The organism is Glycomyces tenuis DSM 44171, from assembly GCF_000427885.1.
In the GTDB taxonomy this organism is placed as follows: Bacteria; Actinomycetota; Actinomycetes; order Mycobacteriales; family Micromonosporaceae; genus Glycomyces; species Glycomyces tenuis.
The window spans coordinates 225,724-282,515 of the sequence record NZ_ATYW01000002.1; the positions used below are offsets into that span (position 1 = coordinate 225,724).

54 protein-coding genes and 1 tRNA gene (2 of these 55 only partly in view) are annotated in these 56,792 nt (G+C 70.4%); 32 read left to right on the top strand and 23 right to left on the bottom strand.

What is annotated here, in order from left to right; genetic code table 11:
• Positions 1 to 107: the end of a type II toxin-antitoxin system VapC family toxin gene (locus tag YWW_RS0103640; protein WP_026929031.1), read on the top strand. 328 nt of this gene lie to the left of the window's left edge; 107 of the gene's 435 nt are visible here — the last part of the coding sequence; its start codon lies off the left edge, out of view; it ends in the stop codon at positions 105 to 107.
• A gap of 55 nt (positions 108 to 162) precedes the next feature.
• Here YWW_RS0103640 and YWW_RS0103645 read toward each other — a convergent pair.
• Positions 163 to 235, bottom strand: a tRNA-His gene (locus tag YWW_RS0103645).
• Positions 236 to 393: 158 nt separating this feature from the next.
• Positions 394 to 1,005 (bottom strand): oligoribonuclease, encoded by a 612-nt coding sequence (gene orn / locus YWW_RS0103650; protein WP_081687197.1) that lies wholly within the window; start codon positions 1,003 to 1,005, stop codon positions 394 to 396.
• A 662-nt stretch (positions 1,006 to 1,667) separates the two neighbouring features.
• Here orn and YWW_RS0103655 point away from each other — a divergent pair.
• Positions 1,668 to 2,624 (top strand): sigma-70 family RNA polymerase sigma factor, encoded by a 957-nt coding sequence (locus YWW_RS0103655; protein ID WP_026929033.1) that lies wholly within the window; start codon positions 1,668 to 1,670, stop codon positions 2,622 to 2,624.
• 134 nt (positions 2,625 to 2,758) lie between these two features.
• On the opposite strand, the gene YWW_RS28135 is transcribed toward YWW_RS0103655, so the two are convergent.
• The 3 genes from YWW_RS28135 to YWW_RS28145 form a co-directional block, all read right to left on the bottom strand.
• On the bottom strand, positions 2,759 to 3,739 hold the full coding sequence (locus YWW_RS28135) for a C40 family peptidase (RefSeq protein WP_026929034.1): 981 nt from the start codon (positions 3,737 to 3,739) through the stop codon (positions 2,759 to 2,761).
• Positions 3,740 to 4,167: 428 nt separating this feature from the next.
• The gene (locus YWW_RS28140) at positions 4,168 to 5,010 is read right to left on the bottom strand and encodes a spermidine synthase (RefSeq protein WP_035697154.1); all 843 of its coding nucleotides are present in this window, start codon (positions 5,008 to 5,010) and stop codon (positions 4,168 to 4,170) included.
• Positions 5,007 to 5,669: a MerR family transcriptional regulator gene (locus YWW_RS28145; RefSeq protein ID WP_051325333.1), complete on the bottom strand. Its 663-nt coding sequence runs from the start codon at positions 5,667 to 5,669 to the stop codon at positions 5,007 to 5,009. The genes YWW_RS28140 and YWW_RS28145 overlap by 4 nt, the downstream gene beginning before the upstream one ends.
• Before the next feature lie 102 nt (positions 5,670 to 5,771).
• Here YWW_RS28145 and YWW_RS28150 point away from each other — a divergent pair, with 102 nt between their 5' ends.
• Positions 5,772 to 7,310 (top strand): heparinase II/III domain-containing protein, encoded by a 1,539-nt coding sequence (locus YWW_RS28150; RefSeq protein WP_051325334.1) that lies wholly within the window; start codon positions 5,772 to 5,774, stop codon positions 7,308 to 7,310.
• Here YWW_RS28150 and YWW_RS0103680 read toward each other — a convergent pair.
• A complete protein-coding gene (locus tag YWW_RS0103680) occupies positions 7,257 to 8,972 on the bottom strand; it encodes a SulP family inorganic anion transporter (RefSeq protein WP_211228413.1) in 1,716 nt (571 codons plus the stop codon). The genes YWW_RS28150 and YWW_RS0103680 overlap by 54 nt on opposite strands.
• Before the next feature lie 124 nt (positions 8,973 to 9,096).
• On the opposite strand from YWW_RS0103680, the gene YWW_RS0103685 reads away from it, so the two are divergent.
• Together YWW_RS0103685 and YWW_RS33715 are read left to right on the top strand one after the other, a co-directional pair.
• Complete coding sequence (locus YWW_RS0103685) at positions 9,097 to 9,516, top strand: hypothetical protein (protein ID WP_026929036.1); 420 nt, start codon at positions 9,097 to 9,099, stop codon at positions 9,514 to 9,516.
• Positions 9,513 to 9,998, top strand: coding sequence for a hypothetical protein (locus YWW_RS33715; protein ID WP_051325336.1), 486 nt, complete (start codon positions 9,513 to 9,515; stop codon positions 9,996 to 9,998). The genes YWW_RS0103685 and YWW_RS33715 overlap by 4 nt, the downstream gene beginning before the upstream one ends.
• Here YWW_RS33715 and YWW_RS28160 read toward each other — a convergent pair.
• Positions 9,995 to 10,915 (bottom strand): GNAT family N-acetyltransferase, encoded by a 921-nt coding sequence (locus YWW_RS28160; RefSeq protein ID WP_155829883.1) that lies wholly within the window; start codon positions 10,913 to 10,915, stop codon positions 9,995 to 9,997. The two genes, YWW_RS33715 and YWW_RS28160, sit on opposite strands and share 4 nt — an antisense overlap.
• Positions 10,916 to 11,012: 97 nt before the next feature.
• Between YWW_RS28160 and fdxA the strand changes: the two genes are divergently transcribed.
• The 3 genes from fdxA (at position 11,013) to YWW_RS0103715 (ending at position 15,816) form a co-directional block, all read left to right on the top strand.
• Positions 11,013 to 11,333, top strand: coding sequence for a ferredoxin (gene fdxA / locus YWW_RS0103700; RefSeq protein WP_026929037.1), 321 nt, complete (start codon positions 11,013 to 11,015; stop codon positions 11,331 to 11,333).
• 5 nt (positions 11,334 to 11,338) lie between these two features.
• Complete coding sequence (gene dapC, locus YWW_RS0103705; protein WP_026929038.1) at positions 11,339 to 12,454, top strand: succinyldiaminopimelate transaminase; 1,116 nt, start codon at positions 11,339 to 11,341, stop codon at positions 12,452 to 12,454.
• A 359-nt stretch (positions 12,455 to 12,813) separates the two neighbouring features.
• Entirely contained in the window at positions 12,814 to 15,816 is a 3,003-nt protein-coding gene (locus YWW_RS0103715; RefSeq protein WP_051325338.1) for an ATP-binding protein, read from the top strand.
• A 93-nt stretch (positions 15,817 to 15,909) separates the two neighbouring features.
• Here the strand turns inward: YWW_RS0103715 and YWW_RS0103720 are convergent, their stop codons facing one another.
• The 3 genes from YWW_RS0103720 to YWW_RS0103730 form a co-directional block, all read right to left on the bottom strand.
• Entirely contained in the window at positions 15,910 to 16,767 is an 858-nt protein-coding gene (locus tag YWW_RS0103720; protein ID WP_026929040.1) for an ABC transporter permease, read from the bottom strand.
• Positions 16,768 to 16,801: 34 nt separating this feature from the next.
• Complete coding sequence (locus YWW_RS0103725) at positions 16,802 to 17,761, bottom strand: daunorubicin resistance protein DrrA family ABC transporter ATP-binding protein (RefSeq protein WP_026929041.1); 960 nt, start codon at positions 17,759 to 17,761, stop codon at positions 16,802 to 16,804.
• A gap of 191 nt (positions 17,762 to 17,952) precedes the next feature.
• Complete coding sequence (locus tag YWW_RS0103730; protein ID WP_211228414.1) at positions 17,953 to 20,316, bottom strand: HAD-IC family P-type ATPase; 2,364 nt, start codon at positions 20,314 to 20,316, stop codon at positions 17,953 to 17,955.
• 183 nt (positions 20,317 to 20,499) lie between these two features.
• Here YWW_RS0103730 and proS point away from each other — a divergent pair, with 183 nt between their 5' ends.
• From proS to YWW_RS0103805, 15 genes are all read left to right on the top strand, one after another.
• The gene (gene proS, locus YWW_RS0103735; protein WP_026929043.1) at positions 20,500 to 21,906 is read left to right on the top strand and encodes a proline--tRNA ligase; all 1,407 of its coding nucleotides are present in this window, start codon (positions 20,500 to 20,502) and stop codon (positions 21,904 to 21,906) included.
• 160 nt (positions 21,907 to 22,066) lie between these two features.
• Positions 22,067 to 22,597 carry a 30S ribosomal protein S16 gene (gene rpsP / locus YWW_RS0103740; protein ID WP_026929044.1) on the top strand — a complete coding sequence of 177 codons (531 nt, stop codon included), beginning with the start codon at positions 22,067 to 22,069 and terminating at the stop codon, positions 22,595 to 22,597.
• A gap of 2 nt (positions 22,598 to 22,599) precedes the next feature.
• Positions 22,600 to 22,830 (top strand): RNA-binding protein, encoded by a 231-nt coding sequence (locus tag YWW_RS0103745; RefSeq protein WP_026929045.1) that lies wholly within the window; start codon positions 22,600 to 22,602, stop codon positions 22,828 to 22,830.
• 86 nt (positions 22,831 to 22,916) lie between these two features.
• Positions 22,917 to 23,420 (top strand): ribosome maturation factor RimM, encoded by a 504-nt coding sequence (gene rimM, locus YWW_RS0103750; protein ID WP_026929046.1) that lies wholly within the window; start codon positions 22,917 to 22,919, stop codon positions 23,418 to 23,420.
• Positions 23,420 to 24,190 (top strand): tRNA (guanosine(37)-N1)-methyltransferase TrmD, encoded by a 771-nt coding sequence (gene trmD, locus YWW_RS0103755; protein ID WP_026929047.1) that lies wholly within the window; start codon positions 23,420 to 23,422, stop codon positions 24,188 to 24,190. Before rimM ends, trmD begins: the two co-directional genes overlap by 1 nt.
• Positions 24,191 to 24,271: 81 nt before the next feature.
• Complete coding sequence (gene rplS, locus YWW_RS0103760) at positions 24,272 to 24,622, top strand: 50S ribosomal protein L19 (protein WP_026929048.1); 351 nt, start codon at positions 24,272 to 24,274, stop codon at positions 24,620 to 24,622.
• Positions 24,623 to 24,702: 80 nt separating this feature from the next.
• Positions 24,703 to 26,178 (top strand): signal peptidase I, encoded by a 1,476-nt coding sequence (gene lepB / locus YWW_RS28165; protein ID WP_245595342.1) that lies wholly within the window; start codon positions 24,703 to 24,705, stop codon positions 26,176 to 26,178.
• Positions 26,179 to 26,276: 98 nt separating this feature from the next.
• Positions 26,277 to 26,876, top strand: a complete 600-nt coding sequence (lepB, locus tag YWW_RS0103770; protein WP_425402680.1) for a signal peptidase I — start codon at positions 26,277 to 26,279, stop codon at positions 26,874 to 26,876.
• 2 nt (positions 26,877 to 26,878) lie between these two features.
• Entirely contained in the window at positions 26,879 to 27,523 is a 645-nt protein-coding gene (locus YWW_RS28170) for a ribonuclease HII (protein ID WP_245595351.1), read from the top strand.
• 192 nt (positions 27,524 to 27,715) lie between these two features.
• Positions 27,716 to 28,018, top strand: coding sequence for a DUF2469 domain-containing protein (locus tag YWW_RS0103780; protein ID WP_026929050.1), 303 nt, complete (start codon positions 27,716 to 27,718; stop codon positions 28,016 to 28,018).
• Between the two features lie 189 nt (positions 28,019 to 28,207).
• Positions 28,208 to 29,686 (top strand): sensor histidine kinase, encoded by a 1,479-nt coding sequence (locus YWW_RS0103785; protein ID WP_026929051.1) that lies wholly within the window; start codon positions 28,208 to 28,210, stop codon positions 29,684 to 29,686.
• A 347-nt stretch (positions 29,687 to 30,033) separates the two neighbouring features.
• Positions 30,034 to 31,695, top strand: coding sequence for a nitrite/sulfite reductase (locus tag YWW_RS0103790; RefSeq protein ID WP_281170972.1), 1,662 nt, complete (start codon positions 30,034 to 30,036; stop codon positions 31,693 to 31,695).
• The gene (locus tag YWW_RS28175) at positions 31,692 to 31,916 is read left to right on the top strand and encodes a hypothetical protein (RefSeq protein ID WP_035697141.1); all 225 of its coding nucleotides are present in this window, start codon (positions 31,692 to 31,694) and stop codon (positions 31,914 to 31,916) included. The genes YWW_RS0103790 and YWW_RS28175 overlap by 4 nt, the downstream gene beginning before the upstream one ends.
• Before the next feature lie 3 nt (positions 31,917 to 31,919).
• Complete coding sequence (locus YWW_RS0103800; RefSeq protein ID WP_026929053.1) at positions 31,920 to 32,627, top strand: phosphoadenylyl-sulfate reductase; 708 nt, start codon at positions 31,920 to 31,922, stop codon at positions 32,625 to 32,627.
• Positions 32,620 to 33,318 carry a sirohydrochlorin chelatase gene (locus tag YWW_RS0103805; RefSeq protein WP_026929054.1) on the top strand — a complete coding sequence of 233 codons (699 nt, stop codon included), beginning with the start codon at positions 32,620 to 32,622 and terminating at the stop codon, positions 33,316 to 33,318. Before YWW_RS0103800 ends, YWW_RS0103805 begins: the two co-directional genes overlap by 8 nt.
• Before the next feature lies 1 nt (position 33,319).
• Here YWW_RS0103805 and YWW_RS0103810 read toward each other — a convergent pair whose 3' ends face one another.
• Positions 33,320 to 33,763 (bottom strand): hypothetical protein, encoded by a 444-nt coding sequence (locus YWW_RS0103810; RefSeq protein ID WP_026929055.1) that lies wholly within the window; start codon positions 33,761 to 33,763, stop codon positions 33,320 to 33,322.
• 32 nt (positions 33,764 to 33,795) lie between these two features.
• On the opposite strand from YWW_RS0103810, the gene YWW_RS0103815 reads away from it, so the two are divergent.
• Together YWW_RS0103815 and YWW_RS0103820 are read left to right on the top strand one after the other, a co-directional pair.
• Positions 33,796 to 34,752 carry a diacylglycerol/lipid kinase family protein gene (locus YWW_RS0103815; protein WP_035697136.1) on the top strand — a complete coding sequence of 319 codons (957 nt, stop codon included), beginning with the start codon at positions 33,796 to 33,798 and terminating at the stop codon, positions 34,750 to 34,752.
• Positions 34,753 to 35,559: 807 nt separating this feature from the next.
• Positions 35,560 to 35,820, top strand: coding sequence for a WhiB family transcriptional regulator (locus YWW_RS0103820; RefSeq protein WP_026929057.1), 261 nt, complete (start codon positions 35,560 to 35,562; stop codon positions 35,818 to 35,820).
• A gap of 180 nt (positions 35,821 to 36,000) precedes the next feature.
• On the opposite strand, the gene YWW_RS28180 is transcribed toward YWW_RS0103820, so the two are convergent.
• Both YWW_RS28180 and sodN read right to left on the bottom strand, forming a co-directional pair.
• A complete protein-coding gene (locus tag YWW_RS28180) occupies positions 36,001 to 36,444 on the bottom strand; it encodes an ATP-binding protein (RefSeq protein ID WP_155829885.1) in 444 nt (147 codons plus the stop codon).
• Between the two features lie 519 nt (positions 36,445 to 36,963).
• Complete coding sequence (gene sodN, locus YWW_RS0103835) at positions 36,964 to 37,374, bottom strand: superoxide dismutase, Ni (RefSeq protein ID WP_035697133.1); 411 nt, start codon at positions 37,372 to 37,374, stop codon at positions 36,964 to 36,966.
• A gap of 177 nt (positions 37,375 to 37,551) precedes the next feature.
• On the opposite strand from sodN, the gene YWW_RS0103840 reads away from it, so the two are divergent.
• Positions 37,552 to 38,514, top strand: coding sequence for a zinc-binding dehydrogenase (locus tag YWW_RS0103840; RefSeq protein WP_026929058.1), 963 nt, complete (start codon positions 37,552 to 37,554; stop codon positions 38,512 to 38,514).
• Between the two features lie 173 nt (positions 38,515 to 38,687).
• Complete coding sequence (locus YWW_RS0103845; protein WP_155829887.1) at positions 38,688 to 39,182, top strand: hypothetical protein; 495 nt, start codon at positions 38,688 to 38,690, stop codon at positions 39,180 to 39,182.
• A 49-nt stretch (positions 39,183 to 39,231) separates the two neighbouring features.
• Here the strand turns inward: YWW_RS0103845 and YWW_RS0103850 are convergent, their stop codons facing one another.
• From YWW_RS0103850 to YWW_RS28185, 5 genes are all read right to left on the bottom strand, one after another.
• Positions 39,232 to 40,122: a carbohydrate ABC transporter permease gene (locus YWW_RS0103850; protein WP_026929060.1), complete on the bottom strand. Its 891-nt coding sequence runs from the start codon at positions 40,120 to 40,122 to the stop codon at positions 39,232 to 39,234.
• A 1-nt stretch (position 40,123) separates the two neighbouring features.
• The gene (locus YWW_RS0103855) at positions 40,124 to 41,065 is read right to left on the bottom strand and encodes a carbohydrate ABC transporter permease (protein ID WP_026929061.1); all 942 of its coding nucleotides are present in this window, start codon (positions 41,063 to 41,065) and stop codon (positions 40,124 to 40,126) included.
• A 23-nt stretch (positions 41,066 to 41,088) separates the two neighbouring features.
• Positions 41,089 to 42,411, bottom strand: a complete 1,323-nt coding sequence (locus YWW_RS0103860) for an extracellular solute-binding protein (RefSeq protein ID WP_026929062.1) — start codon at positions 42,409 to 42,411, stop codon at positions 41,089 to 41,091.
• Between the two features lie 218 nt (positions 42,412 to 42,629).
• Positions 42,630 to 46,439: a multifunctional oxoglutarate decarboxylase/oxoglutarate dehydrogenase thiamine pyrophosphate-binding subunit/dihydrolipoyllysine-residue succinyltransferase subunit gene (locus YWW_RS0103865; RefSeq protein ID WP_026929063.1), complete on the bottom strand. Its 3,810-nt coding sequence runs from the start codon at positions 46,437 to 46,439 to the stop codon at positions 42,630 to 42,632.
• Positions 46,440 to 46,960: 521 nt separating this feature from the next.
• A complete protein-coding gene (locus YWW_RS28185) occupies positions 46,961 to 47,320 on the bottom strand; it encodes an STAS domain-containing protein (protein WP_051325343.1) in 360 nt (119 codons plus the stop codon).
• Positions 47,321 to 47,815: 495 nt separating this feature from the next.
• Between YWW_RS28185 and YWW_RS0103875 the strand changes: the two genes are divergently transcribed.
• Genes YWW_RS0103875 through YWW_RS28200 form a run of 3 tightly spaced genes read left to right on the top strand, consistent with a single transcriptional unit; the run spans position 47,816 to position 51,554 of the window.
• Complete coding sequence (locus YWW_RS0103875) at positions 47,816 to 48,526, top strand: response regulator (protein ID WP_026929064.1); 711 nt, start codon at positions 47,816 to 47,818, stop codon at positions 48,524 to 48,526.
• Positions 48,523 to 50,034, top strand: a complete 1,512-nt coding sequence (locus YWW_RS28190) for a sensor histidine kinase (RefSeq protein ID WP_051325344.1) — start codon at positions 48,523 to 48,525, stop codon at positions 50,032 to 50,034. The genes YWW_RS0103875 and YWW_RS28190 overlap by 4 nt, the downstream gene beginning before the upstream one ends.
• Positions 50,035 to 50,090: 56 nt before the next feature.
• Positions 50,091 to 51,554 carry a S1C family serine protease gene (locus YWW_RS28200; RefSeq protein WP_155829889.1) on the top strand — a complete coding sequence of 488 codons (1,464 nt, stop codon included), beginning with the start codon at positions 50,091 to 50,093 and terminating at the stop codon, positions 51,552 to 51,554.
• A gap of 68 nt (positions 51,555 to 51,622) precedes the next feature.
• Here the strand turns inward: YWW_RS28200 and YWW_RS0103890 are convergent, their stop codons facing one another.
• Positions 51,623 to 52,267, bottom strand: a complete 645-nt coding sequence (locus tag YWW_RS0103890; RefSeq protein ID WP_162181599.1) for a restriction endonuclease — start codon at positions 52,265 to 52,267, stop codon at positions 51,623 to 51,625.
• 241 nt (positions 52,268 to 52,508) lie between these two features.
• Here YWW_RS0103890 and rsmI point away from each other — a divergent pair, with 241 nt between their 5' ends.
• A complete protein-coding gene (gene rsmI, locus YWW_RS0103895) occupies positions 52,509 to 53,360 on the top strand; it encodes a 16S rRNA (cytidine(1402)-2'-O)-methyltransferase (protein WP_155829891.1) in 852 nt (283 codons plus the stop codon).
• Between the two features lies 1 nt (position 53,361).
• Here rsmI and YWW_RS0103900 read toward each other — a convergent pair whose 3' ends face one another.
• The 4 genes from YWW_RS0103900 to YWW_RS0103915 are packed head-to-tail and all read right to left on the bottom strand — an operon-like array spanning position 53,362 to position 56,071.
• Complete coding sequence (locus YWW_RS0103900; protein ID WP_026929067.1) at positions 53,362 to 53,769, bottom strand: type II toxin-antitoxin system VapC family toxin; 408 nt, start codon at positions 53,767 to 53,769, stop codon at positions 53,362 to 53,364.
• Positions 53,766 to 54,014, bottom strand: coding sequence for a hypothetical protein (locus tag YWW_RS0103905; protein WP_026929068.1), 249 nt, complete (start codon positions 54,012 to 54,014; stop codon positions 53,766 to 53,768). Before YWW_RS0103905 ends, YWW_RS0103900 begins: the two co-directional genes overlap by 4 nt.
• Before the next feature lie 48 nt (positions 54,015 to 54,062).
• On the bottom strand, positions 54,063 to 55,157 hold the full coding sequence (locus YWW_RS0103910) for an ABC transporter permease (protein WP_081687172.1): 1,095 nt from the start codon (positions 55,155 to 55,157) through the stop codon (positions 54,063 to 54,065).
• Positions 55,154 to 56,071, bottom strand: a complete 918-nt coding sequence (locus YWW_RS0103915; protein WP_026929070.1) for an ABC transporter ATP-binding protein — start codon at positions 56,069 to 56,071, stop codon at positions 55,154 to 55,156. Before YWW_RS0103915 ends, YWW_RS0103910 begins: the two co-directional genes overlap by 4 nt.
• 186 nt (positions 56,072 to 56,257) lie before the next feature.
• Between YWW_RS0103915 and YWW_RS0103920 the strand changes: the two genes are divergently transcribed.
• Positions 56,258 to 56,792 carry the start of an MFS transporter gene (locus tag YWW_RS0103920; protein WP_051325347.1) on the top strand. 881 nt of this gene lie beyond the right edge of the window, so the window shows 535 of its 1,416 coding nt (coding positions 1–535); it begins with the start codon at positions 56,258 to 56,260; its stop codon lies beyond the right edge, outside the window.

The following is a 56,792-nucleotide window of genomic DNA, read 5'->3' on the forward strand; positions in this document are numbered from 1 at the left end:
AGTACAAGACCAATCGAATTCTCACACTCGATCAGCGTGATTTTCGAGCCGTGAAGCCACTGACCCCGGCTTTCGATTCATTCACGATCCTTCCAGCGGACGGCTGAGGTCGATGGTGGAATAAGGAAGCCCCGCAGTCTCCTGCGGGGCTTTCTTCATCGGGGTGATCGACGGGGCTTGAACCCGCGACCTTCTGGACCACAACCAGACGCTCTACCAGCTGAGCTACGACCACCATGGTTGGTTCGACAGGGGATCCCTGCAACCGCCGACAATCATAGCCGCGCCCTGGCCGATTCCGTCAACCGGGTTCGGTGTCCGGCGTCTCAGCGCCGTGCGCCTCGTGCCGCGGCGGTTCGCGGCTCGCGAGCGCGGCCGAGAAGGGGCGCCGGTCTACGGCTCGTGGGCTTCGCCGAGGTCCGCGGCCGCCTGCTTCGCCTCGTCCGAGGAGGGGCCGGGCAGCGACACGAACACCGTCCTGCGGTAGTACTCGAGCTCCTTGATGCTCTCCTTGATGTCCGCCAGCGCCCGGTGCGCGAGGCCCTTCGGCGGCTGGTTGTAGTACACGCGCGGGTACCACCGCCGGGCCAGTTCCTTGATCGAGGAGACGTCGATCATCCGGTAGTGCAGGTGGTCGTCCAGCCGGGGCATGTACCTGGTGATGAACGTCCGGTCGGTGGCGATCGAGTTCCCGCACAGCGGCGCGGTGCGCGCCTCGGGCACGTACTGCTTGACGTACTCCAGCACCGCGTCCTCGGCCTGCTCCAGTGTGGTGTCCGAGGCCCGGACCTCGTCGGTGAGTCCCGACTTGGCGTGCATGTCGGTGACCACGGGTCCCATGGCGTCCAGCAGGGCCGGATCGCAGCCGATGACGATGTCGAGTCCGCCGTCGAGGGGAGTCAGATCGGGTTCGGTGACCAGTACGGCGATCTCGATGAGGGCTTCGGTCTCGGGGTCGAGGCCGGTCATTTCGCAGTCGACCCACACTAGGCGTTCTCCAGTCACCCGGACCACTCTACGCGCAGGCGACACCTATCGTGATCTTCACCGGAATGGGGTACTCCGACCGGCATGGGCCCGATGTCCGGATCACCGTTCGAACACGCGTCGCTACGGATCGGGAACGCCGAGTGCCGGACATCCGACCCCCACTGGGCCGAAAAGGTGTTGCTCGTCACGGCTACGGTCCGCTATGGTGCAGGCATCAGAGAGTCGTCACTTCTGCGGTCGGAATCGCAGTGACAAGCGCCGCATTGAGATTATCTCTCAACAATTTCCAGGTATTGCGCGTGTACCTCTAGAGATAGAAGGTTTGCGATGAAGCAGGCCGGGCAAACCTTATGACTTGCAATCTGTGTCATGAGGGCAACACCGTGACCAGGGTCGAAGGCCGAACAGCCTCACCTGAGGCAGAGTGATCCGCGTCTCACAGGCATCATGAACGGTCCGAACCCCCGTCTCGGGTATGGAGCCGTGAACGAGCCCTCCGTGGGGAGGGCCGGGTTACCGGGTCGGTGCGGCGGCCCCGCGAAGGGCCTCCGGCGAGCATCGGTTTTGTAACCGTGGTGTATCGAACACTTGGACACGGAATTCCACGCAACGAAGCGGTCGTTGTAACTGGTACACCGCTCACGCGGTGTCGGGGGACGAGGAAGCTGGAGGAGACCTTGAGCGTGGAGACTACGACTACACCCACCCTCACCACCGAAGAGGTCGCTGAGGAGCGAGATCTGGTAGGTGTGTACCTGCACGAGATCTCGAAGACGCCGCTGCTCGACGCAGCCGCCGAGGTCGACCTGGCCAAGGCCGTCGAGGCCGGCCTGTTCGCCAAGCACCTGCTCGGCGAAGGCGAGACCTTTTCGGGAGCGAGTGAGAAGGATTTGAAGCGCCTGGTGGAGGACGGCGCGCGAGCCAAGGAGCAGTTCATCAAAGCGAACCTGCGCCTGGTCGTGTCGATCGCCCGCCGCTACGTCCGTTCCGGGATGCCCATGCTGGACCTGATCCAGGAGGGCAACACGGGCCTGGTCCGCGCCGTCGAGAAATTCGACTACCAGCGCGGATTCAAGTTCTCGACCTATGCGACCTGGTGGATTCGCCAGGCCATCAGCCGTGCGATCGCGCAGCAGGAGCGGACGGTCCGCCTGCCGGTCCACCTGGTCGAGGACGTCAACCGGATGCGCAACGTCACCCGCCAGCTCACCCGTGAGCTGGGCGGCGACCCCGAGCCCGAGCAGGTCGCGAAGGCGCTCGGCGTCACCGTCGAGCGGGTCAACGAGCTCATCCGCTGGAGCCAGGACACGGTTTCTCTCGACACGCCGATCGGCGACGACGGCGACACCAACCTCGGCGACCTGGTCGCCGACTCCGACGAGCCGAGTCCCGAGGACGTCGTGCTCGCCGGCATGGAGCGTCAGCGCATCGAGATGATGCTCAACCACCTCGACGAGCGCTCGGCCGGCATCGTCAAGGCCCGCTACGGGCTCGAAGACGGCCGCGAGCACTCGCTGACCGAGGTCGCCCACCGGTTCCACCTGTCGCGCGAACGCATCCGGCAGCTGGAGATCCAGGCGCTGGCGCGCCTGAAGGAACTGGCGAACGACCAGGTCATGGCGGAAGCCGCTTGACTGCGTGAACGCTAGGGCGTCCAGCCCGAAGGAAACAGAACCCAAAGCTCAAGACGTGAACGGCGGGCCGAGGCCGAAAGCCTCGGCCCGCCGTTCACGTGCGGGGCGCACCGGTCCGGCGAGGCCGCGGTCCCTCAGACGCGGCGGTAGCCGTCGATGCCCATCATGTCGATGTCGGAGACCTTCACGACGTCGCCGCTCGACGGCGCGTGGATGACCTCCCCGCCGCCGATGTAGATGGCCATGTGGCCGAGCCCGTTGTAGAACACCAGGTCGCCGGGGCGCAGATCGCCTCGGTCGAGCGCGGAGGTCTCGTCCCAGATCGCGTACGTCGAGTGGGTCAGCGAGATCCCGGAGACGGCGTAGGCGCCCTGGACCAGGCCGGAGCAGTCCCACGTGTCGGGGCCCGCCGCGCCGTAGACGTAGGACTCGCCGAGCTGGTCGTGCGCGAACTCGACGGCGGCGGTGGCCGCGTCGGAGCTGTAGCTCGGCGTCGAGCCGCCGCCCGAGCCGCCCGTCGAGTCGCTCGAGCCGCCCGAGTCGGTGCCGAGCGCCTCGGCTTCGGCCTCGGCCTCTTCCTCGGCGGCCTCCTCCGCGGCGGTCTCGGCCTGTTCGATCGCCTCGTCGAGCTCGGCGACGGCCGTCTCGGCCTCGGCGATCTCGGTCTCGAGCGCCGCGGCCTCCTCGGCCGCCTCCTGGGCCTCGTCGTAGGTCTGGGACTGCTCCCTGGCGAAGCCGACCAGTGACGACATCTTCGAGCCGAGGTCGTCCTCGGCGGCGTCGACGACGAGGAGGACCTGGTCGAGCTGCGCGTCGGCGGTCCCGTAGTCGGCGGTGGCCGCCTCGACGATCGCCTGCGAGGAGGCGAGCCGCCGCTCGAGCGCCGCGAGCCGGTCCGCGGTGTCGCCGCGTTCGGACTCGAGCTCGGCGATGTGGTCCTCGATCTCGGACGAACTCGCCTCGTCGAGGTCGATCTCGTCCGCTTCGGCGGGGGAGGCCGCGAAGACGGTCGCGGCTCCGGCCGCGACGATGCCGGCGCCCGCACAGGCGGCGGTCCGGCGGATGATAGCGCTTGCGCGCGATGGTTGTTCAGTTGCAGTGCACGCTGGAAGCACCAGGTGGCCTTTCTTCCTCGGCCGCCTACCGGGTTAGCTGTCGGGTTCGGGCCGGGAAGCGCGCCCTACCCGCCCGGGCGCGAGGCCCGCGGAGGGATTCACCCCGTGCGCCGGGAAGCGGGGCGGCGTCGTGCACGCCGCGAAGCCTCCCCGGAGCGGTGGGTTCCCGGTCTGCGCGGTCGCGAGGACGGGGCCGGGGGGAATGGCTCGGCTCGCTCGGGCGCAGTTCGGCGGTCCGGCCGGGAGGGCCCCTGGGGGAGGCCCTGACGTCCCGTCCGGAACGGCCACGACGCTAGCCGAGCGCGCCGACGCTGCCAAGCGCCCTGTGAAATGTTCCACAGATCGATAACGGACAGTGAGGATGAGACGGTGGATAGGGACGCTATCCTGCGGTTTCACTGCCCTGCAAGTCGCCGGCGGCCGCGCCGCTAAAAACTGCGCAGCGACGCCGGAGGCGGCGGCGAGGCCATGGCCGAGCCGTCGGCCGCGGGCACCGCGCCGCCGATGTACTCATCGAGCTCGGCCCCCTCGACCACGCGGCACGGGAACGGCGCCCCGGCGCAGCGGCGGCGCAGCACGTCGACGGGCAGCTCCACGTCGGCCGCCACCGCCACGACGTTGCCGAACCGCCGCCCGCGCAGGACCGCCGGCTCGGCCATGACCGCGACGTGCTCCCACACCGCGCCCATCGCGGCCAGCGCGGGCTTGAGGAACCGCATCCGGCCGCCGTCGCACAGGTTCACCGCGTAGTGCCCGCCGGGCTCCAGGACCCGCCGCGCGTGGCCGAGGAACTCGACGGTCGTGACGTGCGCGGGCATGCGGGCCCGGTCGTAGACGTCGGTGACGATGAGCTCGTAGCTCCCCTCGGGAGCGGCCTCGAGCGCCTCGCGGGCGTCGGTGTAGCGGATCTTGACCTTCACGCGCTTCGGCAGCGGCGCCTCGGCGCGCACGAGCGCGACCAGCTCGGGGCTGGTCTCGACGGCCTGCTGGTAGGAGCCGGGGCGGGTGGCGGCGACGTAGCGGGCCATCGCGAGCGCCCCGGCGCCCAGGTGCAGCACCCGCAGCGGCCGCTTCGGCGGGGCCATCGCGTCGACGAGGTAGGACATCCGCTGCATGTACTCGGCGTCGAGGTGCGAGGGGTCGTCGAGGTCGATCGTGGCCTGGACGACCCTGTCGACGACGAGGTGCAGCAGTCGGGGATCGTCGGAGTCGGCGACGAACCTGATGTCGGCCGGCACGGTGCCGCCGGAGGCCGGAGGACGGGAACTCACGGGTTCATTGTGCCCGACGGCCCCTGTTCGGCCTGGAGGCGTGCGGAGGCGGCGATGTGCGCGATGCGCCGCAGCGCCGCGAACACCGTCTCCCCCAGGAGCGTGGTGACCACGGCCTGCTCGACGTCGACGCCGCCGTCCCGGGCGGCCTCGCCGATCGCCTCCATGTCCGCCGAGGCGAGCTGCGCGGCGGCGTCGGCCCACAGGGTCAGCACCTCGCCGAGGTCGGGGTTGCCGAGCCGGAAGTAGGCGGTCAGCGCGGTCACGAGCGCGTCGCGGTACATCGGCGGCGTCACCTCGGCCCAGCCGTACTCGGCGAGCAGCCGGTCCACGGCCCGCTCCGCCGCCGCCGCCGTGCCCTCGGTGGCGAGCGAGAACGAAGGGTCCCGGTGGGTGGCGGCCAGCGTCGCGCCCATCGCCTGGAACGCCGACTCCGGATGTCGCGACAGGACGGTCAGGACCTCGCCGATCTGGGCCACCGACAGCCCCGCCGTCTCCGAGAGCGCGCGGATGAGCATGAGCCGGTGGACGTGCGCCTGGCCGTAGTCGACGACGTTGCCGTCGCCGTGCTCGCCCGGCGGGAGCAGGCGCTCGCGCAGATAGAACTTGATCGTGGCGGCCGGTACGCCCGTCCGCTCCGCCAGTTCCCCGATTCGCATAAGACGGAGTCTAGGCCCGAATGCGCCCGCGCGTTACCGTTGAGCCACGGCAGACTCCCCCCGCCCCCAGCAACTGCCACTGACGCGGAAAGGCGCAGGTCCATGACCGACCCCCGGCTCGCATTGATGGCCGAACTGCGCGAACTGGCCGCCGCGCCCATGCCCGCCTTCGACCCGGACCTCGCCGACGACTTCGCCGCCACCGGCCGCCGCCTGCCGTTCGAGTCCCAGTACTTCGCGCGCCGCCGCCACCTCGCGGCCGTCGCCGTCGCCGGAGACGCGCCCGCGCTCGACGAGGTCCTCGCCGCCGTCTGCGACGAGCGCTCCTGGGCGCTGCCCGCCCACTGGGGCGAGGAGGACGCGGCCCGCTGCGTGGACCTGTTCGCCTGCGAGACCGCCCAGACCCTCGCCGAGATCCTGGTGCTGCGCCACGACATCACCGTCGGCGACCGCGTCCGCGCCGAGATCGGCGAGCGCGTCATCGACCCGCTGTTCGACTCCGAGGCGCCGTTCTGGTGGGAGGAGCGCATCTCGAACTGGACGGCCGTGTGCGCTGGAGCCGCCGGGATGGCCGCGCTCGCCCTCGGCCTCGACCACGACCGGATCCGCGCCCGCATCCTCCCGGCCCTCCAGAGCTACCTGTTCTCCTTCGGGCCCGACGGCGGCTGCGTCGAAGGCGTCGACTACTGGGTCTACGGCTTCGGCTACTTCACCTACTTCGCCGAGGCGTGGCGCGAGGCCACCGGCGAGGACCTCCTCGCCGGGAACGAGGCGATCGCGTCGTTCCCGGCCGCCGCCCAGCTCCACCCCGGCTCCTTCGCCACCTTCGGCGACTCCCACTCGGACCCGATGCTCCCGCCCGGGCTCCTCGCCCGCCTCGCCGAGCGGCTCGGTACGCCCCTGCCCGCGACCGAGCGCACGCCCGCCTTCGCCGACGACCACACCGCCCGCTGGGCCCACCTCACCCGCACCCTCGACTGGGGTCGCGAGCCCGGCGGGACGGTCGCACCCGGCCGGACCCTCCTGCCCGACGTCGGCTGGTTCGTCGAGCGCCGCCGTGTCGACGGCCGCATGTGGGCCCTCGCCGTCAAGGGCGGCTACAACGCCGAGCCGCACAACCACCTCGACCTCGGCTCGTTCATCATCGCCGTCGACGGCGAGCAGCTGCTGTGCGACCCGGGGGCCGGCGAGTACACCGCCGCCTACTTCGGGCCCGAACGCTACGAGCAGACCCACCCGTCGGCGGCGTGGCACTCGGTGCCGACGCTGGAGGGCGCCGCCCAGCAGCCGGGGGAGGACTCGCGGGCCGAACTGGCCGACACCGGCGACGGCCTCGAGATCGCCGTCGACGCCTACGGCGACGGCGCGCTCCACCGCGCCTTCACCTGGACCGACGAGGGCGTCGCGCTCGTCGACGCCGGGCCGGAGATCGTCGAGTCCTTCGTCAGCCGCATCCGGCCCGAGCTCGAGGGCGGCACGGCCGTCTGGACCGGCGAGCGCGGCACCGTCGTCCTGCACGGGGTCGACCCCGAGACCGCCGCGGTCGAGCACGTCGACACCACCGGCCACGACGGTTCCCCCGAGCGGCTATGGGCGCTCCGCTTCGCCCTCGCGGGCGCTCTCCGCTTCGAGCTGCTCTAGCAGCCCGTCCGCCTTGAGCCGCCGCCGCGCCGCGGCGATGGCCTCGCCGGTGTGTTCGAACAGCCGCCCCTGCTGCCACAGCGGCTCCAGCACGCCGAGGGCCGCCAGCGGCCTGGCGTGGATCGGCTCCAGGCCCGAGAGGTAGACGGCGATGCCGCGGTGCTCCAGCCGCTTGATCGCGTCGGCCAGCACCAGAGCGCCCGATGCGTCCAGCGTGGACACGCGGCTCATCCGCAGCACCACCACCCGCACGTCCGCGACCTCCAGCAGCTGGAGCAGGAAGCGGTGCGCCGCCGCGAAGAACAGCGGCCCCTCCAGCCGGTAGGCCACGATGTGCTCGTGCAGCAGCGCCGCCTCCTCGTCGTGGTGGTCGCCGGTGTCGATCGGCTCGCGTTCGACGCTGGTGGCCCGGGAGATCCGCCGCAGCGCCAGGAACCCGGCCAGCGCTATGCCCACCGCCACGGCCCACACCAGGTTGAACAGCACCGTCGCGGCCAAGGTGATGGCCATGACCGCAGCGTCGGCCCTGGTCGAGCGGGCCAGCGCCAGGAGCGAGCCGACCTCGATCATGCGCACCGAGGTCGCTATGAGCACCCCGGCCAGGGCCGCCAGCGGCACATGGGCGACGATCGGCGCGAGCGTGAGCATGATGAGCGCCAGGAACACCGAGTGCGACAGCGCCGCGAGGCGCCCGGCCGCCCCCGCCCGGACGTTCACCGCGGTGCGGGCCAGGGCCCCCGAGGCCGGCATCCCGCCGAACATCGGCGCCACCAGGTTCCCCACGCCCTGCCCCAGGAGCTCCCGGTCGGGGTTGTGGTGCTGGTCGACGGTCATGTTGTCCGAGACCGTCGCCGACAGGAGCGATTCGAGGGCGCACAGCGCGCAGACCGCCACCGCGGCGGCGACCAGGCTCGGCATCTCGGCCGGGTCCAGGAAGTCCAGGCTCGGCGCGGGCAGGACCGACGGGAGCGCGCCGATGACGTCGACGTCGGCGCTCAGGTACCAGGTCGAGAACGTCGCCGCCGCCACGGCCAGGAGCGGCAGCGGGATGACCGGGCGCAGCCGGAAGCCGAGCAGGATCACCGCCGTCACGCCGAGCGAGACGCCGAGCGCGATCCAGTCGGGGTCGGCGGCGAAGCCGCGGGCGGCCTCCCAGGCGCCGAGCACGACCTGCCCGCCCGGCACGTGCACGCCGAGCGCGGCGGGCATCTGCTGGAGGATCATCACCACCGCCACCCCGGCGGTGAAGCCCTCGACCACCGGCACCGGCACGTACCGCACGTACTGGCCCGCGCCGGTGACCGCGAGCAGCACCAGGCCGATCCCTGCGAGGAAGCCGACGATGAGGACCCCGGTGGGGCCGTGCGCCGCCACCACCGGCACCAGCACCACCGCCATCGGCCCGGTCGGGCCCGTCACCTGGAGGTTCGAGCCGCCCAGCAGCGCCGCGAGCGCGCCGGCGACGATGGACGCGATGAGGCCGGCGACGGCGCCCAGGCCCGAGGCCAGGCCGAAGCCGAGCGCCAGCGGCAGCGCCACCACCGCGACCGTGGCGCCCGCGAGGAGATCGGTGTGCCAGTGGCGGCGCAGCGGCGCCGCGTCGGCCCGGCACGGCAGCAATCGTCTGAATCGTCGTATTGTGGCCGTTGATGAATCTCGCACCGCAGTCATGAGCGTATTGTCCCAATCCGGGGCGGACGAACGCCGTTCTGCCGCGCCGTCGGCTCTCTTACTGTGCCGCCTATGGCGAACGGGGCGCGTGCGGCGCTGCCGTAGGATCGCATCCGTGCCAGAGCGAGGAACCGAGACGGCGATCCGCGTCGGCGGCGCGGTCGTCGCCGTCGCCGCGGCGGTGCTCGCCGCCCTCGTCGAGTCGTTCCTGGTGCCCTTCCACGTCGGCGCCACCGCCGTCCCGCTGGCCGGGGTGCTCGCCTTCGCCCTCAACTGGGCGCTGGCGTCGCTGGCCGTGTGGTGGGTACGGGCCCGCTGGGCGGTGGTGCTGACCGCGGTCGCCTGGTTCGCCGTCGTGCTGACCGCCTCGATGCCCACCGAGGGCGGCTCGCTGGTGATCGTCAGCAGCACCAACGGCTACGCGCTGCTCCTGGCGGGGACCGCCGGTATCGCGGTCTCGCTGTGGCGGTATTTTCGTCCGGTACGGGCCGCAGCGCCCACCCCTGACGAACCTGCGAAGGAGATCCGGCAGTGAAACTCTTCAAGCGGATCCTCATGCCTCACTGGCCCTCGATCTACGGTTTCGCGCTGGCGCTGATCGCCGCCAACCTCGTCGGGAGGTTCATCGCGGTGCGGATCTACGACGAGGCCGACGCGGCGACCCAGGTCTTCGACGTCGTCGCGACGACCACCTACCTGTCGATGATCGGCGTGGCGATGATCGCCGGCATCTGGTGGGGCGTGCGCCGCCGCCGCCAGGAGATCGTGCCCGAGCTGCTGCCCGTCTTCGTGGTGACGACCCTGTTCGCGGTCCTGGTCAACCCGCTCCTGGCCGGCGACGAGTTCCCCTCGCTCGACGGGATCTTCTCGCAGGTGCTGCTCTACTTCGTGTCGCTCGTGGTGGGCGCGTTCGTCGGTTACCTCATCGTGATGGCGCTCGGCGTCGACCACTACGGCCGCGAACTCAAGGCCACCAAGATCGCCTTCGAGCGGAAGGCCAACCCGGCCCGCGCCTAAGCCTTCGCCCGGTAGTGGTACCGGTAGCGCTCGGCGAAGCCGAGCCGCCCGTACCAGGCGAGCGCCTCCGCGTTGTCGGTCTCGACCTGCAAGGCGATCCGCCGCGCCCCGGCGCCGACGGCCCACGCCGTCAGCGCCTCCAGGACCTCGCCGCCCAGGCCGCGCCTCCGGTGCTCCGGGAGCGTGCCGATCGCCGAGACCGCCGCGGTGTCGCCCTCGAGCGCGGCCCGGCCGCGGGCGGCCACGGCGCCGCCGCGCCTGATCTCGGCGTACGCCCGGTTCGAGCCCGAGCCGAGGACCGTCGCCGCGGCCTCCGGCCGCCCGCGCCCGACCTGCTCCAAGAACTCCGGGCTCGGCTCGTGCGCGATGACCGCCTCGCCCGACCGCTCGCCCGCGGCCGCGGCCTTGGTGAGCACCGCGGTCTCGGCCTCGGCCCGCCAACCGCGCGCGGCGAGCGCCTCGTCGAGGCGGCGGGACAGCGGCAGCGCCACCGCGATCAGCGGCCGGGCGCCCCGCTCGGCGTACCAGCGCTCGGCCTCGGCGAGCGCCGCGTCCAGGCCCGCGTCCGGCTCGGTCAGCGCGAGCACGGAGTTCGCGCGCCTCGAGTAGCCGTAGGAGTAGCGTAGAAGCCAACCGCCCGATTCCGCCGATTCCACGGCGGGCCAGCTGGCGGCCAGCAGCCGCTCCAGTCCGAGGATCTCCGAGAACGGCGTCGGCTTCGGCCCGACCGGCTTGGCCGCCACGACGTCCGCCGCTTCCACGGTGACAATCGTCCCTGTGGGGGGCAGCACCCGCAGCCGGGCCGCGTCGATCTCGATAAGCTCGCCGATGACGTCGCTGAACCGGCGACCGGGGGCGGCGCCCGCCAAGCGCCTCCTGACGACCACTCGGCGACCGATGTGCTCGGGTCCCAGCATCTGGTGCACCCCTTACCTTCGGGTTTACTACAACGAATACGCTTTACGCTCATCGCAGCGCAGTCCGCCCGATTGCGCGCCGTAGGAAGGACGACTCGTGACTTACATCATCGCCGAGCCGTGCGTGGATCTGCTCGACAAGGCCTGCATCGAAGAGTGCCCGGTCGACTGCATCTACGAAGGCAACCGGATGCTCTACATCCACCCCGACGAGTGCGTCGACTGCGGGGCGTGCGAGCCGGTGTGCCCGGTGGAGGCGATCTTCTACGAGGACGACGTCCCCGAGGAGTGGGACGGCTACACCAAGGCCAACTACGACTTCTTCGACGATCTCGGCAGCCCCGGCGGCGCCTCCAAGGTCGGCAAGATCGACCGCGACGACCCCTTCGTGGCCGGGCAGCCGAAGAAAGAGGAGTAGCCGCGGTGGCCTACCGCCGTCTCCACAGCGCCTCGCCCGCGCGCGGGCTCCCCGAGTTCCCCTGGGACCGGCTGGCCCCGTTCAAGGAGCTCGCGGCGTCGCACGCGGAGGGCCTGGTCGACCTGTCGGTCGGCACGCCCGTCGACGAGGTCGCGCCCGCCATCCGGCAGGCGCTGTGCGAGGCGGCCGACCGGCCCGGCTACCCCACCGTGGCGGGCCCGGCCGAGCTCCGCGAGGCGATCCGGTCGTGGCTGCACCGCCACACCGGCGTCGGGCCGGAAGTGGCGGTCCTGCCCACCGTCGGCTCCAAGGAGCTCGTCGCGAACCTGCCCGCCCAGCTCGGCGTCGGGCCCGGTGAGGCGGTCGCCTACCCCGAGATCGCCTACCCCACCTACGAGATCGGTGCGCTGCTGGCGAAGGCCGAGGCGCTGCCGGTGGCCGACCCGCGCGACGCCGCGGGCCGGAGGCTCCGCCTGGCCTGGATCAACTACCCGACCAATCCCACCGGCGCGGTCGCCTCCGCCGAGCACCTGCGCGGCCTGGTGCGCTGGGCCCGCGAGCACGGCGTCGTGCTCGCCTCCGACGAGTGCTACCACACGCTCGGCTGGGACCCGGACCGCCCGCCGGTGTCGGTCCTGGACCCCGCGGTCAACGACGGCGACCTCACCGGGCTGCTCGCCGCGCATTCGCTCTCGAAGCGGTCGAACCTGGCCGGGTACCGCTCGGCGTTCCTCGCCGGGGACCCGGCGATCATCGCCGACCTGCTCGAGATCCGCCGGCACTCGGGGTTCATGGTGCCCTGGGCGGTCCAGCGGGCCACGATCGCGGCCCTCCAGGACGAGGAGCACGCCATCGAGCAGCGCCTGCGGTACGAGTCCAGGCGCTCGACCCTGCGGGCGGGCCTCGAGGCCGCCGGATTCCGCATCGACGAGTCCCACGCGGGCCTGTACCTGTGGGCGAGCAGAGGCGAGGACTGCTGGTCGACGGTGGCCTGGCTGGCCGAGCGCGGCATCCTGGCCGCTCCCGGCGAGTTCTACGGGGCGAAGGGCGCCGAGCACGTGCGGGTGGCGATGACCGCCACCGACAAGGCCGTCGCCGCGGCCGCCGGACGCCTCGGTTGAGGCGCCGGAGACGAACGACAGGGCCCGCGGCCGGAGGCCGCGGGCCCTTCGCTTCCGGCTAACCCACCGGTTCCTGCGGCTCCGGCGCCACGGGGTCCTCCACCGGTGGCGCGGCCCCCTGCACCGTGGCCAGAGCCGTCTCGCCTACCTCGAGCATCGCGGCGACGTCCGGCACCGTCGGCGCCGCGAGTCGTCTGCTCCGACTGGACTCCATGCACGGCCGGAGGGACGTGACCTTTCGGTGAAATGCACCGGAGGAATACGGTCGGTACCGCTCGTCAGGGTCACATCGGCGTCATTCTCGACAACGTCGGCGAACGCATTGGCGTTTCGTCGGAGCTTCGGGCCACACTGGTGAAATGACAGACTCGCTCCTGATCGGCCGGGACCACCCGGCCGCGACCCTGCGCGCGGCGGTGGAGCGGACCGTGGCCAGCCACGGCGGCCTCGCCCTGGTCACCGGCGAGGCCGGCATCGGCAAGTCCACGCTCGTCACCGGCGTCGCCGCGGGCCACCGGGACGACATGCTCGTCGCCTTCGCCACCTCATGGGAGTCCGAGGCCGTCCCGGAGTACTGGCTGTGGACCCAGGTGCTGCGCTCCCTGCGCGGCCAGCTCGGCGAGGACGCCTGGAGGGAGCTGCCCACCGGCGCGCCCGCGGTCGGCGCGCTCCTCGGCGAGGCCGAGGGAGCCCTGCCCGACCAGTTCGAGCTGTTCGACGCGATCACCCAGCTGCTCATCGCCGCCTCCCACCGCAGGCCGCTCCTGGTCGTCCTCGACGACCTCCACTTCGCCGACGCCGGCAGCGTCGAACTGCTCAAGTTCGCCGCCCAGCACACCTGGTTCGAGCGGGTCCTGTTCGCCGCCACCTACCGCGACTCCGAGATCGACCCCGGCCACCGGCTCCGCGCCCGGATGCTCTCCATGGTCGCCAAGGCCACCGTCATCGCGCTCGACGGCCTCGACGAGGACGGCGTCGCCGAGCTCGTCCGCACCACCGTCGGCGCCGTCCCCGAACCGGAGGTGCTCGCCGAGATCACCCGCCGCACCGGCGGCAATCCGTTCTTCGTCGAGCAGACCGCGCAGCTGTGGGCCTCGGGGCAGCGGGTCGACGCCACCACCGCCGGGATGCGCGACGCCCTCCAGCGGCGCATCGACCAGCTGCCCGAGCCGCTGCTGCGGATGCTCACGCTCGCCTCCGTCGGCGGCAGGGAGTTCCACCCCGCCGTCATGTCCCAGGCCGCCGGGATCGAGGTCGACCGGATCGAGTCCGCGCTCGACGCCGCCTGCCAGACCAGGCTCATCCGGCGCGAACGCGACCGCTACGTCTTCGTCCACGACCTGGTCCGCGAGACGCTGTACCGCAGCATGAGCGAGGAGGAGGGCGCCCACCACCACGGCTGCATCGTCCGCGCGCTCGTCGCCGACGAGTCGCTCCAGAAGCTCATGCTCACCACCGAGATCGCCCACCACGCCTGGCTCGCCGGCGAGGACCTCGATCCCGAGACCGCCGTCGAATTCCTCGCCCGCGCCGGCACCGAGGCCAACGGCTGCCTCGCCGTCGGCGGCGCCGAGAAGTACTTCCGCCGCGCCTTGGAGCGCTGCACCCCCGCTATGGTGCGCAGGAGGGTCCTGCTGCGGCTCGACCTGGCCGGGGCCGTCAACTGGATGCGCCGCACCGACGAGGCCCGCACCCTCTACGACCAGGCGCTGATCGAGGCCGAGGACTCCGGCGACCCGATGCTGCTCACCAGGGCCGCGATGGAGGTGCCGCAGACCGAGCGCGTCGACGAGCTCGTCCGCCTCAAGTCGATCGCCTACGCCGGGCTCACCGGTGAGGCCGCCGAGCCCGGCCTCGACCACGAGGAGCTGACCAGACGGCTGCTGTACCGATACATGTTGGCCGCCCGCGACGGCGGATCCGATGAGGACCTCGCCTTCGGGCTGTGGGCCGCGCACTCGGTCAACTGGGGGCCGGGCACGGCCGCCGAACGGCAGGCCATCGTCGAAGAGCTCGGCGAGGTCACCCGCCGCACCGGCGATGTCGAGATGCGCCTCTACGCCGAATCCCTCGGGTGGATCGTGCTCCTCGAGCAGGGCGACCCGGGCTACCGCGCCCAGTTCGCCCGCTTCCGCGCCTTCGCCGAGGACAGCGACCTGGAGCGCTGGCAGGGCGCGATCCAAGTCGACGGCGCCATCGTCGACATGGTCCAGGGCCGGTTCGAGGACGCCGAGGCGCGCCTCGGCGCCGCCCTGGAACTGGCCGGCGACGACCCGATGCACGCGCACATGCTGCGCCACGTGCAGTGGGAGCTGCGAATGGCGCGCGGCGAGGCGCCCGAGGTGCTGCCGGAGGTGTGGGGCGCGGCCTTCGGCGGCGGCTGGCACGCCGACCTGCTCACCGCCGTGACCGCGCTGCGGCGCGGCGACCTCGACTACGCCCGCGCCGTCCACTCGCGGCTCGAGGACGGCCCCGAGCTGTACGGCGCCTGGGAATCGCTGCTGCTGCGGTTCGAGGCCGAGCTCGCCGTCGCCGACGGGGACACGGAGATGATCGCGCGGCTGCGCGAACGCCTCGGCCCCCACGAAGGCGAATGGCTCATCGCCCTCTGGGGCACCAGCGTCAACGGGCCGATCAGCTACTGGCTGGGGACGCTCGCGGCCGCGGCGGGCGACCCGGCCCAGGCCGCGAAGCACTTCGAGGCCGCGATCGAGCAGTCCGAACGGCTCGACGCCCGGCCGTGGGCCGAACGCGCCCGCAAGGACGCCGCCGCCCTCACCGTGCTCGTCCCCGAGCCGGGCCCCGCCGAGACCGGCGAGGTCTTCCGCCGCGACGGCGCCACCTGGACCCTGCGGTACGAGGGCCGCACCGTCCACCTGCCGCACACCAAGGGCCTCGCGGACCTGCACCGCCTGCTGCAGCGACCCCACGCCGAGGTCTCGGCGGCCGAACTGCTCGACCCCGAGGCGGGGGAGGCGCTCGCCGCCGACGCCAGGCTCGGCGGCGACGACCTCCTCGACGCCGAGGCCCGCGCCCGCTACCGCGACCACCTCGAAGCGCTCGACGAGCAGATCGACACCGCCGTCGCGCTCGGCGACGACGCCCGGGCCGCCGTCCTCGACGCCGAACGCCAGGCCCTCATCGACCAGCTCAAGGCCGCCACCGGGCTCGGCGGCCGGTCGAGGCGCCTGGGCGACAACGCCGAACGGGCCCGCAAGAGCGTCACCAACCGCATCCGCAACACCCTCAAGAAGATCGAGGGAAGCCACCCGGCGCTGGCCGAGCACCTGCGGACGGCGATCGCGACCGGATCGAGCTGCGCCTACCGGCCCGACGGCGAGGCGCCGTCCTGGCGCCTGTGACGCGGCGCCTCCGGACCCCGGGCCCTCCGAACGGCAGTGAGGCCGGGCGGGGCGTCCCCCGCCCGGCCTCGCCGGGTGTTGTTCAGTGGTGGTTCACTTCCGGTTGTAGGCCCTGACGGTCAGGAAGCCGAACACCGCGATGAAGCCCGCGCACCAGATCAGCGTGGTGGTGACCGCGCCGGACTGGACGTTCCCGTCGAACAGGCCCCTGACGCCGTCCACGAGCTGGCTGATCGGCGTGTTCTTCACGATCGGCTGGAGCCAACCGGGCATCGTCGAGGGGTCGACCATCACGTTGGACAGGAAGGTCATCGGGAACATGATCGACATCGAGATCGACATGACCGTCTTCTCCGAGCGGGTGATCACGCCCAGCCAGGTCCACAGCCACGAGAAGGAGAAGGCGAACACCAGCAGCAGCGCGATGCCGAGCAGGACGCCGTCGGCGCCCCCCGCGGGCCGGTAGCCCATGACCATGCCGGTGCCGAACATGATCACTCCTGCCGCGGCGTAGCGGAACACGTCCGCCAGCAGGTAGCCGACCATCGGAGCGGCCCGCCAGATCGGCAGCGTCCGGAACCGGTCGGTCACCCCCTTCTGGATGTCGATGTTGACCGACATGCCGGTGTACATGGTGGTCATCGCGATGCTCATGACCATGATGCCCGGCAACAGGAATTGCAGGTAGTCACCGGTGCCGCCGGCGATCGCGCCGCCGAACAGGTAGGTGAACATCAACAGCATGAGGATCGGGAAGACCAGGATGTCGGACAGTTGCTCCGGCACGTGCTTGATCTTCAGCATCGAACGCCAGCCGAACGTCCGCGCCGCCGCCCAAGCGCTCGGCGCCGCGGGGCGCTCGCTCTGCGCCAGCAGCTTGCGCAGCCGGTCCTTCTCAACCGGCGCCGGGGCATCCGGGTCTGACTTGGTCTTGGTCTCGGTGAAGGCCATGATCGGTTTCCTTTCCTTAACGTCTTCGAGGGATTCAGGCGTCGACACGGTCGGTCAGGGCGAGGAAGACCTCGTCCAGGCTCGGCTGGCCGAGCGAGAAGTCGTCGACGAGGATGCCGGCCCGCGCGAGTTCGCCGAGGGCGTGCGAGCCCTGCGTGGCGGTGTCCTCGCCGGGTTTGAGCAGCGCCGTCAGCGCCACCGGGTCGTCGTCGAGCTCGACGTCGGCGCCGAGCGCTTCGGCCAGGACCCGCTGCGCGTGCTCGCGCTGGTCGGAGTGGTGCAGCCGCAGCCGGATCGAGCCGGCGCCCACGGAGGACTTCAGCTCGCCGGGGGTGCCCTCGGCGATGACCTTGCCGGTGTCGATGACCGCGATGCGGCCCGCCAGTTGGTCGGCCTCCTCCAGGTACTGGGTGGTGAGCAGGACCGTGGTGCCTTCGCCGACGATCGTGCGGACGACCTCCCACACCTGGTTGCGGCTGCGCGGGTCGAGCCCGGTGGTGGGCTCGTCGAGAAACAGCAGCTTGGGGGTGATGATGATCGAGGCGGCGATGTCGAGCCGGCGGCGCATGCCGCCCGAGTAGGACTTGACCTGCTTGCCGGCCGCGTAGCTGAGACCGAAGGCGTCGAGGAGGTCCTCGGCGCGGGAGCGCGCGGCGGGCTTGGCGTAGCCGTAGAGGCGCGACAGCAGGACCAGGTTCTCGACGCCGGTCAGGTCCTCGTCGAGCGAGGCGTACTGGCCGGTGAGGCTCACCTGGGTGCGCACGGCGGCGGCGTCGGTGGTGATGTCGTGGCCGAAGACGCTCGCGGTGCCGGCGTCGGGACGCAGCAGGGTGGCCAGCATCCTGACGGTGGTGGTCTTGCCGGCCCCGTTGGGGCCGAGCACGCCGTAGACGGTCCCGGCCGGGACGGTCAGGTCGACGCCGTCGACGGCCTTGATGTCCTTGAAGTGCTTGACGAGCCCTTCGGCTCGGATCGCGGTGTCGCGGTTCGTCATGATGGCCTCCTGGGTGGGTTTCTCAGCTCTCACCCAGTAGGCGCTACACCTCCGACACAAGTGCCCGCTCGACCCGCTACATCAGATGTAGCAGTGTCCGAGGACACATTTCCAAGAGCGACCCGAGCGGGGAGGCCGCGCCTTCCCCGCTCGGTTTCACCGCTCGCGGCGGCAGCGGTGCCGCGCTTCGCTTACACGGCGTGGCGTTTGGGGCGGACCACCAGCCACAGGATCAGGGCCGCTATGCCGGAGGCGATCGCGATGAGCGCCGCGGTCGTGTTCCACGCGCCCGGCAGCTTCAGCTCGTAGAAGTCGGCCAGGATCGGGATGGACAGGACCGTCAGGAACGCGGCGCCGCAGGCCGCCACCAGGACGAACTTCCACAGCGTGTACGGCTTGGCGACGATCGCCAGCGCCGCCAGGGCGATCGAGAACAGCGTGATCCCGGCCGTCGTCTGCGTGTCGATGCGCGGCCCGCCGTGGTTCAGCGACGCGAGGTAGACGATGAACGTCGGGATCGCGCACGCCAGCCCCGCCGGGATCGCGAAATGCATCACCCGCGTGATGAAGCCCGGCTTGGCCCGGTCGAAGGTCGGCGCCAGCGCCAGGAAGAACGCCGGGATGCCGATCGTGAACATGTTCAGCAGGCTCTGATGCAGCGGGTTGAACGGGTACGGCAGCTGGTCGCCGCCGGCGATCCACGCGATGATCGCGCCGACGCCCACGAACATGGCCAGCGCGATCGCGTACACCGTCTTGGTCAGGAACAGGTTCGAGACGCGCTCGATGTTCCCCAGCACCCGGCGGCCCTCCGCCACCACGTGCGGCAGCGTCGCGAACTCGTCGTCGAGCAGCACCACCTGGGCCACCGAGCGCGCCGCCGGCGAGCCCGAGCCCATCGCGATGCCGAGGTCGGAGTCCTTGAGCGCGAGGACGTCGTTGACGCCGTCGCCGGTCATCGCGACCGTGTGCCCCTTCGCCTGGAGGGCCTTGACGAAGTCCCGCTTCTGGTGCGGCTGGACGCGCCCGAATATCGTGTTGTTCTCCAGGATCTCGGCGAGCTCGTCGGGGTCCTCGGGCAGGCGGCGCGCGTCGACCGTGTCGCCCGCGCCGTCGACGTCGAGCTGCGCGGCCACCGCGCCGACCGCGGCGGGGGAGTCGCCGGAGATGATCTTGATCGCGACGCCCTGCTCCTTGAAGTACTCCAGCGTCGCCGCCGCCGTGGACCGCAGCCGCTGCCGCAGCACCACGAGCGCCTTCGGGGTGATGCCGCTCGCGCCGCCGGTCGTCGACGCCTCCTCGGCCGTCACCAGTGCCAGGACCCGCAGGCCCTGGGCGGCGAGCATGTCGGCCTCGAGTGCCATCGGGTCGTCGGAGGACAGCAGGACGTCGGGCGCGCCGAGCAGCCAGGTGCCGTGGTCGGTGAACCGCACCCCGCTCCACTTCCGCGCCGAGGAGAACGGCATCGACTCGATGACCCGCCACCCGGGGTCGACCGTGCCGTTCTCGCGGAGGTGGTCCGACACGGCCTGCATGGTCGGGTTCGGGCTGTCGTCGGCGGCGGCGAGCGCCGCGAGCGCCTCCGAGGCCTCGTCGCCCGCCGCCCGGATCTCCTCGACGTCCATGCCGCCCTCGGTGAGCGTCCCGGTCTTGTCCAGGCACAGCACGTCGACGCGGGCCAGGCCCTCGATGGCGGGCAGCTCCTGCACGAGGCACTGCCGCCGCCCGAGGCGGATGATGCCGACGGCGAACGCGACGGAGGTGAGCAGGATCAGGCCCTCGGGGATCATCGGCACGATCCCGGCCACGGTGGAGACGATCGAGTCCTGCCAGTTCTCGTTGTCGGCCAGCTGGCTGATGATGAGCAGGGTCGCGACGGGGATGATCAGCCACGAGATGAGCTTGATGAAGCGGTTGATGGCGGTCTGGAGCTGCGAGTTCGCCCGCTTGAAGCGGCTCGCCTCCTCGACCAGCCTCGCCGCGTAGGAGTCCGCGCCGATCTTCTCGGCCCGGAACACGCCGGTGCCGGCGACGACGAACGACCCCGACTGCACCTGGTCGCCCGGCGCCTTCGCGACCGGGTCGGCCTCGCCGGTCAGCAGCGACTCGTCGATCTCGAGGTTCCTGGACTCCACCACGGGCCCGTCGACGACGATGCGGTCGCCGGGGACGATAGCGACCAGGTCGTCGCGCACGATCTCGGCCGGGTCGATCTCCACGGTCGATCCGTCGCGGACGACCCTCGCGTTCGCCTGGTTGACCAGCGACAGCTTGTCGAGGGTCCGCTTGGCGCGCAGCTCCTGGATGGTGCCGATCGCGATGTTGGCGAGGATGACGCCGGCGAACAGCGTCTGCTTCCAGTCGCTGAAGGTCAGGGCGATGAGCGCGAGCACGCCGATGAGCGCGTTGACCGGCGTGAAGAAGTTCGCGCGCAGGATCGCCGACAGCGGTCTGCTCGTGTGCCGCTTGGCTTGGTTCACGGCTCCGGCCTCGACGCGCTCGGCTACCTCCGCCGCGGTGAGGCCGCGATTGCCGGCGAGCATGGGTGTTGTCACGCCGCCAGCTTATGCGATGGCGGCCCACCGGAGGTTCCGCCGTAAGACCGGTCCTGCGGTGTCGCTCCTCCTCCGGCCGAAGGAGTCCGGATCGGCCGAATTGCGGGAGACGGGACCGCGCCCGGGCCCGGACGGGTTCACGGCCTGCGAGCCCCGCCGGGGCGGCCCGTAGAATTCTTGGACATGGCCAAAGTACTCACACCGCAGAGCGAGGACTTCCCTCGCTGGTACCAGGACGTCATCGCCAAGGCCCAGCTGGCCGAGAACGGCCCGGCGAAGGGCCAGCAGGTGATCCGACCGTCCGGTTTCGCGCTGTGGGAACGCATGGTCGACGAGATGGACGAGCGCATCAAGGAGACCGGCACCGAGAACGCCTCGTTCCCACTGCTCATCCCCGAGTCCTACTTCAAGCGGGAGGCCAGCCACGTCGAGGGCTTCGCGCCCGAGCTGTGGATGGTCACCCACGGCGGCGGCAAGGACCTTGAGGAGCCCCTCGCGGTCCGCCCCACCTCCGAGACCGTCATCGGCGAGTACATGTCGAAGTGGGTCAAGTCCTACCGCGACCTGCCCCTGCTGCTCAACCAGTGGTGCAACGTCATGCGCTACGAGCTGCGCACCCGCCTGTTCCTGCGCTCCTCGGAGTTCCTGTGGCAGGAGGGCCACACCGTCCACGCCACCTACGAGGACGCCCACGCGTTCACGCTGCGCATCCTCCACGAGGTCTACGCCGACTTCATGGAGAGCGTGCTGGCCCTGCCGGTCCTGCGCGGCATCAAGACCGAGGCCGAGCGCTTCGCCGGGGCCCTCAACACCTTCGCGGTCGAGGCCCTCATGCGCGACGGCAAGGCCCTCCAGATGGGCACCTCGCACGAGCTCGGCCAGAACTTCGCCAAGGCCTTCGACATCCAGTTCCTCGGCGCCGACGGCGAGCAGCACCACGGGTGGACCACCTCCTGGGGCACCTCGACCCGCATGGTCGGCGGCCTCATCATGGGCCACGGCGACGACGCCGGGCTCCGCGTCCCGCCGCGTCTGGCCCCCGTCCAGGCGCACGTGATGGTCGTCAAGGACGCCGACGAGGTCCACGCCGCGGCCCGGAAGGTCTACGAGGAGCTCAAGGGCGACGGCGTGCGCGTCAAGCTCGATTCGCGAGGCGACGTCGCCTTCGGGCGCCGCGCGGTCGACGCCGAGCTCAAGGGCTACCCGGTCCGCATCGAGATCGGCCCCCGCGACCTCAAGAACGGCGAGGCCACGCTGGTCAGCCGCGTCGAGGGCTCCAAGGAGACCATCCCGCTGGGGATGCTCGCCGAGGCCGTCGCCACCGCGCTCGAGGCCGCGCAGCAGGAGCTGTGGGACGAGGCGCTGTCGTACCGCGAGGAGCACACCGCCGACGCCGCGAGCGTCGACGAGGCGATCGAGGCCGCCCAGACCGGCTACGCGCGCCTGGCGTGGGACCTGTGCGGCACCGAGGGCGAGGCGAAGGCCGCCGAGGCGGGGGTGACGGTCCGCGTCCTCCAGCGCGCCGACGGCTCCGTTCCGGACTCGCTGGATGAGGACGGTCTCATCGCCTACCTCGCCCGGTCGTACTGAGTGCCCGGTGCGATACACTTCGACGCTGTAATGAGCTTTGGGACGGGTGCCCTCTCAACAACCGTGACGCAAAGCCAGGTTTTGGCGCCGCAGCAATCCAGCATCTCCACTTGGAACGCGGCTGCGCCGACGTGATCCTTACAACAGGAGTTACAAGAACGTGGCAGTGAAGATTCGACTCACGCGGATGGGGAAGATTCGCACCCCCCAGTACCGCATCGTCGTGGCCGACTCGCGCGTCAAGCGCGACGGCAAGGTCATCGAGAACGTCGGGATCTACCACCCGAAGGAGAACCCGTCCCGGATCGAGGTCAAGTCCGACCGCATCCAGCACTGGCTCTCCGTGGGCGCCCAGCCCTCCGAACCGGTCAAGCGCCTGCTGTGCAAGACCGGCGACTGGCAGCAGTTCAAGGGCCTGCCGGCCCCGGCGCCGCTGAAGACCGCCGAGGACAAGGCCGACAAGGCCGAGCTGTACTCCGGCGCGCTCAAGGAGGCGGGCATCGACCCGACCAAGGCCGCCGAGGAGGCCGAGGCGAAGAAGACCGCGAAGAAGTCCGCCTCGAAGGCCAAGAAGTCCTCCGAGAAGAAGGACGAGTCGGCTAAGACTGAAGAGGTCAAGGCCGACGAGACCGCCGAGGCTCCCGCCGAGGCGGCCACCGAGGCCCAGGCCTCTGAGGACAAAGGGGAGTAACCGTGTTGCGGCCAGCGCTTGAACACCTTGTGAAGGGCATCGTCGACCACCCCGACGACGTCCGGGTCCGTCTGGTCGACTCCCGTCGCGGTAAACGGCTCGAGGTCAGGGTCAATCCCGACGACCTCGGGACGGTGATCGGCCGGGGTGGTCGGACCGTCAACGCTCTGCGGCAGATCATCGGCTCGATCGGTGGCCGCGGCATCCGCGTTGAGGTCGTCGATTCGTACTGAGTGAGACCGCACGGCCCCGAGGCTCGCCTCGGGGCCGTTCTCGTGCGCGGCCCCCGGTCCGCGCCCATCGCTGAGAGGAAGTTCCATTGGCACAGGTCGTCGTCGGCCGCATCGTGCGCCCGCACGGGGTGCGCGGCGAGGTGATCGTCGAGGTCCGCACCGACGACCCCGACGCGCGGTTCCGGCCCGGGACCGAATACGACACCCCGAAGGGGACGCTGCGGGCCGAGACCGTGCGCTGGCACCAGGGCCGCCCCATGCTCACCTTCGCGGGCGTGACCGGCCGCGAGGCGGCCGAGGCGCTGCGCGGCACCGAGCTGACGGTCGAGCTGCCGTCCGAGGACCTGCCGAGCGACGGCGAGGAGTACCACGACACCGAGCTGATCGGCCTGCGCGTGGTCGAAGGCGACGGCACCGAGATCGGCACGATCGCCCGCGTCGACCACGGCCCCGCCTACGAGACCCTCGTCGTCAAGCGCCGCGGCACGCACCCGGCGCTCATCCCCTTCGTCGACGAGATGATCGACGACATCGACACCGAGGCGGGCACTGTCGTCGTCGAGCTCCCGCCGGGCCTGCTGGAGCTGTGATGCGCGTCGACATCGTCACCGTCTTCCCCGAGTACCTCCGGCCCCTCGAGCTGTCCCTGATCGGCCGCGCCCGCCAGCGTGGCCTGCTCGAGCTCGATGTGCACGACCTGCGCCGCTGGACTCACGACGTCCACCACTCCGTCGACGACAGCCCGGCCGGAGGCGGCGCGGGCATGGTCATGAAGCCGCAGCCGTGGGGCGAGTGCCTCGACGAATTGATCCCCGGGGAGGACCGGCCGCGCCTGCTGGTGACCAGCCCGGCCGGGACCCCGTTCACGCAGGCGATGGCGCACGAGCTCGCGGCCGAGCCGTGGCTGATGTTCGCGTGCGGCCGCTACGAGGGCATCGACCAGCGCGTGGTCGACTACGCCGCCGAGCGCATGGAGGTCACCGAGGTCTCCATCGGCGACTACGTCCTGTTCGGCGGCGAGGTCGCCGTCCTGGCGATCGTCGAGGCCGTGGCGCGGCTGCTCCCCGGCGTGCTCGGCAACGCCGCGTCCCTCGCCGACGAGTCCCACAACGACGGCCTCCTGGAGGCCCCCGCCTACACCAAGCCCGCGTCGTGGCGCGGGCACGAGGTCCCGCCGGTCCTCCTCTCGGGTGACCACGGGAAGGTCGAGCGCTGGCGGCGCGACCAGGCGATCCTGCGTACCGCCCGGGCCCGCCCCGATTTGCTGGAGCGCCTGGATCGCGGTAGCCTCGACGAACGTGACCGGCGCCTACTTCGAGGGGCCGGCGTCGCGCTGCCCGACGTAGATGTGGCAGAGTAATGGTTTGCCGTGATGTGCTGTTCGTTCGCAGTACCTCTCCCGGTGAAAGCTGCCGAGCACTGTTGATTCAACGAGGTAATCATGAACGTTCTGGATGAGCTGAACGCTGCTTCCATGCGGGCCGACGTGCCCGACTTCCGTCCCGGCGACACCGTCCGCGTCCACGTGCGCGTGCAGGAGGGTGCCCGGTCGCGTGTCCAGGTGTTCCAGGGCGTCGTCATCCGCCGCCACGGCGCGGGCCTCGGCGAGACCTTCACCGTCCGCAAGCTGAGCTTCGGCGTCGGCGTCGAGCGCACCTTCCCGGTCCACGGCCCGATGGTCGACAGGATCGAGGTCGCCAGCCGCGGCAAGGTCCGCCGCGCGAAGCTGTACTACCTGCGCGAACGCAAGGGCAAGCGCGCCACCAAGATCAAGGAGAAGCGCGAGATCTGATCCGCGCCAAGAGCTTTCGGCCCCGGACCGAACCGGTCCGGGGCTTCCTCTTTCCTCCCGATTTCGGTTAGGCTCGCTGCATGAGTCCTGGTTCCCCCGATGACCGCGGGGCCAAGGGGCCTCGCCGCATCGATTGGAGCCGACTCCCCGGTCCAGGCAACGGTTCGGACGAGCCCCTGCCCCCGCAGGGCCGCCCTCGGCGACGCGGCCCCGCCCCGCCCGAAGGCACGCCTCACCGCCCTTCGACGCCCGCCGGCGGCATCCCCAAGCGCGGTGGCACACCGGCGGGAGGCATCCCCAAGCGCGGCGCCACCCCCAGCGGCGGCATTCCCAGGCGCGGCGTCCCCACCGCCGGAGGCGCCCCCAAACGCGGCGCGACGCCCTCGGGCGGCGTCCAGCGGAACCGGCCCGCGCCGCCGCCCAAGGGCGCCCAGCGGCGCGGCGCGCCCCCTCCCGAACGCATGCCACGCGTCGGCGACGGCCGCACCGGCTCTCACCCGCAGGTCACCGGCTCCTACAACCGGGTGACCGGCACCCACGAGCAGGTGGACCCGAGCGAGGCCCGCCAGTCCAAGAAGCGCCGCACCGGCAAGGACGGCGAGCCCGAGAGCCGCCTCTCGCAACCGCACAAGCGCCACTACCTCTCGCTGTGGGTCGAGCTGCCGCTGCTGCTGGTGGTGGCGTTCTCCGCGGCGGTCCTGCTGCGCACCTTCGCGGTGCAGCCGTTCTACATCCCCTCCGGCTCGATGGAGCAGACCCTCCAGGAGGGCGACAAGGTCCTCGTCCTCAAGCTCACCACGACGCTGCGCAGCCCCCAGCGCGGCGAGGTCGTCGTCTTCCGCGGCACCGACGAATGGGACCCCGAGTACCGGCCCAAGAACGACGGCACGGCCCTGTCCGATTTCGGCACGGCCGTGCTCGACCTGGTCGGCCTCGCCGAGCCCGACGAGAAGGACTTCATCAAGCGGGTCATCGCCATCGGCGGCGACACCGTCTCCTGCTGCGACGCCGACGGCAACGTCCAGGTCAACGGGATCTCCCTGCACGAGGACGAGTACGTCTACGACGACGCGCCGCTCGACGTCGAGCCCGGCAACTGCCACTCCAGGCGCTTCGATCCGGTGACCATCCCCGAAGGGCACGTGTGGGTCATGGGCGACCACCGCGGCAACTCGCAGGACTCGCGCTGCCAGGGGCCGGTCCCGGTCGAGAACATCATCGGCAGGGCCATCGCCCTGGTGTGGCCGACCGACCGCGCCAGGGAGCTCGAGATCCCCGCGTCGTTCGACGTGCTCGAGGGCACCGCAGGGACCGTCGAGAGCCCCGAGAGCCCCCAGGGCGAGGAGGCGGACGCGGCCGCTCACTGGAGCGGCCCGGGCGGGTTCTCCGCCGAGCAGCCGCCCGCGGTCGCGGCGGCCCACGGCGCGCGATCGTCGAAGCGGCCGGCCCGCGGCTCGCGGGCCTCACCGAGGGCACGGCCGATTCGCGGTCTCCGGGCTCCACCGCGAGTGGGCGTACCGGGGGTCGCAGCGCGACCGCGTAGACTCGCACCGTGATCGAAGAGGGGCAAGCGCCTGGCGCGGACGGCGGTGGCGCCGAAGAGTCATCCGGACAACAGCCCGACAAGAAGAAGAAGGGGTCGTTCTGGAAAGAGCTGCCGATCCTGCTCGTCGTGGCGATCGCGGTGGCATTCGTGGTGCGCACATTCGTCGTCCAGACGTATTACATCCCTTCGGGTTCGATGGAGACCACCCTTGAGCTCGACGACCGGGTGCTGGTCAACAAGCTCGTCTACGACTTCTCCGAGCCCGAGCGCGGCGAGATCATCGTGTTCACCGCCCCCGAGTCCTGGCGCTCCAGCATGGAGGAGGACGAGTTCATCAAGCGCGTCATCGCCGTCGGCGGCGATCACGTGGTGTGCTGCGACGACTCCGGACGGATCACCGTCAACGGCGAGCCGCTCGACGAGAGCGGCTACCTCTATGTGAACCCGCTGACCGGCGAGCAGAACGTGCCGTCCCAGGATCCTTTCGACGTGGTGGTGCCCGAAGGGCGCCTGTGGGTCATGGGGGACCACCGGCAGGCGTCGGGGGACTCGCGCGAGCGCTTCGTCCGCACCGGCGGCGACATAGAGGCCTCCACGATCAGTGTCGACGCGGTCATAGGCAAGGCCTTCGTGCTGTTCTGGCCGGTCGACCACGCCAACTGGTTCAGTGTCCCGGAGACCTTCGAGGACATACCAGATCCATCTTGACCGTGTTGCGTCCGACCTCTTCCCGGATGCGCCGCGAGAGCGACCTGTACGCGCTCGAGGCGGCGCTGGAGCGGCGCGGCCTCGGTCCCGTCGCGGGGGTCGACGAGGCCGGCCGCGGGGCCTGCGCCGGCCCGCTCGTGGTGGCGGCGGTGCTCCTGCCTCCGAGCGCGCGAGTCGACGAGCTCGGCGATTCGAAGCTGCTGACCGAGGCCGCCCGCGAACGCGTCTTCGAGCGGCTGCGGCGCGGCCGCGCCGAGACCGCCGTCGTCGCCTACGGCCCGGACGAGATCGACCGGCGCGGCGTCGGGGTGTGCAACCTCGAAGGGATGCGACTGGCCGTGGCGAGGCTCGCCTCCAGGCCCGGGTACGTCCTCACCGACGGTTTCGCCGTCGCCGGGATGCCCACCGGGAGCCTCGGCGTGGTGAAGGGCGACCGGACCGCCGCGTGCGTGGCCGCCGCCGGAGTGGTCGCGAAGGTCACGCGAGACCGCCTCATGAACGAGCTGGACGGGCGCTACCCTCACTACGGCTTCGCCGCGCACAAGGGCTACGGGACGGCGGCGCACGAGGCGGCGCTGCGCGAATGGGGGCCGTGCGAGCAGCACCGGATGACGTACGCGAACGTGGCGGCGCACTGTGCGAGGTGAGGGGAAGGGCGGGCCGCGTCGGCGGCGGCCAGGTCGACATCTGCGCGGGCGCGCCGCCTGCGGAGATCCGCGTTCGCCCGTCCCGCCGCCGCGCGCGAAGACATACTTCAGGATCATCATGTCGACGCCTCCGGGGACAGGCTTTCGCCCTCGCACTATCGTGGGAATGGTCGTTGAGAAGAAGGAGCAGTGTTGAGCGCCGAGGACCTCGAAAAATACGAGACCGACATGGAACTCCAGCTGTACCGCGAATACCGCGACATCGTGCGGCAGTTCACCTACGTCGTGGAGACCGAGCGCCGGTTCTATCTGGCCAACGCGGTGGAGGTCAACGTCAGGGGCGCTGACGCCGAGACCTACTTCGAGGTCGAGATGACCGACGCGTGGGTGTGGGACATGTACCGCCCGGCCCGTTTCGTCAAGCACGTCCGCGTCCTGACCTTCAAAGACGTCAACGTCGAAGAACTCGACAAGCCGGACATCACCTTGCCTTGAGCCCCGAAGGCCCCAGACCTTCGACATCGCCCGTGGGATTTCCGGCTCGCCTGGGGCCTCTGTGCAAACCCCGACAGGCGCTGTCCGGCCCGTTCGCCCGCTCGCCGCCTCGTCGGGGTTTGCGCACAGACCCCGGGCGGTGCGAAAACCGTCCAGGGCCCGGGCTGGACGCGCGGCTAGTATGGTGCGGTGTCAACACTCCGTGATGTCGTCAGCGCCCACACCGAGCTGTCGTCGAACTCCGCCGCGCACCTCCAGCGGCTCGTCGCCGAATGGCAGCTGCTGGCCGATCTCTCCTTCGCCGACTTCCTGCTCTGGGGCGCGGTCAAGGGCCACCCGGGCCGCTTCGTCTGCCTCGCGCAGGTCCGGCCCACCACCGGCCCGACGGCATACGAAGAAGACCAGGTCGGACGCATCGTGGAGGGCACGGACGCGGAGCACCTGAGCGTCGCCTTCACCGAAGGGCGCATCTTCCGCGAGGGTGGCCCGGTGTGGCGCGGCCACGTCCCCTCCCGCCACGAGGCGATCCCGGTCCGGCGGCGCGACCGCAGCCAGGTCATCGCCGTCGCCGCGCGCGACACCAACCTCTCGGACATCCGCAGCCCGTCCCACCTCGAACTCAACTACCTCAAGACCGCCGACTACCTCGTCCAGATGCTCACCGACGGCGGCTTCCCCCCGCCGCTGCTGCCCGGCGAGCCGACCACGGCGCCGCGCATCGGCGACGGCCTGGTCCGCATCGGCGCCGACGGCCTGGTCCGCTACGCCTCCCCGAACGCCCTCTCCGCCTACCGGCGCATGGGCGTCACCGGCCACCTGAGGGACCGCGACCTCTCCGAGCTCACCCGCAGCCTGCCGGCCGACGCCGAGGCCGGCTCGGACGCGGCCCGCCGCATCGGCGACGCCCTCGCGGGCGGCACGCCCCGCCGCAAGGAGATCGAGGCCAAGGGCGCGACGGTGCTCATGCGGGCCCTGCCGCTGCGCCCGGGCGGCAAGCCCGCCGGCGCGCTCGTCCTGGTGCGCGACATCACCGAGGTCCGGCGTCTCGACCGCGAACTGGTCACCAAGGACGCCACCATCCGCGAGATCCACCACCGCGTCAAGAACAACCTCCAGACCGTCGCCGCGCTGCTGCGCCTCCAGGCGCGCCGGGTCGGCTCGCCGCAGGCCCGTGTGTCTCTTGAGGAGTCGGTGCGTCGCGTCGCCTCGATCGCGCTGGTCCACGAGACCCTCGCCCAGTCCTCCGACGAGTCGGTCGGCTTCGACCAGATCGTCGACCGCGTCGCGTCCATGGCCGTCGAGGTCTCCGTCGCCGAGTCGAAGGTCACCCTCCGGCGCGAGGGCACCTTCGGGGTGCTGCCGAGCGAGTACGCCACGCCGCTGGTCATGGTCGTCAACGAGCTCATCCAGAACGCCGTCGAGCACGCCTACCCGCCCGGCCAGGAGGGCGAGGTCGTCATCGGCGTCGCCCGCGACGGCGACCGCTTCCGCGTCACCGTCTCCGACCAGGGCAAGGGCCTGCCCGAGGGCTTCAGGATCGCGGGCTCGAACCGGCTCGGCCTCCAGATCGTCCACACCCTCGTCACCGGCGAGCTGCGCGGCACCATCGACATGCGCCCGCGCGCGGACGGCGGCACCGAGGCCGTGGTCGACTTCGCCCTCCAGTGACGAAGGAGCGGTGGGCGAAGCAGGGGTACAGCGCCCTCCAGTGACGAAGGAGCGGTGGGCGAAGCAGGGGTACAGCGCCCTCCAGTGACGAAGGAGCGGTGGGCGAAGCGGGNGGNNNGNNNCCTCCTCCGCCGGGCCGTGTCCAGAAACCGGGACGGCAGATGCCATTTGCCGGGAACTGTGTCATGCTTGCTGGCATGTCTCGCACGCACGGACTCCGACTGGTGGCACGTCGCCACGTCGACTTCTGCCGTGTGTTCAGCGCCGCCTGTCTGATGCGCGCTTAAACCGCTTCCGGCTTTCCGCCGTCGAACCGTGCCACACCCGTGTCTGCATTCAGGAGTACCGTGCCAACGCCAACGCGCAAACCCAGCCGCCCGAAAGGCCAGGGCCAGTGGGCCATGGGCCACCGCGAGCCGCTCAACAAGAACGAGCAGTCCAAGAAGGACGACAACCCGCTCAACGTGCGCCAGCGCATCGAGGGCATCTACGCGCACGGCGGCTTCGACTCGATCGACCCGGCCGACCTGCGCGGGCGCTTCCGCTGGTGGGGCCTGTACACGCAGCGCCGACCCGGCATCGAGGGCGGCAAGACCGCCCTGCTCGAGGACGAGGAGCTCGACGACCGCTACTTCATGATGCGCGTGCGCATGGACGGCGGCCAGCTCTCGCGCGAGCAGCTGCGCACCGTCGCCGGGATCTCCAAGGAGTTCGCCCGCGACACCGCCGACGTCACCGACCGCCAGAACATCCAGTTCCACTGGATCCGCATCGAGGACGTCCCCGAGATCTGGCGCCGCCTCGAATCGGTCGGCCTCGACACCCAGGAGGCCTGCGGCGACTGCCCGCGCGTCATCCTCGGCTCCCCGGTCGCCGGGGTCGCCGTCGACGAGGTCATCGACCCCACGCCGCAGATCAAGGAGATCCACGACCGGTTCATCGGCGACAGGAGCCTGTCGAATCTGCCGCGCAAGTACAAGACCTCGATCGGCTGGCTCCCCGACAACCCGTACGAGATCAACGACTTCTCGCTCGTCGGCGCCCACCACCCCGAGCTGGGGCCCGGCTTCGACCTGTGGGTCGGCGGCGGCCTCTCGACCAATCCGATGTTCGCCGAGCGCCTCGGCGTGTGGGTCTCCCAAGAGGACCTCGTCGACGTGTGGCTCGGGGTCACCCGGATCTTCCGCGACTGGGGCTACCGGCGCCTGCGCAACCGCGCCCGCCTGAAGTTCCTGGTCAAGGACTGGGGTGCCGCGAAGTTCCGCGAGGTCCTCGAATCCGACGCCTATCTGGGCCGCAGACTCCCCGACCTCGACGCGCCGCCGCTGCCCGAGAAGCTGATCGACCACATCGGCGTCCACGAGCAGAACGACGGCAACTACTTCATCGGCGCGGCGCCCCTGGCGGGCCGCGTCAGCGGGACCATGCTCGACCAGCTCGCCGACGTCGCCGAGAAGCACGGCTCGGACCGCATCCGCACCACCGCGCTCCAGAAGCTGCTGCTGCTCGACGTCCCCGCCGAGCGCGTCGACGAGGCCGTGGCCGACCTCGAGACGATCGGCCTGGAGGCCAAGCCGTCGCAGTGGCGCCGCAGCACCATGGCGTGCACCGGCATCCAGTTCTGCAAGCTCGCCATCGTCGACACCAAGGACCGCGCCCGCGACCTCGTCGCCGAGCTCGAGAAGCGCGTCCCCGAACTCGACGTCCCCATCTCCATCCACCTCAACGGCTGCCCCAACGCCTGCGCCCGCACCCAGACCGCCGACATCGGCCTCAAAGGCCAGCTGGTCACGGTCGACGGCATGCAGGTCGAGGGCTTCCAGGTCCACCTGGGCGGCGGCCACGCCGCCGCGGCGAGCCTGGGCCGCAAGTCCAGGGGCCTGAAGGTCGCCTCCGCCGACCTCGGCGACTATGTCGAGCGCGTCACCCGCCGCTACCTCGAGGCCAGGTCGGAAGGCGAGACCTTCGCGCAGTGGGTCCACCGGGCCGACGACGGGGAACTGCAGTGAGCGGCCGTGTCGTCCCCTACCACTGCCCGTACTGCGGAGAGGAAGACCTCAGACCCTACGAGCCGGAACCCGACAGCGACGTCGAGGCTCCCCGCGGCGGCTGGCACTGCCGCGACTGCACCCGGGTGTTCACCCTCAAATACCACGGGATGGCGCAGCCGCCGACCTCGGCCGCTCCGCCCACCGTCCACTCATCGCCACCCGACCCCGAACCGGAGTAGAGCATGACCGTCACGACGAACCGGGACCCCTTCGAGCTCCGCGACCTCGCCACCGACGCGGGAAAGCGGCTCGAAGACGCGTCGGCCACCGACATCCTCGAATGGGCCGTCGGCGAGTTCGGCGAGCGCTTCTGCGTGACCTCGTCGATGGCCGACGCCGCCGTCGTCCACCTCGCCTCGAAAGTCGCCCCCGGCATCGACGTGGTCTTCCTCGACACCGGCCTCCACTTCCCCGAGACCCTCCAGGTCCGCGACTTCGTGGCCTCGACCATGGACGTCAACGTGCGCTCGATCCAGCCCGACCAGTCGGTGCTCTCCCAGGACGGCGAGTTCGGCCCGAGGCTGTTCGAGCGGGCCCCCGACGAGTGCTGCGCGCTGCGCAAGGTGCTGCCGCTGAACACCGCCCTGGCCGACTACGACGCCTGGGCGACGGGCCTGCGCCGCGACGAGGGGCCGACCCGGGCGAACACCCGCGTCGTCGACTTCGACGTCACCCGCAGGAAGGTCAAGGTCTCCCCGATCGCCAAGTGGACCGAGGCCGAGCAGCTCGCCTACATCGAGCGCTACGACATCCCGGTCAACCCGCTGCTGAAGGACGGCTACCGCTCGGTCGGCTGCTGGCCGTGCACCCGGCGCACCGCGCCGGGGGAGGACCCGCGGGCCGGCCGCTGGGCCGCCTTCGACAAGACCGAGTGCGGACTGCATGTCTGAGGCCCCGCGGCGGCCTCAGGAGGACCCCGTCGTCCTCGTCGCGCACGGCAGCCCCGATCCCCGATCGCCGGCGGCCGTGCGCGCGATCGCCGAGGCCGCCGGCGCCCGCGTCGGCTTCCTCGAGTTCAACGAGCCCGACCCGGTCGAGGTCCTGTGCGCCCTGGCCGACGAGGGCGCCGTGCGCGCGGTGGCGCTGCCGCTGCTGCTGACCGACGCCTACCACTCCCGGACCGATCTCCCAGAGGTCGCCAGGCACGCCGCTGAGGCCCGTCCCGGCCTGACGGTGGACGTGGCCCGGCCGGTCGGCGACGAGTCCCTCGCCGAGGCGCTGGTGCGCGGCGTCCCCGACGACGTCGACGGCCTGGTGGTGCTGGCCGCCGGCACCCGGGTGGACCGCGGCCGGGAGCACGTCGGCCTCGTCGCCGCCGCAGCCGGTCGGCTGCTCGGCGTCCACGCCCAGGCGGGCTTCGCCTCCGGGCCGGGGCTCAGCGGCGCCGAGGCGGTCGAGGAATGCCGGACCCGGACCGGCGCGGAGCGCATCGCCGCGGTCTGCTACTTCATCGCGCCCGGCAGACTCTGCGACACGGCGGTCGACTCGGCCCGCTCGGCCGGGGTCGTCCACGTGGGCGAGCCGCTCGGCGCCGCGCCCGAACTGCTCGATCTGATCGCGGCCCGCGCCGCTGAAGCGTAGATCACTCGCCGAAGGGGCGGCCGTCGCCGAAGCCGACGGCCCGGCGCGTCGGCGGCGCCATGATCATCGCCAGCATCGCCACCGCCAGAGCCCAGGAGGCCAGGCCGAGGGCCGGGTGCGCGGCCTCCCGCAGGAACCACCCGACCGGCAGCCACAGCAGCGACATGAACACCGCTTGCGCGATCACGTTGCGGCGCTGAAGGAACCGGCGGCCGATGAGCCAGTGATAGGCGGCCAGGAGCCAGGCGACCACGACCACCCCGACTGCCGCGCTTGCCGAGTCGACTCCGCCGGTCACCACTTGGAGGAGGCCCCACCCGCCGGCGGCGGCGAGTCCGATTGCGAGGAGCCAGAACAGTCCTGCGGCAGCGATCACAGTCCAGGGGCGGTAGTCGCCACCCGGGGTTTCGGTGACGGCGCCCATGTCGGCGTCGGATTCGTTCACACACCAACCGTATCCCGGGCTACGCTGCGCCTATGCACGCCCTGCAACCGGCGCCACAGCGTGGTCTGGTCATCGCGAACCCGAAGGCTTCGAGCACTTCTCGGCGCCGGCTCAAACGCGTGGTGAAGAAGCTCGAGGAGGCCCTCGACGTGACGGTCTGGAAGACCCACGCCCGCGGGCACGCCGAGGAGCTCGCGCGGCGGGGGGCCGAAGAGGGCTTCGCGGTGGTGTTGAGCCTCGGCGGCGACGGCACGGTCAACGAGGTGGTGAACGGCCTGCTCGCCGACGGCCGCAGCGCCGCCGAGGCGCCGATCTTCGTCCCCATCCCGGGCGGGTCCACCAATGTCTTCGCCAGGGCCCTGGGGCTGCCCTGGGACCGCCGCAAGGCCGTCAAGGAGATCGTGGAGGCGCTGAAGACCCGCGAGCCCCGGACGGTGAGCCTCGGGCGTGTCGTCGACGACAAGGAGGACCGCCTGTTCACCTTCTGCGCGGGCCTCGGCTGGGACGCCTCGGTCATCAAGCGGGTCGAGTCGTACCGCGGCCGCGGCCGCAACATCGGGGCGCATTACGCCAGGGCCGTCATGGCCGAGGTGAACGAGCACGGCGTGGAAGGCGATCTGATGGAGGTCGAGCTGTCCTCCGGGGAGGTCGACTCCTCGACGGGCATGGTCGTGGTCCAGAACTGCGCGCCGTGGACCTATCTGGGCACCCTTCCGGTGAATCTCAACGCGCGGGCGTCCTTTAATGCTGGACTTGACGTCCTGGTTCTGCGTAAACTTGGGCTGTCGGCCGCAGCCCGAACCGCCGCCTCACTCCTGGTGGGCCGGGAAGGTCCGGACGGTAAGCACGCGATCACGCATCACGATCTCTCATGGATTCGTCTGCGAGCGTCGCTCCCGCAGGCGTTCCAGCTCGACGGGGATTATCTCGGAGAGCGCACGGAACTCGAATTGACTTCGGTTCCCGGAGCATTGCGGGTGGCCTGCTAACAACTTGGGAAAACCTGAGCGTGGGTGTTGACAACTCGACCCGGAGCGGGCAAGGTTGATTTCGCCGCCTTACAAGGTAGCGTGAGACTTCACAAACGAATATTGTATTTTCGGTGCGTTTTGACCGGGCATTGGATGAGTATCTTTGCCGAGTACTCGGTGTTGGCGGCACTTGCGAGCCATAACTTCGTCCAGTCTGAGTACCAGTGTGTCAAACCGGTTCGACTCGCTGTCATCGACCCCCCAGCCAAGGCGAGGCCTGTAGGCCGAGCGTCGGAGCTGAGCGGAGTGATGGGAGCCGCGCCGGGGATCCGCGGTAGGGATCCCGGCGGTGTGCGGAAGGTGGAACGAGGCCGACTCGTGGCTCACGAGTCCGCCATGAGCGGATCTTCGTCGAGGTAGCGCGGTGAGTTCACTCACTTAGAGCTGATTTCCGGAGTCGAACCTCTTGACAAATCCAATCCTTGTGAAAGTATTCACAAGGTAGTCGGGTCAGATTGCGGGCCGTCGATTGTCGACCGGCCGACCCAGTGCACCGGCGGATGCTCTCCATGCGTGCCCAGGCGCAGCAATGACGCTGATGCCATGAGAGCGACCGCATACTCGCGGTGACAACGGTTCCCCTTGTCGGGATCCCGGCACTCACCGCGAAGGGTCGGCGAGATCGCGCACGTGGATGCGACCGTCCCCAGTGCATTGCCGAAAGGGATTGCGCGCGACGGCGATCGAACCGCATTTCGCCCGAACCGCAAGCCAGATATAACACCGTGTAAGCAAACGCTTTAAGTTCAGCAAGGAGAAGTTTTGATGGATTGGCGCCACGAGGCCATTTGCCGCGACGAGGACCCCGAACTGTTCTTCCCGATCGGGGACACCGGCCCGGCATTGACGCAGATCGAGCAGGCCAAGAACGTCTGTCGGCGCTGCCCGGTGACCGAGGAGTGCCTGCGGTGGGCGCTCGAGACCGGTCAGGACGCCGGCGTATGGGGTGGCATGAGCGAGCTGGAGCGGCGCGAACTCAAGCGCCGTTCGGGGGCCCTGCGACCGCTGGTCGCCCAGGCCGGCTAGCGCCGCGCCGCCCGGCTCGCATCCCTTGAAACCAAGCCACTCCTCGAATTGAACACGGCAAGAGCTCGATGGGCCCGGCGCAGCCGGGCCCATCGAGCGTCCGCAAGCAGATGATTCGCCTCGAACGGGTCGAATGTCGATTCCGGGGCGGTTCGGCGGGGGACGTGCGGTGGGGGCGGTTCAGCGGATTCGGTGGGCCTCGGTCTCGGCGTCGGCCTCGGACGAGGGCCGCTGCTGGCGGATCCGGATCGTCGACATCGCGCCCTCGGACTCCGACTCGACCTCGTCGGTCAGGGCCCTGAGCACCTGCCACTGGTAGGTCCCCGGGTCGGGAAGCGGATCGCCCTTCGGGCGGCTGAGCACGATCTGGAGGATCTCGGCGCCCACCTCCAGGCGGCAGTGCAGCGAATCCTCGCCGACGCGCCTGCGGAACGGCCGGGGGCGGGCCGATTCGGGCAGCAGCAGAGTCACGGCGGCATTGACCGCGGCCCGAAGGTCCTCGATCTCGTCGAGCGAGAAGCCGAGACGGGTCGCCACCGCCGCCGTGGCGGTGGGCAGCACCGACAGATAATCGCCCGTCGCGGGGACATCGAGCAGCAGCACGTCTTCGCGTTCTTCGCTCACCGGCATCGCCGCTCCCTGTGACGTTGTGCAGACCACGTGGTCTCCCTCCAGGTGCAAAGAATAATGGGAGGCTCCCACGAACGGGGACCGCCCCGTCCGATTGGCCTCTTCGGCTCACCTTCCGCTGCCCCGCGGCGAGCGGCGCGAACCGCGCCCGCTGCCGAACCTGCTCCGCCCGCGGCAGGTGCTCCGGCAACGGCGGCAGCCGACCCGCGCCCCTCCAAGGGGCGGCGCGGGCGGTCGGCAGCGCTTCCCGCGAGCCGGGCGGCGTAGGCCGGTTCTGCCGCGCGGCGTTCGGGCCGGCCGCGGGCGGCCGGGTGCTCGTGATGGACGCGGCCCGGTCGCGTCCAGACTGACGACCGGTTCTTCATCGGCTGCGCCTCCCGCACCGGCCCCGCCACGCGGCCACCGGAGACGGCGAAGCGCCCGTCCTTCCCGGTGGTGTCCGGGACGGACGGGCGCCGTGCCGTGTCGGACCGGCTCGGCCGGTCTCCATATAGCAGTGTGCGCTGCGGCGCTCTACTTCTTGGTCTCCCAGAAGATCTCGGCGATCTGGTCGATCTTCGCCAGCAGCTCCTCGGCCACCTTCGGGTCGGTGCTCGCCTTGGAGCCACCGCCGCCGCCGGCGAGCTTCGTCGCCTCGTTGACCAGCGTGTGCAGCTGCGGGTACTTCTCGAAGTGCGGCGGCTTGAAGTAGTCCGTCCACAGCACCCAGAGGTGTTCCTTCACCAGCTGGGCCCGCTGCTCCTTGATGATGAGCGCGCGAGTGCGGAACTCAGGGTCGTCGCTTGCCTGGTACTTCTCGCAGATCGCCTTGACCGACTCCGCTTCAATGCGGGCCTGGGCCGGGTCGTAGACCCCGCACGGCAGGTCGCAGTGAGCCGAAGCCGAGATCTGCGGCAGCAGCCGCTTGAACAGAGGCTTCAACATTGCCCCTCCAGCTTCTTTCCAGTGGGTGTGATTCCAACGCCGACCCTACCTCTCGTAAGGCCGATTCCGTGGGTACCCCTACAGTTAGAGACACAACACAAATCGCTCGAATAACCATGATGGACAGCGTGTTCGCAGCCCGAGCCGCAGCCGTGTCAAGACGGAGGTCAATCACCGATGCTCGCCGCCTACGCCCGCAATGTGAACCCCGACGACCCGTTCTCGGCGCTCTCGGTCGGTGAGACGGAGCCTCCCGAAGTTCCCGACGACTGGACGCGAATCGAGCTCACCGCGGCCTCGATCAACCACCACGACCTGTGGTCCCTCGCCGGCGTCGGCCTCCGCGCCGAGCAGTGCCCGATGATCCTCGGCACCGACGCCGTCGGCACCACCGCCGACGGCGAAGAGGTCGTCGTCTATCCCGTCATCGCCGATCCCTCCCTCGAGGACGAGACCCTCGATCCGAAGCGGACCCTCCTGTCGGAGTATTACCCCGGCACGCTCGCCCGAACCGTCGCCGTCCCGGCCCGCAACCTCGTGCCAAAGCCGAAGGGCTGGAGCTCCGCCGAGGCCGCCTGCCTGCCCACCGCCTACCTGACCGCCTGGCGGATGCTCACCACCCGCGGCCGCCTCCCGGCCGAGGGCGCGGTCCTCGTCCAGGGCACCGGCGGCGGCGTCGCCAGCGCCGCGATCGTCCTGGCGAAGGCCATGGGCGCCCGCGTCTACGCCACCGGCCGCCAGGCCGAGCGCCGCGAGAGGGCCGCCGCGATCGGCGCCGAGGCCGTCGAGCCGGGCGGGCGGCTGCCCGAGCGCGTCGACGTCGTCGTCGACTCCGTCGGCGAGCCGGTCATGGAGCACTCGATCAAGTCCCTCAAACCGGGCGGACGCCTGGTCACCTGCGGCGTCACCGGCGGCCACTCGCCGCGGGTCGACCTGCGGCACGTGTTCTTCAAGCAGCTGGAGATCGTCGGCTCGACCATGGGCACCAGGGACGAACTGGCCGAGCTCATCGCGTTCTGCGAGGAACGGGACGTGCGGCCCGTCATCGACTCGAGCCACCCGCTCTCGGACGCCGGGGCGGCGCTGCGGCGCCTGGCCTCGGGCGAGGCCTTCGGGAAGGTCGTGGTCACCGCCTCGTGAGGGTGAGCCGCGCCGATCGGCGGCTCGCGGGCTTCGCTCCCGGCGCACCCGTGCACGGTTCGCCGTGCTCGCCCTGGATTTTCTGATCGGTTTCCCCGCCGACGGGCCCGCCAGAGCCCACCCTGTAGGGAGGTCGGGCCCGCGGTCCGGGACGTCCGAGGGGGAGGGCGATCATGTCAGTTGCAGGACGGCTGAAAGACGGGATGAAGTCCGGCGCCGGGAGCGCGTGGACGGCCGCGAAGCGGGTCGCGGTCAAGGTCGCGATCGCGGCGGCGATCGTCGCGCTCGTCGTGGCGGTGATGGACCGCGGCGAGGGCACGGCCTCAGAGCCGGACGAGTCGCGGGCCGCGCTGCACGAGGGGCGCGCGCCCGAGGCGCAGGCGGCGATCCTCTCGGCCGAGCAGGCCCATGAGCAGGCGATGCTGTGCCGCTACGAGGTGAAGGCGACCTTCGGCGTCTCGATCTTCACCGACACGCAGATGAGCGCCAACCGCCTGGTGCGGCTCTACAACGGCGAGGAGCTCTCCGGTTCGTGCTTCACCGTCGAGGGCGGCGACACGATCGGGTGCGCGGGCCTGTCGTGGGAGAACCGGTGGATCAGGGTCGCCTCGGGGACCTCGGTGGGCTGGAGCCCGGTCTCGTGCTTCGAGCGGGTCGGCATGTTCTGAGACGGCGAAAGGCGGGACGGGGAACCCCCGCCCCGCCTCCTGGAACGGGTCAGCGGCTGAGGCCGACGCCCGCGACGCCCTTCACGATCTGCTTCTGGAAGAGCATGAACACGATGAGCAGCGGCAGCGCGCCGAGGATGGCGGCGGCCATGTTCTGGGCGTAGAGCAGGCCGTACCCTCCGGCGACGACGCCGAGCCCGACGGGCAGGGTCATGATCGAGGGGTCGTTGCCGACCAGCAGCGGCCACAGGAAGTTGTTCCACGAGCCGATGAAGGTGAAGATGCCGACGGCGGCCAGGATGGGACCGGACAGCGGCAGGATGACGCTCCACAGGACGCGCAGGTGGTTCGCGCCGTCGAGCCTGGCGGCCTCTTCGTAATCGCGCGGGATGGCGTCGAAGAAGCGTTTGAGGATGAAGATCATCACCGGGGCGACGACCTGCGGCAGCGCCAGGCCCCAGTACGTGTCGACCATCCTCAGGGCGCTGACGACGTCGAACAGCGGAATGATCAGCGCCTGCGGCGGGACCATGATCCCGGCCAGGATCACGCCGTAGATGACCTTCTTGCCCGGGAAGTCCAGGCGCGAGAAGCCGTAGGCGGCCAGGACGCACAGCGCCAGGGTCAGGACGGTGACGATCGTGGAGACCACGGTGGAGTTGATCATCCAGGTGAGGTGGTCGCCGCGTTCGAACAGGACCCGGTAGCCCTCGATGGACCAGTCCTCGGGGATCCAGTGGATCGGCTGCCCGAGGCTCGCCTCGGTCTCGGTCTTGAACGAGGTCGACAGGGCCCACAGGAACGGCACGAGCCACAGCAGGGCCAGGAAGAAGGAGGCGAAGTAGACCAGGGCGCCGCCGACGGTGATCCGCCCGCGCCTCCTGGTGATGGTGCGGGGTTTGCTCTCGGAGGCCGGTGGCCTCTCCTGCACGGTGGTCACGTCAGTCCTCCTTCCTTGACAGCAGTCGGAACTGGACGAGGGCGACGACGAGGATGAAGACGAACAGGATGTACGACAGCGCCGAGGCGTAGCCGACCCGCAGGCCGGTGAAGCCGGCGTTGTAGATGTACTGGATGGCGACGTGCTCGGGCGAGAGGTTCATGCCGCCGCCGGCCATCAGGTAGTACTGGTCGAAGATCCGCAGCGAGGCGATGAGCTGGAGCGTGATGACCAGCGCGGTGGTGCGGCCCAGCAGCGGCAGCGTGATGCCCCACAGCTTCTGGAAGCCGTTCGCGCCGTCGATGTCGGCCGCCTCGTAGACCTCGCCCGGGATGGTCTGGAGCGCGGCCAGGTAGAGCAGGAAGTTGAAGCCCATGGTCCACCACACGGTGGTGGCCACGATCGGGCCCATCGAGTCCTCTTGGAAGATCCAGAGGCGGTCGCCGCCCAGGCCCCATTCGCCGAGGTAGTGGTTGATGAGGCCGCCGTCGGGCTGGTACATCCAGATCCAGATCATGGTCACCACGGAGACCGGGATGACGAACGGTGCGAAGAACGACAGGCGCAGGAACCAGCCCATCTTGCGGGCCCGGTGCGCCAGGAGGGCGAACGCGAGGCCGAGGATCACCAGCGGCGGGGTGCTCAGGATCGTGAACCACGCGGTGTTCCACAGCGAGTCCCAGGCGGCGGCGTCGCCGAACGCCTCCGACCAGTTGGCGAGGCCGATCCATTCGACGGGGCGGCCGGTGAGGCTCTTGTCGGTGAAGGAGTAGTAGAGGCCGAGGAGCATCGGCCACACCATGAAGACGGCGTAGACGGCGGTGAACGGCAGGACGAACCAAAGGCCGAGCCATGACCGGCGTTTGGGCGCGCGCGAGGCGGTCTGGGCCGGCGGCGGAGCCGCCGGAGGCGCCGCCGCGGGCGTCTCGGTGTCAGTAGTCATCAGAGTGGACCTCGTGAATCGATTCAGTCGACCGGGTTGGGCAGGTCGACCAGTGTCTGCGCCTGCGTCTTGATGGTGTCGAGCGCCTGCTCGGGGGTGGTCGCCCCCGAGTACACGCCGACCAGGGTCTGCGCCACGTCGACCGCCAGCCGGGCGGCGGAGCCGGAGAACCAGACGTCGGGGTCGAACTGGACGTTCTCGACGACCCCGGAGTACTCGGCGTTGGGCTGCAGCGACTGGTACTCCTCGCTCTCGGTCACCGGCAGGTAGGCCGGGGTGTGACCGGCGCCGGCGCCCCATTCGAAGCTGTGCTGGAGCATCCAGGAGATGTACTCGACCGTGGCGGCGCGGACCTCCTCGTCCCAGGCGTTGTGCCTGGGCAGGGCGTAGGAGTGGCAGTCGCCCTGGGTGCGGCGGTTGCCGAAGAAGTCGGGCATCTCGGTTATGGAGAAGTCCAGGCCCTGGGCCTCGTCGAAGGCCCGGAAGCGGGTGATCTCCCAGTTGCCGACCTGGACCAGTCCGCCGGCGCCGTTCTCGAAGTTCGCGGCGCACTGGGCGCCGTCGGCGATGCGCGGGCACAGGCCCTCGTCGGCCATGCGCCACATGGTCTCGATGGCGACGAGCGCCTTGTCGTCGTCGAGCTCGTAGCCGTCCTCGTGGAAGATCCACTCGCCGTCCTGCTGGCGGTACCAGGCCCAGAACTGGCGCCAGCCGGCGTTGGTGTCGAGGGAGGTGCCGTACTCGCCGGTGACGTCCTTGACGGCCCGCAGCAGGTCGAAGTACTCCTCGACGCCGTGGGTCTCCAGGAGGGTCCCGTCGGGGTTGAGGACGCCGGCCTGCTCGCAGATGGTGCGGTTGTAGAAGTTCACCAGCGCGTGGGTGTCGATCGGGACCGCGTAGAGCCGGTCGTCGGCGAAACACCGCTCCCAGATCGAGGAGGGGAAGTCCTCGGGGTTGAGCCCGGCGTCGGTGAGCTCGTCGAGGCCGATGGAGTCGAGGAGCGTGTCGGGGGACAGGCTGCCCAGCCGCGAGAGGTGGATGGTGGCGACGTCGGCGGCGTTGCCGCCGGAGGCGCCCATGACCAGCTTGGTGTAGAACGGCGTGCCCCAGGCGAAGGTGGTGGCCTGGAGTCCGATGCCGGTCTCGGCCGTGAACTGATCGTGCATGGAGGTCATGATCGCGCCGTCGGAGCCGGCCAGCAGGTTCCACTGCTTCACGGTGGTCTCGCCGCTGAACGCCTCGGACGCGGAGCCGCATCCGGCCAGTCCGAGCCCGGCCGCGGCCGTCGCCCCTGTGAGGAGCCCCCTCCGGGTGACCGCGCCCGGGGGAGGGGGATTGTTCGTCATATTCGCATCACTCCAATGTGACGTGTCGGTACCGAGGTCGCCACCCGCGGGCGTGACCATGGCAACATTGTTACCGTTCACGCGTCCGTCAGTCAAGAGTGTCGATGAATATGTATTTCGATTCGTGATGCAAAGGGGGGACGATGTGGTCGAAGCGTCGCAATGCGATGAGGGGAGGTCCGAAGACCTCCCCTCATCGCGAACGTTCCGCGCGCCTCTTACGGACGCGGCACGGCCACGTCGATGAGCGCCTGCTGCTCGACCTCGTGGACCTTCGGCGAACCGGTCGAGGGCGCCGCGGCCGCCGGCCGGGAGATGCGCCTCAGGTGCACCCCGCCCAGCTCCTCGAGCAGGTTGAGCGCGATGAACGACCAGGCGCCCTGGTTCGCCGGCTCCTCCTGCACCCACGCGATGTCCTCGGCCGAGGCGAGCGAGCCGAGCGCGCTGCGCAGCTCCTCGACCGGCAGCGGGTAGAGCTGCTCGACGCGCAGGATCGCGGTGTCGGTGACGCCGCGCTCGTCCCTGGCCGCGGCCAGGTCGTAGTACACCTTGCCCGAGCACAGCAGGACCTTGCGCACGTCCTCGGACCGGATCCGGCCCTCGGCGATCGCCGGGTCGGGCATGACCGGCTGGAAGCGGCCGCCCGTGAACTCGTCGAGGTGGCTGACGGCCGCCTTGTGCCGCAGCAGCGACTTCGGCGTGAACACCACCAGCGGCTTCTTCACCGGGTCCAGCGCCTGGCGGCGCAGCAGGTGGAAGTAGTTGGCCGGGCTGGTCGAGTTCGCGATGCGCATGTTCTCGTCGGCGCACAGCTGCAGGAACCGCTCGATGCGCCCCGAGGTGTGGTCGGGCCCGGCGCCCTCGTGGCCGTGCGGCAGCAGCAGCGTCAGGCCCGAGTGCTGGCCCCACTTGGCCTCGCCCGAGGAGATGAACTCGTCGGTGATGGTCTGGGCGCCGTCGACGAAGTCGCCGAACTGGGCCTCCCAGAGCACGAGCATCCCCGGGTTCTCCACCGAGTAGCCGTACTCGAAGCCCATCGCGGCGAACTCCGAGAGCAGCGAGTCGTAGACGAAGAACCGCTCGGTGTGCTCGCCCAGGTGCGCCAGCGGAGTGTACTCGCGGCCGGTCTCCTGGTCGATGACGACGGCGTGCCGCTGCACGAAGGTGCCGCGCCTGGAGTCCTGGCCGGCCAGGCGGACGGCCTTCTCCTGCATCAGCAGCGAACCGAAGGCGAGGGTCTCGGCGAAGGCCCAGTCGATGTTGCCCGAAGTGGACATCTCGCTGCGCTTCTCCAGCACCCTGCGGACCGCCTTGTGCGGCTTGAAGCCCTCGGGGAGCATGGTGTGCGCCTTGCCGATCATCGCGATGGTCTCGGCGTCGACGGAGGTGTCGATGTCGGCCACCGGCTCGGGCTGGTGGCGCCACGGCATCGGGCCGGTCTGCCCGGCCAGGGCCTCCTTCGTCTCGCGGAAGACCCGCTCCAGCTGCGACTGGTAGTCGGCGAGCGCCTCCTCGGCGTCCTCCATCGTGATGTCGCCGCGGCCGATGAGCGCGCGCGTGTAGAGCTTGCGGACCGACTGCTTGGCGTCGATGACCTGGTACATCTGCGGGTTGGTCATCTTCGGGTCGTCGCCCTCGTTGTGGCCGCGGCGCCGGTAGCAGACCATGTCGATGACGACGTCCTTGCGGAACTGCTGGCGGTAGGCGAAGGCGAGCTTCGCGACCTCGCAGACCGCCTCCGGGTCGTCGCCGTTGACGTGGAAGATCGGCGCCTGGATCATCCGGGCCACGTCCGTGCAGTACAGGCTCGACCGCGAGTAGGCCGGGGCGGTGGTGAAGCCGACCTGGTTGTTGACCACGACGTGGACGGTGCCGCCGGTGCGGTAGCCGCGCAGCTGCGACAGGTTCAGCGTCTCGGCCACCACGCCCTGGCCGGCGAACGCGGCGTCGCCGTGGATCGCCACGGGCAGGACGGTGAAGCCGTCCTCGCCGAGGTTCAACCGGTCCTGCTTGGCGCGGACGATGCCCTCGAGCACCGGGTTGACCGCCTCGAGGTGCGAGGGGTTGGCCGTGACCGACACGGTGGTCTCGCCCTTGCCGTCGGGCGTGGTGAACTTCCCGGTCATGCCCAGGTGGTACTTGACGTCGCCGGAGCCGCCGATGCTCTTGGGGTCGATGTGCCCCTCGAACTCGGTGAAGATCTTCGAGAGCTTCTTGCCGACGATGTTGGCCAGCACGTTCAGCCGCCCGCGGTGGGGCATGCCGATGACGACCTCGTCGAGCTCGGCGTCGGCCGCCGAGTGCAGCACCTGGTCGAGCATCGGGATGAGCGACTCGCCGCCTTCGAGGCTGAAGCGCTTCTGGCCGACGAACTTGGTCTGGAGGAAGGTCTCGAACGCCTCGGCGGCGTTGAGGCGGCCGAGGATGTGCTTCTGCTCCTCGATCTTCGGCTTCTCGAACGGCACCTCGATGCGCCGCTGGAGCCAGGCCCGCTCCTCGGGGTCCTGGATGTGCATGTACTCCACGCCGATGCGGCGGCAGTAGGAGTCGCGCAGGACGCCGAGGATGTCGCGCAGCTTCATGCGCTGCTGGCCGGCGAAGCCGCCGACCGGGAAGGTCCGGTCCAGGTCCCACAGCGTCAGCCCGTGCGAGAGCACGTCGAGGTCCGGGTGGTGGCGGATCTCGTAGTGCAGCGGGTTGGTGTCGGCCATGAGGTGGCCGCGGACGCGGTAGGCGTGGATGAGCTCGATGACGCGGGCGGTCTTGTCGATCTGGCCCTCGTGGGTCTTGGCGACGTCCCTGACCCAGCGCACCGGCTCGTAGGGGATGAGCAGGCTGCGGAAGACCGAGTCGAAGAACTCGCCGCCGAGCAGCAGTCGGTGCAGCGTCTTGAGGAACTCGCCGGACTCCGCGCCCTGGATGATGCGGTGGTCGTACGTCGAGGTGACCGTCATGATCTTCGAGACGCCCAGGTCGGCGAGGGTCTCGTCCGAGGCCCCGGCGAACTCGGCGGGCACCTCCATGGCGCCGACGCCGACGATGAGGCCCTGGCCCTTCATCAGCCGCGGCACCGAGTGGACGGTGCCGATGCCGCCGGGGTTGGTCAGCGTCAGCGTCGCGCCGGCGTGGTCCTCCATGGTGAGCTTGCCGTTGCGCGCCTTGCGGACGAGGTCCTCATAGGCGTGCCAGAACTCGCGGAAGTCCATGGTCTCGGTGCCCTTGATCGAGGGCACCACCAGGGTGCGCGAGCCGTCGGGCTTCGCGAGGTCGATCGCCAGGCCGAGGTTGATGTGCTCGGGGGTGACCAGCTGCGGCTTGCCGTCGACGACCTTGTAGGAGGCGTTCATGCTCGGGTGGGCCTTGACCGCCTGCACGAGCGCGTAGCCGATCAGGTGCGTGAAGGAGACCTTGCCGCCCTGGCTGCGCTTGAGGTGGTTGTTGATGACCACGCGGTTGTCGAACAGCAGCTTCGCGGGGACGGCGCGCACCGAGGTCGCCGTCGGGATCTCCAGCGACGCCTCCATGTTCTGCGCGACCTTGGCCGCGACTCCCTTGAGCGGTTTCGCCGCGGAGCCGGGCATTGCGGTGGAGTCGGACTCGTTCACGGCGGGGCTTGCCTTCCCGGACGGTTCGGTGGGGGAGACGGGCTGCGGCTCTGGTGAGGTGCGGCTCGCGGGCGCGGCTGTGGAGGACTCGGTCTCGGCGTCCGGCTTGGGGACCACCTTGGGCTTCTCCGCCGCCCGCTCGGCGCGCGGCGCGGGCTTGCCCGCCGCGGTGGTCTCCGCCTCGATCTCGGTCGCCGCCTTCGCGGATGCGTCCGTCGCGGGGGTCGTCCCGCTCTGGCCGTCGGCGCCTCCGGTGCCCACCGGATCGCCGCCGAAGAATTCGCGCCACCCGGCGCTGACGCTGTCGGGATTTTCGCGGTAACGCTCGTACATCTCGTTGACCAGCCACTCATTGGCTCCGAAATCGGTCAACGGACCGCTCTGGGTCGAACTCGACACAGCTGAATCGCCTCTTCTTTGCAGACGCTGCGTGGATGGGAGACAGCAGTCCCCCGGTCAAGGGTAACCGTGGGGCCGGAAATATGTAGTACCGGTAACGCTGTTGCGGGGCCGGTCACTCGCCAGGGTGGCGCCCGCGAGTCGTGGCCCACGTCGAGCGTCCGGACCGCTCGAAGCGGCCTGCCGGGCCGCGCGAACGCACGGCCCGCGAGCGTCGCAGTGAGGGCGGATTCACGGCCGGCGGAGGGGGGCCGGCGCACATGGGCCCGCGCCGAGCGCCGACACGACGGGGCGCCTCGCGGCCACCCCGATCCGCGGCGCACAGGCGCGGTCGCAGAGGGCTCGCTCAGCGGTCTTCGGCCATTGCGGGCCCCTCGCCGCGCGGGGGTCCCTCGGCATCGAGCACCCGATCCGCGGCGCACGGGCGCAAGTCGCGGAGGGCTCCGCTCAGAGGATTGCAGCCGCCGTGGGCCCGCCGCCGCGCGGGAGGGCCCTCGGCCTCGAGAACTCGGACGCGCGGGCCGTCGAGGCCCGCCTGCGCCCGTCTACGCGGTCTGGGAGGCGCTGCGCTCTTTCGCCGTGAACGTCTCCGTCGGCTCCTCGAGCAGCTCCTCGGCCCCGACCACCGTGAACAGGCGGGTGATGAACCGGTTCGGGTTGACCACGGCCAGCTCCACGCCCATTTCGCGCGCGATGCGGTAGGCCACCACGATCGTGCCGATCCCCGTCGAGTCCAGGACCGTCACCTTGGCGACATCGACCCGGATGGCAGTGACACCGCCCCCTTCGAGCGCGTTGGTGATGGTCTCGCGGATCTGGGGAGCCGTCGCGTAGTCGACCTCGCCGGCCAACTCGACGGTGACGATCCCATTGTCGGTCGTGCCGGTCTCGATTGACAGCGTCATGAATTCACCTAACAGACTGGTTGGGCGTCACGGCCCGAGCACCTGCCGTACTCGGCTGCGACACAAAGTCTATCCGACGGAATCGAGCGAAAACAGTCCGCGCACGCCGCGTTCCCGCGAAAGTGCGGAGGTGATACATCCGACAGTGATGTGCCGCATCGGATGGCGCTCTCATCACCGAATGCGCGCCGCGGCCGAGACCGGCCGTATCGGCCGCCGGGTCCGGACGCCGCGGGAGCGTGCCCGCCCGCCGCGTCCTCGCCTCCGCAGTCGGCCCGCCCGGTCGCGCATGTCCGTCCGCCGCGCGGCCGAAGACCCAGGTGCGGCGCGGGATCCGCCGCTCCGGCGCTTTGGCGCACCGGCCCATACGACGTATCCTCGCCACAGAACCACCCCTGACCAGCGCGCGCCGACGATGAGACCGCATCGTTGCGGGCAAGCCGCGTCACGAGGGCTTGTCGGCCGCGACTCGACGATCATGTGAAGATGAGGTCCATGCCCCAGTCGAACACCGAGTCCGCCGAGGCCACGCTCCTCGTCGTCGAAGACGATGAGAACATCTGCGAACTGCTCGCCACCTCCCTGCGCTACGCGGGCTTCTCCGTCCACGCCGTGGGCACCGGCGACGAGGCGCTGCGCTCGGTCGCCCGCCACCGCCCCGACCTGGTCGTCCTCGACGTCAACCTGCCCGATTTCGACGGATTCGAAGTGGTCAGGCGCCTCCGGTCCGGTTCCGACCACACCCCCGTGCTCTTCCTCACCGCCCGCGACGACACCGCCGACACCGTCACCGGCCTGTCCGCCGGCGGCGACGACTACATCACCAAGCCCTTCGCGCTCGAAGAGGTCGTCGCCCGCATCCACGCCGTCCTGCGCCGCTCCGCCGGCGAGCTGCCCCGGCCCTCCCGCCTCAAGTACGCCGACCTCGAACTCGACGAGGAGACCCACGAGGTCTGGCGCGCCGGCGAGGCCGTGCAGCTCTCGCCCACCGAGTTCAAACTGCTGCGCTACTTCATGATCAACGCCGGGCGGGTGCTCTCCAAGGCCCAGATCCTCGACCACGTGTGGCGCTACGACTTCCGCGGCGACGACGGCATCGTCGAGTCCTATGTCTCCTACCTGCGCCGCAAGGTCGACACCGGCGACCCCAAACTCATCCAGACCCTGCGCGGGATCGGCTACGTCCTGCGGGAGCAGAATCGTTGAGCGCACCCCACTTCGTCGAGAGCGCCAGGAAGCGGTGGGACCGGACCCCCCTGCGGGTCAGGCTGACCTCCGCCGTGCTCGCGCTCGTCGCCGGGTCGCTCATCCTCATCAGCGTTTCCACGATCCTCGCGCTGCACTCCTACTTCCTCGACACAGTGGACGACGAGCTCAAGGACCAGCTCCTCAAGGGCAACCCCGCCTCCTTCAGCGGCACCGCGGCCGAGGAGCCGAGCGAGACCCTCGGCGTGCGGCCGAACCAGTACATCTTCAGCTCGGTGTACGACAACGGGAACCGCTTCGACGTGCCCGCCAACCGCGCCGACACGCCGGTGTTCACCCTCGCCCAGCTCGAGGAGGCCGGTGGGGAGGCCTTCACGGCGCTGGCCGCCGACGGCACCACCCGCTGGCGGGTCCTCGGCCTGCCCGGCACCGAAGTGGGCACCGAGAACCCCGACTACGACCCGGAGGCCGAGACCAACGAGCGGGCCGCCTACTACACGCTGTCCTACCGGCTCGCCCATTTCGACAAGACCGTCGCCGGACTGGTGTGGGTCGACATCCTCATCGGAGCGGGCGTCCTCGCCGGGCTCGCCGCGCTCGGCGTCGGCCTCGTGCGCGCCAGCCTCTCGCCGCTGCGCCAGATCGAGAACACCGCCGCCATGATCGCGGCCGGCAACTACTCCAGGCGCGTGCCCGACCACGACCCGGCCACCGAGGTCGGCCGCGTCGGCTACGCCATCAACTCGATGCTCGGCAAGATCGAGAGCTCGATCCGCGCCAGGGAGTTCTCGGAGGAGCGCGCCCACGACTCCGAGCAGCGCATGAGGGAGTTCATCGCCGACGCCTCCCACGAGCTGCGCACGCCGCTGACCAGCGTCAGAGGCTACGCCGAGCTGGTCCGCGCCAACCCGGACATGCCCGAGGCCGACCGGCAGCACTACATCGGACAGATCGAGGAGGCCGCCAAGCGGATGGGCCTGCTCGTCGGGGACCTGCTCCACCTCGCCAGGCTCGACCAGGAGCGCCCGGTCGAGACCGAGGCGATCGACCTGGCCGCCCTCGGCGGCGAGGCCGTCTCGGCCCACGCCGTCGTCGCCGAGGACCACCGCTTCGAGTTCAAGTCCGTGCCGGGCGCCTCGACCGTCGTGGCCGGCGACCCCGCCCGGATGCGCCAGATCCTCGACAACCTGCTGTCCAACGCCGTCAGGCACACCCCGCCGGGCACCCGCGTCACCGTCGAGGTCCTCTCCGACGCCGAACACGTGCTGCTGCGGGTCGCCGACGACGGCCCCGGCATGGACCCCGAGACCACCGAGCGGGTCTTCGAGCGGTTCTTCCGCTCCGACGCCGCGAACCACCCCGGATCGGGGCTCGGGCTGGCGATCGTGGCCGCGATCGTCAAGGCCCACGGCGGCACCGTCTCCGTCCGATCCGGGCTCGGCGAGGGCACCGTCTTCACGGTGCGACTGGCCGCCGAGACGCCCCCTGAGGCCCATTCGGATCATTAAAGGGTTTTAAGGCGTTTTCGCAGCGAAGCGAGAGCCACGGGCTGCATGCTGCATTCATGAGCAACGCTGACAGCAGCCCGCGCCCCGAGGAGGGGCCAGAGCAGAGCCCCGAGCGGGCTCCGCAGGCGCCGCACACCGGTGCGGACCCCCACGACGCCCGAGGAGCCGAGCCCGCGGCCCGCCCCGACGCGGGCGCCACCACCCCGCCGCAGGCGGCGCCCGACCGCCCGGCCGAGCAGGCCGAACCCCGACCGGGCCCAGAGCGGCCCGAGCAGGCGCCGCAGAGCCAGGCGCCCCCCGAGCCCCATGCGCAGACGGGCCCGCAGCCCGAGCAGCAGGCGCACCAGACCAGCGTCCTGCCTCCCGGCCCGCCCGCCTCCGCGCCGCACATGACCGGGCCGAACGACGCCCCGCACTCCTGGCAGCCGCACACCGCCCCGCTCGGCCCGCCGCCGGCCGGCTACGGGCCGCACGGCCCCGCCCCGCAGCGGCGGCCGAAGCGCGGCTGGGGCAAGATCGCCGCCGGCGCGGTGGCCCTGGCCCTGCTCGCGGGCGGCGCCGGAGGCGCCGTCGGCTGGTATCTGGGCAACGACAACGGCTCGACCACGGTCGTCGAGTCCGTGTCGATGGACGCCGGCGCGGGCATGACCTACACCGAGATCGTCGACAAGGTGACCCCTTCGGTGGTCACCATCGTGACCGACGTGGCCGAGGGCTCGGGCGTGGTCTACTCCGAGGACGGCTACATCGTCACCAACAACCACGTGGTGGAGGGCGCCGGCGCCGTCGAGGTCCGCTTCGCGGACGGCGGCGTCGGCGAGGCCGAGATCATCGCCACCGACGCCACCCAGGACCTGGCCGTCATCCAGGTCTCCGGCGTCGACGACATCCAGCCGATCGCCTTCGGCGACTCCGACGCCCTTCAGGTCGGGGACGCCACGGTCGCCATCGGCTCCCCGCTCGGCCTGGAGGGCACCGTGACGACCGGGATCGTCTCGGCGCTCAACCGCTCCATGTCCGTCGGCAACGAGCAGCAGCAGAGCCCGACCACCGGGCAGACCCTGAGCGGCCTGATCCAGACCGACGCCGCGATCAACATGGGCAACTCCGGCGGCGCGCTCGTCAACGGCGCCGGCGAGCTGATCGGCATCAACACCGCGATCCTCTCGCCGGAGTCGGGCAACGTCGGCCTCGGCTTCGCGATCCCGTCGAACACCGTCGAGGACGTGGTCGAGCAGCTCATCGAGCACGGCTCGGTCGAGCAGGGCTACCTGGGCGTGTCGGTGACCGACACCCAGGGCAACGGGGCGATGGTGCTCGCGGTCGAGGCCGACTCCCCGGCCGCCGAGGCCGGGCTCGCCGAGGGCGACATCATCACCGCGATCGACGGCGAACCGATCACCGGCGCCTCCGAAGTGGTCTCGGCGGTGCAGAGCAAGGCCAGCGGCGACACGATCGCCATCACCTACGTCAGGGACGACGAGGAGCAGACCACCGAGGCCACGCTGGCCTCCAACTAGCGCATCGGCTGGCAAGAAGGCCGAAGCCCCGGAGCGGTGACGTTCCGGGGCTTCGGTTTCCGAGGGCGTTACTGGTTCGCGGTGCTCTGGAGGGCCGCCCGCACCGGCCGCAGCTCGGCGGGCGGTTCGCCGGTGTCGATCCACTCGGCGAGGCGGTCGCGGTCGAGGATGAGGACGCCCAGCTGCGCGGCCACGCTCTCGTTGCGGGCGGCGTGGTGCATCCAGTGCAGGTTGGCGTTGGTGATGAGCACGCCGCCGTCGCAGTCCCAGCGGGCCTTGATCTCCCCGCCGAGGATCTGGACGTGGCGGGTGCCGTTCTGGCGCTTCATGGCGCGGTCGTCCTTCTTGGCGCGCACGATGACGCGCTTGCCGTTGGTGAACGTCACCACGAAGTTGCATCCGAGGTCGTTCTGGCGGTGCCCGAACTTCTTGACGCGCTTGGCGTCGAGGCGGACGAGGAGCTGGCCGACCATCGCGTCGTAGGTGGGTATGTTCATCTTGTCGATGGTGCGCAGCAACTGCTGGCGTTCGGCGGTGTGGACGTGGTCGTGGCGCTCGTGACCGCGGCTCCGAAGCAGCACCCACGCGGCGAGTGCCGTGCCCCCCAACAAGATAGCTGCTGAAGCGAACCAGGCCCAGTGCTCGGCGACGAAACCGATGGCGAAGTAACCGATGATGAGAACGACGATCCCCGCTCCCACTCTTAGGATCACGGACAAGGCTGCCTCCACTGTGTTCGAGAGGGCGTTCAGCTGCGTTATGTCGCCTGTGGTGTTACACCGAGTATCCGTTACCGTTCGCTCATATGTAAGGTCACTGTCCGGTACCCGACAACATGCCCCCGCAGCCTGCATGTGCGCCGTGTGGCCGCATGCTCACCGGGGGCCTGGCGCCGGATCGCGGCGGTGCCCGTGAGCGGCGGCCTCGATCAGGACAGTAGTGGATACTGGCCTGATGTCAACATCATCGACCGGCGTTCTGGTGCTTCTCGGTGCGCCACTGGGTAATCCAGAGGACGCCTCACCTCGCGTGGCGTCGGAGCTGGTGCGCGCCGACGTCATCGCCGCAGAGGATACCCGGCGGCTCCAGCGGCTGCTGCGCGAGCTCGGCGTGTCGACGTCGGCGGCGATCACGTCGTACTTCGAGGGCAACGAGTCGGGCAGGACCGAGCCGCTCATCGAACAATTGTACGATGGAAAGCGGGTCGCCGTCATCACCGACGGCGGCATGCCCTCGGTGTCCGACCCCGGATACCGCCTGGTGCGGGCCGCGATCGACGCCGGCTTCACGGTGACCGCGGCCCCCGGGGCGAGCGCGGTGACGACGGCGCTGGCGCTCTCGGGGCTGCCGTGCGACCGCTTCTGCTTCGAGGGCTTCGCGCCGCGCAAGGACGGCGAGCGGCGGCGCCTGTTCGCCTCCCTGGCCGAGGAACGGCGGACGATGGTGTTCTTCGAATCACCTCGGCGCGTCGCCGACGTCTTGCGCGCCATGGCCGCCGCCTTCGGCGGCGAGCGCTCCGCGGCGCTGTGCCGGGAGCTGACCAAGACGCACGAGGAGATCAGGCGCGGCGGCCTCGGCGAGCTCGCCGCCGGAGCCGAGTCGGACCCGCCGCGCGGCGAGATCACCCTCGTCGTCGAAGGCTGGGGCGGCCCGGATCCCGAGGACGCCACCCCGGAGGCGCTGGCGGCGGCGGTGGCCCGCCTCGAAGCGGCCGGCACGGACCGCAAGGCCGCGATGAAGGAGGTGGCGAGCCGCTTCGGCGTGCCCCGGCGCGAGGTCTACGACTCCTTGATAGACCGAGACTGAGTCACATCCCCGCTTTGACGGTGATGACAGGGCACTTGGCGGCCTTGGAATTCGCGATCCGGACATCGCTGGTGAGCAGCTCGGAGCCCAAGCTCTCGGCAAGCGCGACGTAGAGAGCGTCATATGCAGACAGGTTGTGACGCAGTTCCCACACTTTATCGGCGAGCGCTTGATCCGGTCTCGCGAAGTGGATGCCGAGCGCGAGATAATCCTCGACTACCATGCGGGCCACGTCTTTGGCGAGGATCTTGCCGAGCGACAGCCCACGGAATGTATGGAATATCTCTGCGGGCTGATGCCAAGGAGCGTGCCACTGGTTATGGGCCGAAAGGATCTTACGGATCTCGTCCCCGTCGGGGCTGAAATTGCGAAGAGCGGCAACCATCGCCGAAGCGTCGACGACGATCATTCTTCCCAACCGTGCCGCGGAGCGTCTTTGGCGGCGATGATGTCTTCCATGGAGATCGGTCGCCCTCCCTCACGCTTGAGTCGCTCCTCGATCTCCGCCAGCTTCCGGCGGTTTCGGCTGCCCGTGGCCCGCTCGTGGATGATCTCCAGCATGTAGTCCTGGAGCGACTGCTGCCGGGCTTCGGCCTCGGCTTGGATCTGCTCCAGGTCCTTGTCGGGAACCGAGTGAATCAAGAGGTCTGACATGAATGAATTGTATCCAGCGGAGAGGCGTTCGCATATCTTGCGACACGACTACAGCTCGTCGAATTTGAAGGTCTTCCACGCGAACACGGCGACCGCGGCGGCGAAGAGCGCCAGCACTCCCACCTCCGGCAGGACCGAGACCGGGGACTCGCCGCGCACGATCACCGCCTGGAGGCCGTCGTTCAGATAGCGCATCGGGGAGACCACCGACAGCCACTGGACCCACTGCGGGGCGGCCGCGAGCGGGAAGAACGCCCCCGAGATGAACGCCATCGGCATCGTGACCATGTTGCTCAGCCCGGCCGCCCCCGGCCCGGTCTTGGCGATCCCGCCGATGACCACGCCGATCGCCAGGAACGCCGCCGTGCCGAGCAGCACCAGCGGGACCGCGAACCACGTCCACGCCGACAGCTCCAGGCCCATCGCGACCGCCACCGCCAGGAACAGCGCCGTCTGGAGCAGCGCCACCAAGAGGCTCACCGTGATGCGCGCGGCCACGAACGTCCCCGCCGACGCCGGCGTCAGCCGCAGGCGCCGGAGCAGCTTGTCCCGCTTCCAGTCCACGAGCGTGCCCGCGGCGCCGAACACCCCGGAGATCGCGATGCCCCACGCGAGGATGCCGGGGGCCAGGTACTGGACCGGCTCGAGCGAGCGGTCCTCGGCGGCGTCGGTCTCCAGGCGAAGCACCGGCGCGTCCGGGGCGGCCTCGGACAGGACCGCGACGTTGACGTCGTCGACCAGGCCCGACAGCCGCTCCAGCGCGATCGTCCCGTTCGTGGCGTTCGTCTGCGAGTAGTAGACCGTCACCTCGTCGCCGTCCTGCACGACCGCCGCGTCGGCGTCGCCCTCCTCCAGCGCCTCCAGCGCCGCGTCGAGGTCCGCCGCCCCGTCCAGCTCGAACGCGCCCGGCTCGGCCTGTTCGAGCACCGGCGCGTCGCCGACCTCGAGCACGTGCGGCGTCGGCGTCTCGCCCGAGCCGTAGACGCTCGCCAGCAGCACCAGGAACATGCCCGGCAGGATCAGGTTGAAGAACACCTGCGAGCGGTCCCGCACCCAGCTGATCCCCAGCGCCCGCACCAGACTGCCGAACGCGCGCGAACGCCGCACCGGCGCCGCCTCCCGCACCGGGGCCTCCACGCTCATTCCCGCCACTCCCGTCCGGTCACGTGCAAGAACACGTCCTCGAGGTTCGCCGTGCGCACCGCCAGGCCCTCCAGGGCCCCGTCGGCGGCCAGCGCCGTCAGCAGCGTCCGCGGATCGCGCGTCTCGAACACGACCGCCTCGTCATCGGACGTCGCCGTCCCGCCCTCGGCGAGCTCCTTGACGCGCGCCTCGCTCAACTGCCCGGCCGCGACCGTCACCCGCGTCGGCGCGTCGAGGCCGCGGATCAGCTCGGCGGGGGAGTCCACCGCGAGGATCCTCCCCGAGTCCATGATCGCCACCCGGTCGCACAGCGCCTCGGCCTCCTCCATGTAGTGCGTCGTCAGCACCACGGTGCGGCCCTCGCCGTTGATCGAGCGCATCAGGTCCCACAGGTTCCGCCGCGCCTGCGGGTCGAGCGCCGCCGTCGGCTCGTCGAGGAACACCAGCTCGGGGTCGCCGACGAGCGCGCACGCGATCGACAGCCGCTGCTGCTGCCCGCCCGAGAGCTTCTCGCACCGCGTGCCCGCCTTCTCGCTCAAGCCCACCTGATCGAGCATCTCGGCCGCGCGGTCCCTGCCGGCGCCGTAGAGCTCGGCGAAGGTCTCGATCTGCTCGCGCACCGTCAGGAACTCGAAGAACGACGACGCCTGCAACTGCACGCCCATGCGCTGCGACAGCTCCGGCGAGTGCGGCCACGGCGAGCGCCCGAGCAGGCGCACCTCGCCGCCGTCGGGCCGGCGCAGGCCCTCGACGATCTCCAGCGTCGTCGTCTTCCCCGCCCCGTTGGGGCCGAGGATGCCGAAGAACTCACCGGCCTCGACGCGGAAGCTCACCCCGTCGACGGCGCGGACCTCCCCGACCCGGCGGCCGCGGTAGGTCTTGTGGAGGTCGGTGACCTCGATGGCGGCGTCCATAACCGTCAACGCTATGCCATCGGTCGATGTGATCGGGTTCTCGCCTTGCGGGTGTAGGCGGTCCGTACGCCGCTCGGCGGAGCCGCGGCCGTTCACATCGCCCGCGGCACGGCCGTGCGGCGGACTTCACCGCCCCGGCACGGACGCCGCACGCGGCGGCAACGGTCCGAGGCGACGCTGGCGGGCATGACAGTGACGAAGCCCGAGACGACGGCCGAAGCGCCGCCCGCCGCCCGCAAGGGCTGGATCGACGACTGGAGGCCCGACGACGAGGCGTTCTGGCGCACCACCGGCAGCGCCGTGGCAAGACGCAACCTGCTGTGGTCGGTGGTCGCCGAGCACCTGGGCTTCTCGGTGTGGGTCATGTTCAGCATCGTCACCCCCTACCTCGCGGTGGCCGGATTCGACTTCACGACCAGCCAGCTGTTCTGGCTCACCGCCGTGCCGAACCTCGTCGGCTCGCTCCTGCGCATCCCCTACACCGCGGCCGTCGCGGTCTTCGGCGGCCGCAACTGGACCGTCATCTCCGCGAGCCTCCTGGTCATCCCGACGGTGCTCCTGGCCTACTGCCTGATGACGCCCGGCACCCCGTTCTGGCTGTTCATCGTCGCCGGCGTCACCGCCGGGTTCGGCGGCGGCAACTTCGCCTCCTCGATGGCCAACATCTCCTACTTCTACCCCGAGCGCCACCGCGGTTCGGCCCTCGGCGTCAACGCCGCGG

Excerpts from the sequence above, each read along its gene's own strand:
- YWW_RS28145 (WP_051325333.1), bottom strand. The coding sequence starts at position 5,669 with ATGCGAATCGGGGAACTGGCGGAGCGGACGGGCGTACCGGCCGCCACG.
- YWW_RS28150 (WP_051325334.1), top strand. The coding sequence starts at position 5,772 with ATGACCGACCCCCGGCTCGCATTGATGGCCGAACTGCGCGAACTGGCC.
- YWW_RS28160 (WP_155829883.1), bottom strand. The coding sequence starts at position 10,915 with ATGCTGGGACCCGAGCACATCGGTCGCCGAGTGGTCGTCAGGAGGCGC.
- YWW_RS0103715 (WP_051325338.1), top strand. The coding sequence starts at position 12,814 with ATGACAGACTCGCTCCTGATCGGCCGGGACCACCCGGCCGCGACCCTG.
- YWW_RS0103720 (WP_026929040.1), bottom strand. The coding sequence starts at position 16,767 with ATGGCCTTCACCGAGACCAAGACCAAGTCAGACCCGGATGCCCCGGCG.
- YWW_RS0103725 (WP_026929041.1), bottom strand. The coding sequence starts at position 17,761 with ATGACGAACCGCGACACCGCGATCCGAGCCGAAGGGCTCGTCAAGCAC.
- proS (WP_026929043.1), top strand. The coding sequence starts at position 20,500 with ATGGCCAAAGTACTCACACCGCAGAGCGAGGACTTCCCTCGCTGGTAC.
- trmD (WP_026929047.1), top strand. The coding sequence starts at position 23,420 with ATGCGCGTCGACATCGTCACCGTCTTCCCCGAGTACCTCCGGCCCCTC.
- rplS (WP_026929048.1), top strand. The coding sequence starts at position 24,272 with ATGAACGTTCTGGATGAGCTGAACGCTGCTTCCATGCGGGCCGACGTG.
- lepB (WP_245595342.1), top strand. The coding sequence starts at position 24,703 with ATGAGTCCTGGTTCCCCCGATGACCGCGGGGCCAAGGGGCCTCGCCGC.
- YWW_RS0103800 (WP_026929053.1), top strand. The coding sequence starts at position 31,920 with ATGACCGTCACGACGAACCGGGACCCCTTCGAGCTCCGCGACCTCGCC.
- YWW_RS0103805 (WP_026929054.1), top strand. The coding sequence starts at position 32,620 with ATGTCTGAGGCCCCGCGGCGGCCTCAGGAGGACCCCGTCGTCCTCGTC.
- YWW_RS0103815 (WP_035697136.1), top strand. The coding sequence starts at position 33,796 with ATGCACGCCCTGCAACCGGCGCCACAGCGTGGTCTGGTCATCGCGAAC.
- YWW_RS0103820 (WP_026929057.1), top strand. The coding sequence starts at position 35,560 with ATGGATTGGCGCCACGAGGCCATTTGCCGCGACGAGGACCCCGAACTG.
- sodN (WP_035697133.1), bottom strand. The coding sequence starts at position 37,374 with ATGTTGAAGCCTCTGTTCAAGCGGCTGCTGCCGCAGATCTCGGCTTCG.
- YWW_RS0103840 (WP_026929058.1), top strand. The coding sequence starts at position 37,552 with ATGCTCGCCGCCTACGCCCGCAATGTGAACCCCGACGACCCGTTCTCG.
- YWW_RS0103845 (WP_155829887.1), top strand. The coding sequence starts at position 38,688 with ATGTCAGTTGCAGGACGGCTGAAAGACGGGATGAAGTCCGGCGCCGGG.
- YWW_RS0103855 (WP_026929061.1), bottom strand. The coding sequence starts at position 41,065 with ATGACTACTGACACCGAGACGCCCGCGGCGGCGCCTCCGGCGGCTCCG.
- YWW_RS0103860 (WP_026929062.1), bottom strand. The coding sequence starts at position 42,411 with ATGACGAACAATCCCCCTCCCCCGGGCGCGGTCACCCGGAGGGGGCTC.
- YWW_RS28185 (WP_051325343.1), bottom strand. The coding sequence starts at position 47,320 with ATGACGCTGTCAATCGAGACCGGCACGACCGACAATGGGATCGTCACC.
- YWW_RS0103875 (WP_026929064.1), top strand. The coding sequence starts at position 47,816 with ATGCCCCAGTCGAACACCGAGTCCGCCGAGGCCACGCTCCTCGTCGTC.
- YWW_RS28200 (WP_155829889.1), top strand. The coding sequence starts at position 50,091 with ATGAGCAACGCTGACAGCAGCCCGCGCCCCGAGGAGGGGCCAGAGCAG.
- rsmI (WP_155829891.1), top strand. The coding sequence starts at position 52,509 with ATGTCAACATCATCGACCGGCGTTCTGGTGCTTCTCGGTGCGCCACTG.
- YWW_RS0103900 (WP_026929067.1), bottom strand. The coding sequence starts at position 53,769 with ATGATCGTCGTCGACGCTTCGGCGATGGTTGCCGCTCTTCGCAATTTC.
- YWW_RS0103905 (WP_026929068.1), bottom strand. The coding sequence starts at position 54,014 with ATGTCAGACCTCTTGATTCACTCGGTTCCCGACAAGGACCTGGAGCAG.
- YWW_RS0103910 (WP_081687172.1), bottom strand. The coding sequence starts at position 55,157 with ATGAGCGTGGAGGCCCCGGTGCGGGAGGCGGCGCCGGTGCGGCGTTCG.
- YWW_RS0103915 (WP_026929070.1), bottom strand. The coding sequence starts at position 56,071 with ATGGACGCCGCCATCGAGGTCACCGACCTCCACAAGACCTACCGCGGC.